Below are 57,504 nucleotides of genomic sequence, written 5' to 3'. Positions count from 1 at the left end.
GCTGGTTAACTGGGAAATCAGCTTCGATATGTCGCTGAAAGACCCGTTGATGCTGGCCTTCTTCGCCACCATCGGTCTGAATGCCAACCTGGCGCGATTGCGTGCGGGCGGCAAGGCATTAATGGTGTTCCTGTTTGTGGTGCTGGGCCTGCTGCTGGTGCAGAACGCCATCGGCATCGGCATGGCAAAAATGCTGGGTCTGGATCCGCTGATGGGTCTGATTGCCGGCTCCATCACCTTGTCCGGTGGCCATGGCACCGGGGCGGCCTGGAGCAAGCTGTTTATTGAACGCTACGGGTTTGAAAACGCCACGGAAGTGGCGATGGCCTGTGCCACCTTCGGGCTGGTACTGGGTGGCCTGATCGGCGGCCCGGTTGCGCGTTATCTGGTGAAGCACTCGTCCACGCCGGAAGGCACGCCGGATGACAGCGTCCAGCCAAGCGGTTTTGAAAAGCCGGAGAGCGGTCGTTTGATCACCTCGCTGGTCATGATTGAAACCATCGCCATGATCGCCATCTGTCTGAGTCTGGGGCAGCTTATCGCCGGCCTGTTGAATGGTACGGTGTTTGAACTGCCAAACTTCGTCTGCGTGCTGTTTGTTGGCGTGATCCTGAGCAACACCCTGGCCTTTACCGGCTTTTATACCGTGTTTGAACGCGCGGTATCGGTGCTGGGTAACGTCAGCCTGTCGCTGTTCCTGGCCATGGCGTTGATGAGCCTGCGGCTATGGGAGCTGGCTTCGTTGGCGCTGCCGATGTTGGCGATCCTGGCGGTGCAAACGCTGGTGATGGCGCTGTACGCGATTTTCGTCACCTACCGGGTGATGGGCAAAAACTACGATGCGGCGGTTCTGGCTGCTGGCCACTGTGGCTTCGGCATGGGTGCGACGCCAACGGCGATTGCCAATATGCAGGCGATTACCGATCGCTTCGGCCCATCGCACCTGGCGTTTCTGGTGGTGCCGATGGTGGGGGCGTTCTTTATTGATATCGCCAACGCGATTGTGATTAAGCTGTATCTGCTGTTGCCGGTGTTCCCGGCGATAGGTTGATTAGCAGATTGCAATAAACCAGAAGGGCGCCGATTGGCGCCCTTTGTTTTGGCAGGGAATTAGGCGTTTGAGTAACGCGCTTTTTCCGGTAACCAGCGTTCAATCAGGGCGTGGGCATGTTGCGGATATTGCTGATGGATATGACGAGCGACGCGTTGTACTTCCGGGATCATCGCCTGATCGCGTAGTAAATCGGCTACCTTAAACTCGGCGCTGCCGGTTTGGCGTGTGCCAAGCAGCTCCCCGGGGCCACGGATCTCCAGATCCTGCTGGGCAATGACGAAGCCGTCATTGCTGTCACGCAGCACCTGCAGCCGCTTCTGTGCGGTTTTGCTCAGTGGCGTTTTGTACAGCAACACGCAATGTGACGCCACGGCACCACGGCCCACGCGGCCACGCAGCTGATGCAACTGTGCCAGTCCTAACCGCTCCGGGTTTTCGATGATCATCAGGCTGGCATTCGGCACGTCGACACCGACTTCGATCACCGTTGTCGCCACCAACAGCTGGAGCTCGCCTTGTTTAAAGGCCTGCATCACCGCCTGCTTCTCTTGCGCTTTCATTCGGCCATGTATTAACGCGACTTTCAGCTCCGGCAGCGCGGTTTTCAGTTCTTCCCAGGTGGCTTCTGCGGCCTGGGCTTCGAGTAGTTCAGACTCTTCGATCAGCGTACAGACCCAATATGCTTGCCGGCCTTCTTCCAGGCAGGCGCTTTTCACCCGCTGGATTATATCGGCGCGCCGGGTATCGGGTATCGCGACGGTAGTGACCGGCGTTCTGCCCGGGGGCAGCTCGTCGATCACCGAGGTGTCGAGATCGGCATAGGCGGTCATTGCCAGCGTGCGTGGGATGGGTGTGGCGGTCATGATCAACTGATGGGCATGGAAGCCTTGCTCCTCCCCCTTTTCCCACAGTGCCAGTCGCTGGTGGACGCCAAAACGGTGCTGCTCGTCGATGATCACCAGTGCCAGGCCGGAAAATTTCACCTGTTCCTGGAAGATGGCGTGCGTGCCGACCACCATCGACACCTGACCACTGGCAATAGCCTCTTGCTGTGCGATACGCGCCTTGCCTTTTTGCTTGCCGGCCAGCCAGCCGACTTCCAATCCCAGCGGTTCAAACCACTGGCGGAAATTGTTGGCATGCTGTTCGGCCAGCAGTTCCGTAGGCGCCATCAATGCCACCTGCTTGCCGTGGGCGATAGCGCGTAGCGCGGCCAGTGCAGCCACCAGCGTTTTACCTGAGCCGACGTCGCCCTGTACCAGGCGCATCATCGGGAAGCCTTTTTGCATATCGGCTTCAATATCTGCCACCACGCGGTCTTGGGCGCCGGTCGGTGTAAAGGGTAACTGGGCGAGAAATTGTGTTTTAAGCCGATCATCCGGCATCAGAGGCAGCGCCTGATAGCTCTGAGCGCCGGCGCGTACCGCCAGCATACTGAGGTTATGCGCCAGCAGCTCTTCCATGATCAGTCGTTTTTGCGCCGGGTGTTTACCCTGTTCCAAATCAACCAACTGGATATCCGGCGGCGGGCGGTGCAGGGTATGCAATGCCTGTGGCAGACTCATCAAACCACCGCTCAGTTCCGACGGCAGCAGTTCGGTGATGGCGCAGGTATCCAACAGTTCCAGAGCCTGATCGGTCAGTTTGCGCAGCGTAGCCTGCCGGATACCTTCAGTCGTTGGGTAGACCGGGGTCAGTGACTCTTGCAGCTCAACCTCGCTGCTTTCTCCCTGAATGCGGTATTCCGGGTGAATAATTTCTGCGCCGTGATTGCCGCGTTTGACTTCACCATAGGCGGTCACGCGACGGCCGGTTGCCAGGCTGTTTTTCATCGCCGCATTGAAGTTGAAGAAGCGCATGGTGAGCAGGCCGGTACCGTCACTGATCTGGCAGGTCAGCATACGTCGACGGCCAAAACTGATGTCCGTACGCAGTACTTCACCTTCCACCGTGGCAAAAATGCCCGGCTGCAGGTCGTTTATTGGATAGAGGCGGGTGCGGTCTTCGTAGCGCAGTGGCAGGTGCAGCAGCAAATCCTGAATGGTTTCCAGGCCAATTTTAGCCAGTTTCCCCGCCTGGCTGGCACCCACGCCGGAAAGTGTGGTGAGTGGGACAGCATCCAGCAGGCGGCCTTTCATTTGCGTACCGTCGCTTGCATGGCTGCCCACCATTCGGCATCGGCGACCACCTGGCCCTGTTCATCAATGTGCGGACGCGGCAGTCTTTTACGTTTGGCCACGTTGGCCAGCACCGGATAACCACCTTCAAACAGCAGGCGCTGTTGTTCTTCCTGGTCGAGCATGCTGTGCTCACGGCGATACAGACCGGCATTTTGCCGCTGGCGTTGGGCTTCGTACAGGATCAATGCTGAGGCGACCGACACGTTGAGTGACTGCACCATACCGATCATTGGAATGATGATGTCCTGATCGGCAAGCCGCAGGGCTTCTTCGGTAATACCGGTTTTTTCCTGGCCCAGCAGCACGCAGGTCGGGCGGGTGTAATCCACCTCGCGGAAGTCTACTGCGCGGGCGGATAGGTTGGTTGCCAGGATCTGCATACCCTGATCTTTCAAATGGGTCACGGCGTCGACGATGGTGGGATGGGTTTTGACATTCACCCAACTGTTGCTGCCGGCGGCGGAGGAAACCAGGGTTCGCATGCGTGGGGTTGGCCACACGGCATGCACCTGATGCACACCGACGGCGTCGGCGGTGCGGATAATGGCGGAGACGTTATGCGGTTTGTGAACCTGTTCCAGGCAGACGGTTAAATCCGGCTGCCGGGTGGCCAGCATTTCACAAATCCGCGCATAGCGTTCAGGACTCATAAGCGCTAATTTCGGTTACGGTTAACTTTAATCACATCCGGCATGATACGGATTTTACGCATAATATTTGCCAGATGGATACGATCGCGGGTGGTCAAACGGATAAATGCACTATAAACCCGGCCGTCTTTTTCTTCGGTATTCAGGCTTTGAATATTGGACTCAGCCGCATTGATGGCTGCCGTCAGGTTGGCCAGTGCCCCCTGATGATTAAACATGTCCACTTTGATCTCGGCGATGAATTCCTGTTCGATATCTTGATCCCATTCTACCGCCATGAACTTTTCAGGTTCTTTCTGGTAGCCGCGGATATTTCGGCAGGACTCATGGTGGATCACCAGGCCTTTGCCTGGGCTGACGTGGGCGATGATCGGATCGCCTGGAATAGGTCGGCAGCATTTAGCGAAGGTGATCAGCACGCCGTCTGAGCCCTTGATCGCCAGATTACGAACCCCAGAGGAGGCCCCCAGATTAGACTGGTCACCCTGCAGGTTTTTCGCTACCACCACGCTCATGGCATTGCCCAAGCCGATTTCAGCCAACAGGTCGTCCAGCGTCGCCAGTTTCATGCGATCCAACTCGTGTTGGATATTTTCTGCCGGAACCTCTGCCAGTTTGCGACTGCCGCCCAATGCATGATTTAACAAGCGGCGGCCGAGGCCGACTGAATCATCGCGCTTGAGGTTTTTCAGCATTTGGCGGATTTTTGCGCGCGCTTTTGAGCTGACGACAAAGTTCAGCCAGGCGGCGTTAGGCCGTGCACCAGGAGCCGTGATGATTTCGACCGTTTGCCCGCTGGTCAAGGACTGTGACAGCGGGTATGGCTGGCGATCAACACGTGCGCCAACGCAGGCATGGCCGATATCGGTGTGCACCGCGTAGGCGAAGTCGACCGGCGTTGCGCCCGCAGGCAATTCAACAATGCGGCCTTCCGGGGTGAAAACGTAAATCTCATCCGGGAACAGATCGGATTTTACGCTCTCGATAAATTCAAACGAACTGCCGGCGCTTTGTTGCAGCTCCAGCAAGCTCTGCATCCAGCGCTGAGCGCGGATTTGTGCGGTGGTGCCGGTTTCGCCCTGTTCTTTTTCTTTATAAGCCCAGTGCGCGGCGACCCCCATTTCGGCCATCTGATCCATATCTTCGGTACGGATCTGCACTTCAACCGGTACGCCATGTGGGCCGATCAGTGAGGTGTGCAGCGATTGATAGCCGTTGGCCTTGGGAATGGCGATATAGTCTTTGACCCTGCCCGGACGCGGTTTGTACAGGCTGTGAGCCTGGCCCAGCACGCGGTAGCAGGTGTCGACTTCCTTCACGATCACCCGGAACGCGTAGATATCCATAATCGAATGAAAACGCTGTTCTTTCAGGTGCATCTTGAGGTAGATGGAATACAGATGTTTTTCCCGTCCGCTGACGCGGCAGGGAATGCCAGCCTCGGTCAGTCGCCCTTCGATCTCGGAGAGAATCTTCTGGATCATCTCTTTACGGTTACCGCGTGCGGCTTTCACCACTTCTTTGATTACGCGATAGCGGTTCGGGTACAACGCCTCAAAACCCAGCTCTTCCAGCTCGGTTTTCAGGTGGTGAATACCCAGGCGATGGGCCAGGGGGCTGTAGATTTCCAGGGTTTCACGTGCAATACGCCGCCGTTTGTCAGGACGCAGCGAACCGAGAGTGCGCATGTTGTGCGTACGGTCGGCCAGCTTGATCAGCACGACGCGGATATCCTGCACCATCGCCATGATCATCTTGCGGAAGTTTTCCGCCTGAGCTTCTTTTTTATCCTGGAACTTCAGCTTGTCGAGCTTGGATACGCCTTCAACCAGTTCGGCAACGCTTTTGCCGAATAGCTGTTCCATATCCTGGTAGGTGGCCGGGGTATCTTCGATGACGTCGTGCAGCAGTGCTGCCATCAGCGTCTCATGATCGAGACGCATTTCCGCCAGAATGCAGGCCACGGCAACCGGGTGAGTAATGTAGGGCTCACCGCTGGAGCGTGTCTGTCCCTCGTGAGCATCACGTGCAACGAGGTATGCCTGTTTGAGGCGCTTAATCTGCTCCTCAGGCAGGTAACGTTGAATCAGCAGATTCAGGCTTTCAAACAGGTACAAAGGCAGACTCGCAGTCTAATTAACGACGACCTTCAGCAATGGCGGTAACCGCTTGAATCTCTGCGGCTTCCTGCTCTTGCTGCTCCTGACGATCACGAACATCGAGGATTTGGCTGGTGATCAGGCCTTCTTCGATTTCGCGCAGCGCGATAACGGTGTACTTGTCGTTTTCTTCCGGAACAAGTGCATCTTTACCGCCAGTCTGGATTTGACGTGCCCGACGAGCAGCGACCAACACCAGGTCAAAACGGTTACCAATTTTCTCTACAGCGTCTTGAACAGTTACGCGTGCCATATTTGTGCTACTCCACAGGTGACGAAAAGACTGGGCATAATACTGAAACTGTCTTCAGTCTGCCAATAGTTTGCTGATTAAAGCGTCATGCCGCAGTAATTGGCGGCCTAAACGCAGGCGTTCGGCGCGAATAATGGTTTTCAGATCGGACAGGGCCAGATCGAAATCATCGTTCACGATTAAATAATCATACTCCGCGTAGTGTGCCATTTCGGCCACGGCCTGAGCCATGCGTTTGGCGATCACCTCATCCGAGTCTTGCCCGCGGCCACGCAGGCGACGGCCAAGTTCGTCCTTCGACGGCGGCAAAATAAAGATGCTGCGCGCCTGTGGCATTTTGGCGCGAATTTGCTGTGCGCCCTGCCAGTCGATATCCAGGAAAACGTCTACGCCGGTCGACAACACTTGCTCAATAGCGGCACGTGAGGTCCCGTAATAGTTGCCGAACACTTCCGCGTGCTCAAGAAACGCATCCTGCTCAATCATTTGGCAGAATTCATCTTTTGAGACGAAGAAATAATGATCGCCGTGCTGTTCACCCGGGCGGCTGTCGCGCGTGGTGTGCGAAACCGAAACCTGCGTGTCGTACAGCGGTTGCGTCTTTAACAAAGCCTGAATCAGACTTGATTTCCCTGCGCCACTGGGGGCAGAGACAATATAAAGCGTGCCTTGAGCCATGATGATGTTCGTTGATAGCGGTTGATATGCCAATAACAGCGGATGTGTATTTTCTCCGCACAGTATACACGGCTAACGAGCCGGATGCAGCGTTAGCTCGCATTTTGCCCGCCGCTTTGTGCTGAAAAAACCTCAAACTGGCGGGTTTGCGCAGCGTATCGCTAAGTTTTGGCGGTTTTCTGCAACGCGATCTGCTTTTCTCGAGCCGTTTTGCATAACGACTCATTGGCCATTGCCGTGCCTTCACTTCCCGGATTTACTGCCGGTTATCAGGGAGGTGCTCAATGCATAAGGGTGTTATGGGGATCGGGATGATCCTGCTGGGTTGTTTGGCGTTTAGTGGGTCGCTATGGGCGGAGACTTGCCCGACATGGCGACCTGAGCGGCTGCAACTGGAGATAACCACGTTAAAAAACCAGCTTGAGCGCTGGGATGTGGCTTATTACCAACAGGGAAACAGTTTAATTGAGGATGAAGTGTACGACAGCCTGCGGAAAAAGCTGCGGCTGTGGCTAGGTTGCGCCGGGCTGGCACCGGCAGATGAACCTGTTCCGCTTTTACCGGCGGGCAAGGTGTCGCACCCGGTTGCGCATACCGGATTACGTAAATTGCCGGATACGGCTGCTGTGGCCCAATGGCTACATGGCCGTAGCGATCTTTGGGTGCAACCCAAGGTGGACGGCGTGGCCATTACGCTGGTTTATCGTGACGGAGAACTGGTGGCGGCCATCAGTCGGGGAAATGGGCTAAAGGGGGAGAATTGGCTGGAAAAAGTACGTGCGATACCGGCAGTACCCGCCAGTATCAAGGGGTCTCCACAGACGCTGACTCTGCAAGGTGAGCTGTTCCTGATGGTGAACGGTCATCAACAGAAAATCAGCGGCGGCATCAATGCCCGGGCGAGGGTTGCCGGTGCATTAATGAAAAAGCAGCTTTCGCCGCTATTGCAACAGATTGGCCTGTTTGTCTGGGCTTGGCCGGACGGTCCGCAGGCCATGCCGCAGCGTTTGCAGCAGCTTGCCGCAATGGGGTTCCCCCTGGCCCAGGCTTACTCGCAACCGGTGAAATCATTGGCGGAAGTGCAGCAATGGCGGGAGCACTGGTACCAGGCGGCCTTGCCTTTTGTTACCGATGGTGTGGTGATTCATCAGGCGCGTTCACCGCAGGGACGGTATTGGCAAGCGAAGCCCGGCGATTGGGCCGTGGCCTGGAAATATCCGCCTGTGCAGCAGGTTACGCAGGTCATTGGGGTCGATTTCAATGTGGGCCGTACCGGGAAAATTGCCGTGGTACTGAGGCTTGAGCCTGTCAGACTGGACGACAAATGGGTGGCACGGGTTAATCTCGGTTCGCTGTCACGTTGGCGACAGTGGGCGGTTGCGCCGGGAGATCAAGTGGCGATCAGCCTGAAGGGGCACGGTATTCCACATCTGAATAAAGTGGTCTGGCGGGTAAAAGAAAGGTCAGTACCCAGTGCGCCATCCGCAGAAGATTATCATCCGTTGAGTTGTTTTAGTTGGCGGCCGGATTGTCGTCAGCAATTTCTTGCCCGGCTGGCATGGCTAAGTGGCCGACAGGGGTTAAATCTGCACGGCGTCAGTGAATCCACCTGGCAGGCATTAATCGATCAGGGGTTGGTACGGCATCTGTTGGACTGGCTGGTGCTGACGCCGGAACAGTTGATGTCTGCCCCTGGTATTGGTGATAAGCGAGGGCAGAGTATTTACCGGCAATTTCAGTTGGCACGGCAGCAGCCATTCGCCCGCTGGTTAATTGCTTTAGGTGCGCCGCTGTCCCCACAGCAAGCGGTGACGTTGAAAAACTGGCATCAGGCCCAGCAATTGCCAACCGAGGCGTGGCGGACAATGGCCGGTATTGGTACCAAAAGGGCGCGGCAGGTTGTCGATTTTCTTCAACACCCGCCACTGCTGGCCCTGGTCAGCACGCTGGCATCCCAGCAAATAACCGGTTTTGCCCCTGAGGCGGATCCTGTTAATGATCCGGGTGCTGGTAATTAAATACCGGCAGGCCCAGACGAAAGCGCAGGGCGAGCAAGCGGGCGCTGAGGCCGACGACCAGCGTGATGATCACCACCATGTTATGCGGCAGGCTGAAGTGTTGCAGGCCGATATACAACCAGGCGGCGCCAAAGGAGATACCGGCATAGATTTCCTTCTGGAAAACCAGCGGAATGCGGTTGCAGAGCATATCGCGCAGTACGCCGCCGAACACGCCGGTGATCACGGCGGCAATCGCAGCGATGATGGCGCCATGGCCCATATCCAGCGCGACCTGCGCACCGATGATTGAAAACACAATCAGGCCAACGGCATCCAAAACCAGAAACAGACGGCGCAGGTGGCGCATCAGTGGCGCCAGCCAGGTGGTAACAATCGCGGCAATGGCGACGATAACGATATATTCAGGATGTTTGACCCACCCCAATGGAAAATGCCCGAGCAGCATATCGCGCACTGAACCGCCACCGATCGCGGTGGCCGAAGCGATAATAATTACGCCAAACATATCCATCTGGCGACGGCCTGCGGCCAGTGCGCCGGTCATGGCTTCGGCAGTGATGCCAATGATATAAAGAATGCTCAGTAACATAAGGTATTCACAGGGTGGGCGGGAATGGGTGTAATGGTGGAAGGGTAATCGCCGACGGGATATATCGCTACTGAGTTTTTCTAACCGGTGACGCTTCGGATTACTTTAATTAATCCATTGGTGGTTTTTTTAACTTGTTTATTGCCTTTTTTAGTCTTTTATTGCTAATCGATGCATTAGAAATTCAGTGTTAGTTTCTATGGCTGACTATATTTATTGCAGTAGGTCTGAGGCGGCTGGTCGACAACGAATAATGGCATTCACTAAGGAACATAAAGATAAATGAAAAATACTCTCCTGCTGGCGACGGCTTTAACCGCTGCCTTGCTGACTAGCGGTTGTGTTGCCCCGGTTCCAAACACCGCGAAGCAAAAGACGGCGACTTGCTCCGTAGGCGATCCCATGACGCAAACCACGCTGTATTTTGGTCTGAATCGCCCCGTGGGGCCGGTGATTAGCGCAGCAGAGTGGCAGAGTTTTGTGGATCGGCAAGTGACGCCGCGCTTTAAAGATGGGCTGTCGGTATTTGATGCCAAAGGGCAGTGGCTGGGTAATGACGGCAAGCTGGCACGTGAGAACAGTAAAGCGCTGATGCTGATCCATGCACCGGGCAAGGAAAGTGAAACCAATATCGAGGCGCTGCGCAGCAGTTATAAGCAACAGTTTGCCCAGGATTCTGTGATGCGGGTTGATACCCCTGTCTGTGTCGCGTTCTGAGGAAGTCCCGGCCCGCAGGCCGGGATATGAGTTTGGCTTATAGCACCAACCCGGCGATTGCCGCCGACAGCAGGCTAACCAGCGTTGAGCCGTAGACCAGCTTCAGGCCAAAACGAGAAACCACGTTGCCCTGTCGCTCGTTAAGCCCTTTGATTGCCCCGGCCACGATGCCGATAGAGGCAAAGTTGGCGAAGGACACCAGGAATACCGACAGGATGCCCAGGCCGCGTGGTGTTAGCTCCGCCGCAATTTTCTTCAATTCAATCATTGCCACAAATTCATTGGCTACCAGCTTGGTCGCCATGATGCTGCCGGCTCGCAGCGCATCCGGTGCCGGGATGCCGATTAACCAGGCCAACGGATAGAATACGTAGCCCAGGATCTGCTGGAAGCTGATACCGAACACGGCGGAGAACAGGGCGTTTACCGCAGAAATCAGTGCAATAAAGCCGATCAGCATGGCAGCGATAATCATCGCAATTTTGAAGCCCGCCAAAATGTACTCGCCCAGCATTTCAAAGAAGCTCTGATCTTCATGCAGCTTGCTCAGCTTCAGCTCAGGTTCATCGTCCAACTGATAGGGGTTGATGATCGACAAAATGATAAAGGTACTGAACATATTCAGGATCAGCGCAGCGACTACGTATTGCGCATCTATCATCGACATATAGGCGCCAACGATGGACATGGAGACTGTCGACATGGCGGTTGCCGCCATGGTGTACATGCGGCGCGGAGAGATATCACCAATGATGCCCTTGTAGGCGATGAAGTTTTCCGATTGTCCGAGCACCAGCGTGCTGACGGCGTTGAACGACTCCAGCTTGCCCATGCCGTTAACTTTGGAAAGCAGGGTACCGACCACACGGATAACCAGCGGCAGAATGCGGAAATGCTGCAAAATACCGATTAGCGCGGAAATAAAGATAATCGGGCACAAAACCCCAAGGAAGATGAACGCCAACCCGTCTTTGCTCATGCCGCCAAACACAAAGTCGGAGCCTTGCGCAGCGTATGTCAGCAGCGTTTCAAAGAAGCCGGCGACGTGCCTGATAACGCTAAGGCCACTTTCTGAATGCAGGAAGAAATAGGCGAGTGCGCCTTCAATGACCAAAAGTTGAATAATATAACGCAGGCGGATTTTTTTGCGATCGTTGCTGACCAGCAGCGCCAGGGCGATGATCACCACCAGGGCAAAAATAAATTGAAGAATTTGCGGCATAAAGAGTCCGTACGGCTTGCGGGCATGAAAAAACACATTTAGCCACAGCTTGGCCCACCTTTCATTACCTTAGGTGATAATTGGAATAAAATACTATCAGTCAGCGAGATAAGTTACCCATTGGCATCCGTGCCTGCTCGGTCGCAGTTTTTCATAAACCCACGCCGTTCCGTATCCGATGTGATTTTTGTGTTATGGCGCGCAAAGGTTCTCCTCTTCTATGGTTGTTGCATAACGGCTTGGAACCCAAAGCGCAGAATGCACAACGGGTTGCGCTAATAGATTGGTTTATTGAGGAGTAACCAGGAAGATACTCTGACATTTTGTCGTAGAAGATCAGTGATTTTTTCTCAGGATGAGGATACAGATGATGAACACCAGTACCTTATTGCGGGCATTAGCTAACGGCGTTAATCCCGATACCGGCGAGTTATTGAAACCTGCCTCAATGGCCAGTTCGCCGGAAGCGATACGCCTTTTGTTCGCTCTGGCCGAGGAGTTTCAGAGTGAAACTGAGCGCCAGAAGAAAACCAAGCTAACGCCGGAGGAACGGCGACAGAAGAATATTTTCGAGGGGCGGCCGGCAAAATCTTATTTCCCGTGGGATGAAGAAGAGAAGCAGCGGTTGCAGGAAAGCCACGCAGCCGGCATGACGCTGGAGATAATGAGCAGCGAATTTGAACGCTCAACCTGGGGCATTGCCGTTCAACTGCAGAAAATGGGATTGATTACCGAAGAGCAGGCTGCGGGTTTACCCAGAGCATAGCCGTAAAAAAGCCCGCTGACGCGGGCTCAGACTACTGACAAACTCCGTTATTAGGGAGAGCGTGCCGAAGGGGTCGTAGCGGCTTGCCCGCCGACCAATTTGCCGGGAGCAAATTGGAACGACTTTGTCGGCCCGCAGGGTGGGACACATGGACGTGTCCCATAATGGCCCCTCGGTGCGCTAGGCCCGGGTATCTCGGGTTCAAAGACCACTTTGTCATCAAACTCAGCCCGCTGACGCGGGCTTGAACGAATGAAAGAACATATCACTCGATATTCTGGGTTTGTTGTTTTTCTTTTTTATTTAATTGTTTTTTTATTGTAATTATCCACATTTGGCACGCTATTTATTACATGCGTTATTGTCATCAGTAGGAAATTAATTTTATTGTTTTTTTGATAAAAAATAAATAGTTATTAACCGAAAGAGATGTTGATCACAAATAATCACATTGAAAATTAAAATCGTCTATTTTTACGGATGATTTCCCTCTGTGATTATATGTGTAAATCGTAATGTTGTTGTTTTTTATGTAATTAACGTGCTTTTGTTTTTATGGTTTCATTTTTGAAACGACTGGTTTCATTGCGGTGGCTAGTCAAGATTTAAATGCATGTCGATAGTGAGTGAATTGATAATGAGGATTCTTTTCATGGAAACAATTCATCTTGGTAAAAGTAATTTTTCATCTATATCTGAGTTGATCTCGATTCATGCTATCGAACGTGCAGACACTGTCGCTTTACGGTACAGGGATACAGTTGTTACTTATAAAGAATTGCAGCGTTATTCTGAACAGATCTTGGCAGCGATACAGTATAATGATATCCCCCCGCGCACGGCTATTGCTATTGCTTCGTCCAATCCATTGCTATCCACTTTGGCCCTTCTCGGCGTTATTAGTGCCGGTTGTGTCGCTGTACCCGTCGCTTTATCGTCGTCTCCCGAACAAATAGCATCGGTAATTGCAGATGCATGTATTCCTTTGGTCTTTTTGGATAGCGAGTTTCTTGAGGGTTTGCCATCGATTGGCGCCAGGGTCGCTAATCTTGACGAGTTCGATAGCTGGTTAGCACCTGAGGGGTTTGCTGCCACGCATGTTGAGCTGTCGCCGGCAGACCCCTTTAACATTATCTATTCATCAGGGACCACGGGTACGCCAAAGGGAATTATCCATACGCATGGTATGCGTTGGAGTCAAATAGCGGCATATGGGCAGATTGTTCCGCAATGTGACTCTGCCGTCACTTTGATCGCCACGCCGATCTATTCCAATACGACAATAGTCAGTTTGTTGCCGTCGCTTGCCTACGGAGGGACTGCAGTGCTGATGGGTAAATTCGATGCTTATGAGTATTTAGTCGAAGCGCAGAATTCACGGGCTACCCACACCTTGATGGTCCCTGTGCAGTACCAACGTATTATGGCTTTAACAAAATTCGACGATTTTGATCTTAGTAGTTTCATTTTCAAATCATGCACGGGCGCACCTTTTTCTCCCGAGTTGAAGGCCGATGTAATCCGTCGCTGGCCAGGAGCCTTGCTCGAAATTTACGGGATGACAGAAGGAGGGGGGACCTGTGTTCTCAGGGCAAATGAATGTCCTGAGAAACTCCACACGGTAGGTCAGCCTGTGCCTGGCTGTGAAATTCGCTTGATTGATGCACAAGGGAATGAAGTCAATTCTGGCGAGATCGGTGAGATCGTGGGGCGCTCAAATATGATGATGACTGGTTATCATGGGCGCCCGGACACGACCCGTGAAGCCACCTGGATTGATGCTAATGGCAATAGATATATACGGCACGGGGACCTTGGGCGTTTCGATGAAGAGGGTTTTTTGACACTCCTTGGGCGCATTAAAGACATGATCATTAGCGGTGGTTTTAATATATATCCATCAGATATAGAAGCAGTTTTGCGGTTACATCCTTCCATTGCAGATTGCGCGGTTATAGGTATTCCCTCGGTCACCTGGGGGGAAACTCCCTTCGCCTTCTACGTCCCCAAAAACGAATCGCTCAGCCCTAACGAAGTCATCACTTGGGTTAATCAGCGTATGGGTAAGACACAGCGTTTATCCGACGCACAGGCCATTGCTCAATTGCCACTTAGCGCTACGGGAAAAGTACTGAAACGTGAACTGCGCGCACTCTTTCTGACCGAACACCCTACCCCATTTGCATTATAAGGAACTGAATTATGAAACCCGACCTGCAGGATCGTGTTGCGATTATTACCGGAGCCGGAGGCGGGCTTGGCCGAGCACACGCACATCTGCTAGCCCGTTATGGTGCGAAAGTTGTGATCAATGATATCGGGCTGGGTGCCGACAAGGTTGCCGAAGAAATCAACTCATCGGGAGGGGATGCCATTAGTTTCCAAGCCTCTGTGACTGATGAAGAGAAAATAAAGGCCATGGTCACGGAAACTATAGAACGGTGGGGAAGGGTCGATATTCTGGTCAACAATGCAGGCAACCTGCGTGACAAGACTTTTGCCAAAATGACGCTAGATGATTTTCGCTCTGTGTTGGACGTACATCTAATGGGGGCAGTGATTTGCACCAAAGCCGTATGGGAGCATATGCATCGCCAGAAGTATGGGCGCATCGTGTTCACGACGTCCTCTTCTGGTCTTTATGGCAATTTCGGGCAGGCCAATTATGCAGCGGCGAAAATGGGGCTGGTGGGGCTGATGCAAACACTGGCACTCGAAGGAGCCAAGAGTAACATTTTGGTGAATTGTTTGGCGCCTACTGCAGCGACCGCTATGAGCGATGGGCTTTTGATGCCGCAAGCAAAGCGTGTATTACAACCTGAAGCAGTGAGCCCGGCACTGTTGCCGCTGGTTTCGCAGTGTGCTCCTACCAGGGCTATTGTTTGCGCTGGTGCGGGTAATTTTGCGCGCGCCTACATAACGTTGACCGGTGGACGCTTTTTGGGCAACGACGCACATACCATCAATCGTATTTTCGCCGACTGGCAAGTGATCGGCGATCGCGAATCAGAGCAAGTTCCTGAGTCTGCCACTGCGCAGGTTCATCAAGAACTCATCGCTGCTTTCCGTTCAGAATCCGAAAATAACCAGTGAGAATCTACTATGCGTGATGCCGTTATTGTTTCTACAGCCCGAACTCCGATTGGCAAAGCCTATCGTGGCGCTTTCAATGCCACCCCATCTGCAACACTGGCTGGGCATGCAATTAAGCATGCTGTCGAGCGAGCAGGAATTTTAGGTAGTGAAGTGGATGATGTGTTACTCGGTTCAGCCTTGCAGCAAGGTGTGCAAGGTTTGAACATTGGCCGCCTGGCTGCATTGCGGGCCGGGTTGCCCACGTCAGTTTCAGGTATGTCGTTGGATCGCCAGTGCGCCTCGGGTCTTATGGCTGTTGCCACGGCTGCCAAACAAATCATTGTCGATGGTATGAGCATTGCCGTTGCGGGAGGTGTGGAATCCATCTCGATGGTGCAGACTGACCGGATACGCATTGAGCCGGATATGGAGCTTTTCGCGCTGTATCCAGCTGCATATATGCAAATGGTGGATACGGCTGACATAGTGGCAAAGCGCTATGAGATCAGCCGGGAAGCCTGTGACGAATACTCGCTGCGCTCCCAGCAACGAACGGCAGCGGCACAATTAGAAGGGCTGTTCGACAAGGAAATTGTTCCTATGCGTTCTTTGATGGCCTACAACGATCAGGAAACCGGCGTATTGGCTTATAAAGAGGTATTGCTGGAGCGTGACGAAGGCAATCGCCCACAAAGTACCCTTGAGGATTTGCAGGCTCTCTATTCCGTCAAAGGACCTGGCAAAAATGTTACCGCCGGCAACGCCAGTCAACTCTCCGATGGTGCCTCAGCGCTAGTGCTGATGGAAGCCAAAGAGGCCGAACGAAGGGGCCTGCAGCCGTTAGGTCGCTATGTAGGTATGGCCGTAGCGGGTGTTGATCCGGACGAGATGGGAATTGGCCCAGTGGCGGCGGTGCCTAAATTGCTGCATAGCAATGGTCTAAAGATTGATGATATCGGATTATGGGAGCTCAATGAGGCATTTGCAGTACAAGTACTCTATTGTCGAGACCGACTGGGCATTCCGGACGACAGGCTGAACGTGAACGGCGGCGCAATTGCAATCGGGCACCCCTACGGCATGTCCGGCGCCCGTATGACAGGCCATGCGCTGATAGAAGGAAAGCGTAGAGGCGAACGCTACGCCGTAGTGACGATGTGTATCGGTGGGGGAATGGGGGCAGCGGGTTTATTCGAAATCTATTGAGAGCAGCGCTTCAGTTGTTTAACTCTCAAATTTCCGTTTCGCCATCCTGCTGCAAATTCCGAAGGTAATTGATAATTCAACGAAGAATGGGGCCGACATTCGTTATAGTCCTGCCCCATTCATTAATAATTTCTCTTGCATGAACAACATCACAGAACCAGTATTCATTAAGGTTTTAATCACTCGTCAGGAGTCATTCCTGGTTTGGAAGTTTATAGACGGGAAAAGGACGAGGTTCTGTTTCGGAAAGAGTTTATCGGCCTGGGGTTGCCACTCTTTTGTAAGGCGCTTAACGACTTCCTCAATGAAATCTAGAAATACTTTTAACTTGGGTATTGATGCCAGCCGATCGAGATATAAAGCATAAAGTTGCGGCGACTCGCTTATTTCATAATCGGGTAAGATACGAACTAACTCTCCTGAGAGTAGTCCTGGCAGTGCCCAAATACCGGTAATGGGTGCAATGACGCGGCCATGTTTCACCAGTTCGAGGATTTGCGAATGATCGGTCGATAAAAATCTACGGTATGTCGGTAACGTAAAGCGTTCCTGGCCCCGAGATATTTCAAGCCTGGGCACATAAGCAGGCAAAGGGCCTGGTTCAATCGCCGCTGCGTCGAGGTAGAAATTACCGATGATGGCATGATCTTCGAGATCGTCTGGAGAGGTTGGTATTCCGTTGGCTTGTACGTATTCTCGACTTGCTACCAGGATGTTTTTTACCTCTGCGATTTTTCGAGCAGTCAAACGAGAATCCGACAACCATCCGCAATGGAGAACGACATCGAGAATGTTAGATTCTGGGAGTAATCTTTCCCCCACTCGTACACGAACATCAATCTCTGGATAGTTAGCCAGAAACTCGGGTAAGTTGGGAGTGAGGAGCGTTTTAGCGACATCACTGGTACAGCCTATGCGCAATATACCGGCCGGACTACTCCTGTAGGTTGCAATCTCAGCGTCAGCGTCTTCCATTTCTTCTCGTATGCGAATACAACGTGCGTGTAAAACACTCCCCACTTCGGTGAGTGTTATCCGCCGTGTAGTTCGTTCGACTAGTCTGACGTTGTAGAGGGACTCCAAACGAGATACTGCCCGGCTTACCGTTACTTTAGACTCACCCAGTGCACGCGCTGCGCCAGAAATAGATCCCCGATCACCGACCATTGCAAATATTTTGAAAGCATCGCTTTTCTCCATTTTTTATCCTCTGGCTGTAACATTCTCATTAATTAAGAAATTCGAGTGCTATTTAACATTAAACCAATAAAAGCGAAGGCTCGGATTAATGTTCTAATGCGATGACCCGTTTTTGTTGGCCACTATCGTTTAGGCATCGACGTAATATCAAGGACAGCAATACCGTCAGCCTCAACAGAGGCCATATACAGCCGACCATTTGTTTCCACCACTCCTGTGGCTGCGAAGAAGTTATCCGCGCTGCCTTGCATATCGGCTAACACTTCGCCAGCATCATTAAAGGCCATAGCCCACACTGTTCGAGCCGTTTTAGGCAGCATAAATTTTGGAAGACGCCAAATGAGCTTACGAAGGAAACCCGGCATGGTTCCCATGCGGTCCAGGCGTTTATTGCGTGGCGTAACCATGGCCACCCAAAAATAACCATTTTGCATGCGCGAAATGTTGTCAGGGAAACCCGGCAGATTATCTGCAAAAATCTCCAGACACCCAGCCTTCGGGCCTTTCACCCAGAGCCTGCGTAAGCGGTAGGCATCTGTTTCTGCAAAAATGACAGATCTCTCCGAACTATCTAAAGTGATGCCATTAGGGAAATGCAGACCGTCCAATAGCACATGAACCTGTCCATTCGTATCACGTCGCAGAAGCTGCCCTGACCCCCTGTGTTCAATCATTGCCCCTTGGTAATGCTCGAAATCATAGCGATTCGTCGATTGAGTAAACCAAATTGTTCCATCAGTGCTCGCGGTGGCATTCGAGCAGAACCGTAATGGGAGGCCATGAACTCGTTCTACCAATGTTTCTATATGGCCGTCTAATCTGACCTTAAGCAAACCGCGGTGGGCATCACAAACCAAGAGAGAGCCGCATTTCAGCCATTCAAGACCCAGCGGTCTACCGGCCGTATCCGCTATAATGGTTTCGTTCTCAGTTTCAGGATCATACCGATAAATTTTTCCGCCTTTTCCTCCATAATAAATGTTGCCTGCCATATCAGAGATAACGTCTTCTGGCCTTTTAACTGCACTTTTTAGTAGTCCACGCATTTTGAATGGAGTCGTACCTGTGGGTTGATAAGTACGCTCAGGGGGATGAGAAAGAACACGTCGTACAGGTTCTAATCGAGGTTTCGCACCAGGTTTGAGTTGCGGTATTGTTGTCCGCCCGTCAACCCGATTGATCAACGTGTTAGCGACCGAATAAGCGTGTATTACAGAACAATGATATGCAATTTCACTATTGAGGCTGGCTACCTGAGCCAGAGCTGACAGCAATCCGGCATTATCATTCGCACCTATGACAATTGATGCATGGTACTGATACTCGGGTGCCACGTTATGAGCAGCACTGGGTGCATTCCACAAAGCCTTAAACCATGGCACAAAGACCTGGCTGCGGACTTCAATGACATTGGCATTGAGGCCGAGTTGATGAGCAAGGCCGTTATGAATAAAGCGCTTGAAATCGCTTAGAGAGCCATTCTCCCTTCGACGAATCAAAACAACGCATCGAGCATAAATATTTTTATAGTCGCCGGTTTTAACAACCCTTCCTCCACCTAATGTCGTCATGTTTAAAGTTGTGCGACAGAAGGCATTCTCTTTGTCTTTAAAAATACGTCGATTAGAGCGAATGCTCAGGGGTAGTTTAATGATAGAGTCTAAAATTATTTCAGAAACGCCATCGATCCGTTTATCGGTTGGAATAATCGTTACCACTTCAGGTGTTAAGGGCCATAAACCCGCTACATCATCGTTGAAGTGATGCTGATTATAATCACGGATGAATCCATTGCGAGAGACCAGATCGGCATGTGGCCCTCCCCAATAAGCAAAACACGCATCTCTTGCAAGATCCGTTCGAAGCCAATTAAGGGTCGTAATGCCCAGAAACTTCTTCTGATTTAAAATTCGCTTACTCATATTGAGTCCTCTTTTCGCCCACTAAGGTCCCGTGTGTGGCTGTCAAGGTTTCTGCTATTCAACGGCATACACAGTTCTACAGGGCACTGCTTGGCCAGGCGCATAGTTCTGGATAGGTGTTCAGCAACCTATAAACTACCCAGGGTTGCGGTAGAAAATGACGAGGAATGAAGTGATCTGATCTTGGCGTAGTTTAAAAATAAACCTGGATATGAAATTGCCGACGTTTTTTAGAAAGTATCACTTCCATTATTAAACGAAATGACAAAATCAACCAGTCAGTAAAGTGAAACTCGGCGTTTCAAAAATGAAACGAAGATCCAGAAGACATGATTTCTCGGCCCAATTGCAGTATAAAAACACATGTAACGGTTAATATATTTCCGGAGTCGGAAAAATTTATTTTCACCTTCCTTATTTCAATGGCTTTAAAGGTCAGGAGGGAAATTACTCCTGACCTTTTATTTGATTATTGATTCATGTTAAGCCGTATGTTTCAAGGTGGGAGCATTGTATTAACTCTGGTTTGTCACAATGTTTTTTAATGTTCCGCCAAGAAAAACAAAGCCCATTATCTATAACTGAAAGGCTATTGATTGCGCTTCCTTCTGCCATCCTTCTGCCAGGGTACGCACCAGTGCGTCATAGCCGTCTTCGCTCTGCTTCAACTCCAGGTTGAACGGCCGTTTGGTAAGGCGGCCCTGGTGATTCAGCACCCACTCGCCGCGGATGACAGCCTTGCCGTCAAAGCGGCCGTGGAAACCGCTGATGGTGACGTTGAGCACATCCTGATCGCTGCTCATCGGCTGGGAGGAGACCACCCAACCCGGCAGCGCGCTGCTCAGGTTGGTGACCAGCGTCTGCTGCAGCTGCTGGTCGAGCGGGCTGGCCCACAGGTTGTTTTGGGCGATGGCGTACTGTACGCCGTTAGTCTGATAAACCACGCCATTTTGCATGAGATAATCGGCCACGAAAACATGCTCTAACCACAGTTGGCGCGTTGACGCGCCGCTGTTCACCTGAGCTGGCGTGCCCAACGCCGGCAATTGATAGTAGGTTTTTTGGGGGGTGTTGCTACAGGCGCTGAGCAACAGCGCCAGGGCTACCGGGAGCCATTTCATCATTTGTTGGCCTTCTTAGGCTGAGGGTCATTGCTGGCGGCGGCTTCAAATACCAGCGCGTTGCTCTTTTCATTCAGGGTGTGCAGCACCGGCTGCAGTTCACGCAGTACCTGATCCAGACGTTGCATGTCCCCTACCATTTTGTTGTAGGCCGGTGATCCCGGTTGGAACCCTTTCATGCTGCGATTGAGTTCCTGCAGCGTTTTCTGCATCTCCTGCGGCAGCGCCTTCACCTCTTTACTGGAGATGATGTTGTTCAACGACTTCATGGTCTTCTGGGTCGATTTCATGGTCCTCTGGCTTTCCGCCAGCGTTTTGGTCGCTTCGTTGATCATCGGAGTGAGCGGTATCGCGTTGATCTTGTCCAGCGTCTGCACCAGTTTTTGCTGGATCTGCGCAAGACCACCGCTGGTTGTAGGTATCAGCGGATAACCGAACAACTCGTGCGGTCCATCCCAGGGTTTGTCCTGCGGGTTAAAGTCCAGATCGATATAGAGTGAACCGGTCAGCAGGTTGGCTGACTTCAGGGAAGCGCGTATGCCGCGTGACTCCGCGTCTTTCAGGCTGCTATCAAAATCGAAGTCCTTCCCTAACGCCTTGAGGCGTTCAGGCTCGATGTGGATTAACACCGGAATGCGGTAATCGTTTTTCAAACGATGCTCAATACCTTCTTTAAAGAACGGCACCTGCGCCACAGTACCGAGGCGAATGCCGCGGAACTCCACCGGCGCGCCTGGCTGCAGGCCGCGGACTGAGTCGGAGAAGAACATCAGGTAGTCTTTATGTACGGTATACAACGAATCCTGAATACTGCGTTGGTTGTCGAACAGCCGGTACTCCGCCTTCTCTTTCGCCTTTTCGCCTCTATCCCAGCCATCCGGCACGTCAAAGCTCACGCCGCCGCTGAACAGGGTCGCCAACGAGCCCATTTCCACGCGCATGCCCTGTGCCGACATGTCGAACGTCACGCCACTGTCTTTCCAGAAACGTACGTTGCTGGTCACCAGCTGATCGTAAGGCGCCGAGATAAACAGCTGATAGCGCATGGCGCGCTGCTTGGGATCGAAATAACTGGTTTCCACCGAACCGACGCGGTAGTTGTGAAATAGCACCGGATCGCCGGCGTTCAGCTGGCCCGATTTCTCGCTGTCAAGCACGATGCGCAGCCCTTTGGCGTCCGGTGAGGCCAGCGGTGGCGCATCCAGCAGTTGGTAAGCGTCCTTGCCGTCCTTGCCCTTGGTACCCGGCTGCAGCTCGATATAAGCGCCGGATAACAGCGTGCCCAGGCCGGAAACCCCTTCGCGGCCAATCTGCGGCTTCACCACCCAAAAGGCGGTATCTTGCCGCAGCAGCTTATCCATGCCGGAGTTAAGGCGCGCCTGCACCCGCACCTTGCTCAGGTCGTCGCTCAGCGTCACGGTCTCGACGACGCCAACGTCGACGCTGCGGCTTTTGATTTTGGTTTTGCCCGCCTCCAGCCCTTCGGCGTTAGTGGTAACCAGCATTACCACCGGCCCCTGATGGCTGAAGTGATAAAACAGGATCCAGGCGCCGATCAGCGCGGTGACGATGGGGACGATCCACACCGGCGACCAGCGCGTAATCTTCTCGACACCCGCGATGTTATTATTGTTTTCGGTCACCTTGCGGCTCCTTTTTTATTGTTTCGTTTACGCGATCCCAGGTCAGCCGGGGGTCGAACGCCATGGCGGCGAACATGGTGAGGATCACCACCAGAGCGAATAGCAGCGCACCGGTTGCAGGATAGACGCTCATCAATAGGCCTATATGTACCAAAGCAGACAGTACGGCGATGACAAACACGTCGATCATTGACCAGCGGCCAACGAATTCGACCACTTCATAAATCAGATGCATGCGTTCGCTGTCGGCGCGGTTTTTCCCTTTGCCGTTGGCGTCCCAGCACAGCCAGCCGATCGCCAGCATCTTCAGCGACGGGACCATGATGCTGGCGATGAAAATCACCATCGCCACCGGGTAGGAGCCTTCTCCCCACAGCAGGATCACCCCGGCCATGATGGTCGAATTCATTTTGTTGCCCAGCGCCTCGGTGACCATGATCGGCATCAGGTTCGCCGGGATATACAGCATGACCGAGGTCGCCAGCAGCGCCAGCGTCCACTGCAGGCTATTGCGGCGGCGTACATAACCACTGGTATGGCAGCGCGGGCAGTGGGTCAGATCGGCCGGCAGGATAGCCGTGCAGCAGCGGCAAGAGCGCACGCCCTGGTGCATGCCGGTGCGCCCTACCGTTAAAGGACGATCCAGGTGCGGTGCCGGTTCGATGTCCTGCCACAGCCAGCGGCGGTCTACGCACTGAAAGGCACGTACTTGCAACAGACAGAACAGGCAATAAGGCACAAAGCTGCTGCCGATACCGATATCGCCATAGGCCATCAGCTTGACGAAACTGACCAGCACCCCAGCGAGGAAGACCTCCACCATGCACCAGGTTTTAAACTGGAACAGCATCTTGGCCATCCATTCTTTTAATACCAGCGGCATACGCACCCTGGCACACAGCAGAATGATAGCCAGCATGCAGAATGCGGGGATCAGTTGTACGAGCAGCATAAACAGCGTGGCCATGCTGGTGTAGTTTTCTTCCAGCATCACCTGAGGGATATTAATCAGCTTGATTTCGTTACCGAAGCCGGCAACGCGCATATTGATAAACGGGAAAATATTGGCCAGCAGCAGCATGAACAGCGCACTGAGGGCGTAACCTATCGGCCGCTTGCGCGGTTCATCCCAGCGGGCGCTGAGAGTCGTACTGCAACGTGAGCATACCGCTTTGGTGCCAGTGCTTAAGGGCGGTAACGCCACCAGTAAATCGCACTGCGGGCATAGCATTAGCTCATCACTGGAAGGCTGCACTTGTCGTATCGCTACAATTATTCGCATATGAGATTCAACGGCCCAGATCACTGTGTCCCAACAGAGTTTCATGCTCTTTGGATGACAGAAGCTGTAGAGAAACCCAAGCAGGGCCGTATTCCTTGCGGAACGTACCGTCGAGAGTTATGTCGCCCGTGTATGTGCAGCAGGCCATAGCTACCGGGATAACAAGGGGAGAAGAACGTGATCCACCACTTCAACGATCAGTTCGTTGTCGACTATCTGGCTGCGCTCGGTATGGCGGAATTGAATAACACCAGGCAACAAGTCGATGAGCAGATCCAGGTTCAGTTGGGCTGAAACGCGCAGCTCACCACGGCCAATTGCACGTTCAATTATTTCCAGGACTCGAACACGACGACTATTCAGCCAGCCAGGGATTTCCTGTTCTACCCAACCGCTCATGATGCGATGGTTTCCCAGAAACTCAATAACTGCGACGCGAATGTCAGGGTCGTTCAGGCCGTAGAAGTGTTCATAAACGGCGATGAGGTCTCCACGCAGTGTGCCCGTATCGATGGGCAGATCGGTGGGTGAGAAGGCCAGTAGCGCATCAGCCAACAGGGCGTCACGAGACTTCCAGCGTCGATACAGTGACGCTTTACCTGCTCCAATCCGTTTAGCTACCGCATCCATTGTAAGTGAATGGAAGCCTCCCTCCGCTACCTGCGCTAGCGCGGCTCGCATGATCCGCAAGTCTAATTCAGCATCGCGGGGGCGCCCCACGGCCGGTTTGGTGGTTTCCGGGGGCAAAGTGGGGTCGTCTGTTGGCGTTATTTTCGACATAATTATGGACCTTGACAGTTTCGATACTGAATCGTATCGTAAATTGACAACTACTTCTATGGAAAATTCACATGAGCGTGTTTCTCACCTGCGCAAGATACTTGATGGGGCTTGCGCCAAAAATTCTTGGCGATGACGCGAAGTTGCACAAGTACCTGCTAAATCGGGACGCCCCTCAGGCCGCGCGTATTCCAAGTGCACTTCGTTCTTCATGCCATATCAAGGAGCGCATATACCAAGAGCAAAGGGTCGTGACTCTGACGCCACGGACAGGAAAGCGCGATCTACATGTGCTCTATCTGCACGGCGGCGCCTACGTGAACCCACTGCTTGGCGTACATTGGAGCATCATCAGCGCTGTTATCAAAGCGACCGGCGCTACCGTCACTGTTCCGCTGTATGCCCTTGCTCCCGAAAATGACTATCGCGTTGGCACCGCTTTGATCGATACGATCTTTGACAGCATCGTTTCCGCCCGAAAGGGTGAGCAAATCGTCGTGATGGGCGACAGTGCGGGGGGCAATGCTGCACTTACGCTTGCGCTTCGTCGACGCGATAACGGGCTGTCGCTCCCTGACCATCTCTTCCTGTTTGCCCCCTGGTTGGACCTCTCTATGAGGGACGCCGAAATGAGAGAACTGGAGAGTAGGGACATCATGCTTACCGTGGATGGCCTTCGGGTATGCGGGAGAATGTGGGCAGGAGACATTTCCCCCTCTGCGCCCTCCATGAGTCCGCTCTACGCTGACTTGCGGGGGATGCCGCCGATGAGCATATTCCAGGGCGACCGCGATATATTTGTTGTTGATACGCGAAAGTTTGCAGTAAAAGCGCAAGTCGCAGGCGTCACAGTCGATTACCATGAGTATCCAGGTGGTTTCCACGTCTTCATGGCTGTCACTTTCCTGCCGGAAGCGAAGGAGGTCTTTCGCCAAGTTAAAGCAGTGGCTAAATACCTGGGGAATGCGTCATGACAACCAGCAATACAAAGACCGGCGGCTCTTACCGCTGGGTCAGTGCCTTGCTGGGGCTTATCCTGCTACTCACCGGCGCTGCCATGCTGTACGGCGGTATCCGCCTCATCACGCTGGATGGCTCCTGGTATTACGCGATCGCAGGCATCGTGTTGCTGATAACGGCACCGCTATTGCTGCTGGCACGCCGCAGCGGCTTCGTGCTCTATGCCGGTTTTTGCGCAGCAACGTTGGCCTGGGCTTTGTACGAATGCGGCTGGAACCCCATTGCGCTACTGCCGCGGGTGCTGTTCTTTCTGGTGTTGCTCATCGTAATGTTGTTGACCTGGCGCTGGTTCGCCCGTCCATTTTTTGCGCGCCATAGCAAACGGGTGCGCGGCACCAGGCCGGCACTGCTGGTCGGCAGCGCGTTGACGTTGTTACTCTTTAGCCTGTTCGTGGCCGGCTTGCAGCCTTTCCATGGCATCGATCTGGCTGCGGCATTGGAGCAATATCCCGCCGAAAACACGCCAGTCGATTCGGCATTGATCGCCCCCGGCGATTGGCCGAACTACGGCCGAACACCCGGTGGCCAGAGGTACTCGCCGCTGGAGCAAATCACTCCGGCCAACGTTGCCGATCTCACACTGGCCTGGAGTTTCCACTCCGGTGCAACCGGCCTGCCCCAGGGCAATAAAGCGAGCGAGCTGATGTTCGAGGCAACGCCATTGAAGGTGCGTGACAAACTCGTGTTCTGCACCCCACATGATGAAGTCATTGCCGTTTCGCCGGAGACAGGCAAATCGATTTGGCGCTTCAACCCGCATGCGAATCTGAGAGCAGTACCCTTTCTTGCCTGCCGTGGCGTATCCTATGACGAAACGCCAATGGCCACCGGCTTTTGCGCACATCGGATTATCACCGCCACGCTGGATGCCAAGATGTACGCGCTGGATGCCGATACCGGCCAGCGCTGCCCGGCGTTCGGCCAGAACGGCGAAATCGACCTGACCGCAGGCATGGGCCTGGTCAAGCCGGGTTTCTACTACGTCACCTCGCCGCCCTCGATCGTGCACGGCAAGGCGGTAATCGGTGGGTGGGTGTACGATAACGTGGAACGCGGCGAACCTTCCGGCGTCGTGCGCGCATTCGATACCCGAAGCGGCAAACTGGCCTGGGCTTTCGACATGGGCCGCACCGATCGTACGACACTTCCACCCGAAGGCGAGTTCTACACGCGCGGCACGCCCAATGTATGGGCGCCGATCAGCACTGATCCGGTGTTGGGTTTGGTCTATCTGCCAACCGGTAACGAAACGCCAGATTTCTTCGGCGGTGGCAGGCAAGCCGTGTCGGAAAAATACGCCAGTTCGCTGATTGCTGTCGATGCGGATAGCGGAAAGATCCACTGGCACTTCCAGACCACTCACCACGACATCTGGGACTACGATGTCCCGGCGCAACCGACTACGGTCGATTTACCTGGCGCACAGGGCAAGCCGCCGGTACTCGCCTTACTGGTACCGACCAAGCGCGGCGAGTTGTTCATGCTCGACCGGCGCACGGGTGCCCCGCTGACTCACATCGAGGAGCGGCCGGTGCCGCAAGGGGCTGTGCCAGGCGAACACCTGTCACCTACCCAGCCCTTCCAGACTGACATGCCGACGTTTGCACCAGCCACGTTGCGCGAAAGCGACATGTGGGGAGCTACGCCGCTTGATCAGCTGTATTGCCGCATCAGCTTCAAGGAGTTGCGCTACGAGGGCGCGTTTACGCCACCATCGGTGCAAGGTTCACTGGCGTATCCCGGCTCGGCGGGTGTCTTCGAATGGGGTGGCGTGTCGGTCGACCCTTTGCGTCATATCGTCGTGGCGAACAACAACTACATGGCGATCATCAACAAGCTGACACCGCGCGACCAGGTTTCAGCCAGCGGTAAGCAAGGCAACAAAGGCGGTGACTTCGGCGGCCCGCAGCTGGGTACACCTTATGCCATCAGCGCCGCGCCGTTCCTATCGCCATTGGCCATCCCTTGCAATCAGCCACCCTGGGGCATGCTCAGCGCGCTCGACCTGAAAACCCGCAAGCTTCTCTGGCACCATCCGCTGGGCAGCGCTTACGATAACGGCCCCTTCGGCATTTCTTCACACGTGCCGCTGCAAGTCGGCGTGCCGAACATGGGCGGCTCGGTGGTGACCCGCAGCGGCCTGATCTTTATCGCTGCCACCGCCGACCGCACGCTACGGGCGTTTGATCTGCGTACCGGGCGCGAGTTGTGGCACGCCACACTGCCGTTTGGCGGTATTGCCACCCCCAGCGTCTACGAAGGCAAGGATGGACGCCAATACATAGTCATTGCCGCAGGCGGCCATACCGGCCTTGGCAGTTCAGGCGGCGACGCGGTGATGGCGTTTGCATTGCCGAAATAACCTTGAAACAAGAGAATTCAAGGCATCGCACTGGAGCGCGGTCATTGCGTTATGAAACGCGTTCATATGATCCGCTCTCTCTATTTCCTGGCTGATACCCACGTTCAATGACTACCTTGTACCAAAAGTGTATGTACCATATTTATGGTGGGTACCGTCTAAGGTGCATCAAAACGATGAGATTTGAGTAGGTGGGAGTGAGTGAGATGAATAAAGCCCGTAACTAACGGGCTTTTATAGATATTTTATATCGCATGATACATGCTGATAAATTACTCGATGTTCTGGATCTGCTCGCGCATCTGCTCGATCAACACTTTCAGCTCGATGGCGGAGGTGGTGACTTCGGCATTGATCGACTTGGATGCCAGGGTGTTGGATTCGCGGTTGAACTCCTGCATCATAAAGTCGAGGCGGCGACCTACGGCTTCTTTTTTCTTCAGGATGTTGTGCGTTTCTTTTACGTGCGCTTCCAGGCGATCCAGCTCTTCGGCGACGTCAACACGCTGCGCCATCAACACCAGTTCCTGTTCCAGACGGGTATTTTCCAGCTGTACCTGAGCTTCTTCCAGCTTACTGACCAGACGCTCACGCTGCCATTGCAGAATGTTTGGCATCTGGGCACGAACCTTGATCACTTCGGCACTAACGCCGTCCAGACGCTGTTCAATCAGCGCTTTGAGTGCGGTACCTTCGCTTTCGCGAGCAATAATGAAGTCATCCAGTGCGCCGTCCAGCGCCTGCATGAGCTGTGCGCTGATAGCGTCCAGATCCTGCTCCTGGGCAGACATCACGCCTGGCCAACGCAGTACGTCGATAGGATCAATTTCACCTTCGTCGCTCTGCATTTTTACCCAGTTGGCGGCTTCAACCAGCTGTTTGGCCAGTTTTTCGTTCAGGATCATTGAGCTTTGTGCGCTCGGATCCAGTTCGAAGCGCAGGTTGCACTCCACTTTGCCACGGGTCAGGCGGCCACGAATACGTTCGCGGATCACCGGCTCCAGGCTGCGGAACTGCTCCGGCAGGCGGATGTAGGTTTCTAGATAGCGTTGGTTCACGGAACGCAGCTCCCAAGCTGCGCTGCCCCATTCACCCTTGATTTCACGCCGGGCGTAGGCTGTCATGCTGCGGATCATTGATGCGTACCCGTAATAGGAAAAGATGAAGCGATTATAGCGTTGGAGATGCGGGCAGGATAGGCATTACGTCACTAAGCCCGTATAATGCGCAGCCAATCGTTGATTAGAAGCCGGAGAGAGCCCATGCGTCCTGCAGGCAGAGCACCACAACAAGTTCGCCCACTGACACTGACCCGTCACTACACCAAACATGCAGAAGGCTCAGTGCTGGTTGAGTTTGGCGATACCAAGGTTTTGTGCACCGCCACGGTAGAAGAGGGCGTTCCGCGCTTCCTGAAAGGTCAGGGCCAGGGTTGGATCACCGCTGAATACGGCATGCTGCCGCGTTCTACCCACAGCCGTAACGCCCGCGAAGCCGCAAAAGGCAAGCAGGGTGGCCGTACGCTGGAAATTCAGCGTCTGATCGCCCGTTCACTGCGTGCAGCGGTAGATCTGAAAAAGCTTGGTGAGTTCACCATCACGCTCGACTGTGACGTCTTGCAGGCCGATGGTGGCACCCGTACCGCGTCTATTTCCGGTGCCTGTGTTGCGTTGGCCGATGCGTTGAATGCGCTGGTGGCTAATGGCAAGCTGAAAGCCAACCCGATGAAAGGGCTGGTCGCTGCAGTTTCCGTCGGCATTGTTAACGGCGAAGCGCTGTGTGATTTGGAGTACGTCGAAGACTCTGCAGCAGAAACCGATATGAATGTGGTGATGATGGAAGATGGCCGCATGATCGAGGTGCAGGGCACCGCCGAGGGCGAGCCGTTCAGCCACGATGAGCTATTGGCGCTGTTGGCGCTGGCCCGAGGGGGCATCGATACCATCTTCCAGGCGCAGAAAGCGGCGCTGGCAGACTAATTATTAAGGCGACTCAAGGGTCGCCTTTTTTACGCCCGGCGATCGGGCGGCAGTATTAACAGATCTAACGACCAGACGAGGAGAAGCAGTAATGAAAGCCTATCAGCGCCAGTTTATCGAGTTCGCGCTTAACAAGCAGGTATTGAAATTCGGCGAGTTCACCCTGAAATCCGGCCGCACCAGCCCGTATTTCTTTAATGCCGGCCTGTTTAATACCGGGCGTGATCTCGCGCTGTTAGGGCGCTTCTATGCCGAAGCGCTGGTGGATTCCGGTATAGAGTTCGACCTGCTGTTTGGCCCGGCCTACAAAGGCATTCCGATCGCGACCACCACGGCGGTTGCATTGGCAGAACATCATGAGCGTGATGTGCCGTACTGCTTTAACCGTAAAGAAGCCAAAACCCATGGCGAAGGGGGCACTCTGGTAGGCAGCCCGCTGCAGGGCCGTGTAATGCTGGTGGATGACGTCATCACTGCCGGTACGGCGATCCGTGAATCGATGGAAATCATTGGCGCTGGTGGTGCCACCCTGGCTGGGGTATTGATTTCTCTCGATCGCCAGGAGCGCGGCCGCGCGGATATTTCTGCCATTCAGGAAGTTGAGCGTGACTATCACTGCAAGGTCATTTCCATCGTGACGCTGAAGGATTTGATTGTTTATCTGGAAGAAAAACCGGAAATGGCGGATCACCTGGCGGCAGTTCGTGCTTATCGCGAGCAGTACGGGGTTTAACGCGGAGTCTACTATGCCGGGCGCAACCAAACGCGCCCGGCATAGGGTTTATTGCAGTTGTGCCGCCAACAGTGGCCAGCGGCCATCGAATTCTTGCGTTGGGCGGTAGCGGAATTCGGAGCGCACATAGCGTGACAGCATGCCTTCACAGAACGCCAATAACTGGCTGGCCAGCAGCGTTTCATCCACGATAAAGCCTTTGCCTTCCCGCAGTTTGCGTTCTTTCAACACCTGGCGCAGCTGCGCCTCGATGCGTTCAAACAGCTGGTTGATTCGCCCCTGTAGCCGATCCTGCTCAAACATTAGTGCGTGGCCGGTCATGATACGTGTCAGGCCCGGGTTGCGTTCGGCAAACCCCAGCACCAGTAGCAGAATCAAACGCAGGCGGTTAAAGGTTTCTTTCTCATCCTGCAGGATCAGGTTGATGCGCGTGATCAGGCTGTCTTCAATGAACTCGATCAGACTGTCGAACATCCGTGTCTTACTGGGGAAGTGCCGGTACAGTGCAGCTTCGGAGACTCCGACGTTAGCGGCAAGCTTAGCGGTGGTAATACGCTGGCTGCCGTCGCTGGATTCCAGCATTTGGGCTAACGCCTGCAGTATTTCTTCGCGCCGGTTCCTTTTGATTTTTTCTTTTTCTGCCATGTCTGATTAGACCCTTGCTAAAACTGCTTAGACTTTCGAAAACCCGGGCATCGGCCGCTGCAGAGATTATCTCTGTGCGGCTTATGTGATGGCTTTTTTTACGATGCTGGGGTCAGCGGCCTTAACGACCTGTATTCTCCGCGCGTCCTGGTCTGCGCTGAAATCGTAGCCGGGCAAACCTTGCCGTAGAGCTGTCCTTCTCTCCGGTGTGGCAAGATTTCAGGCGACGTTTCCCTGTCGGCAATCGGGTATCGCTTAGTGGCGGCCGGAGTGGCCAAAACCACCGGCACCACGTTCGCTGCTGTCGAATTCTTCAACCAGATTGAACTCAGCTTGTACCACCGGCACAAATACCATCTGCGCGATACGTTCGCCGGGTTCAATAGTGAAGGATTTTTGACCGCGGTTCCAGACGGAAACCATCAGTTGACCCTGATAATCGGAATCGATCAGGCCGACCAGGTTGCCCAGCACCACACCGTGTTTATGGCCCAGACCGGAACGTGGCAAGATCACTGCCGCAAGATCGGTATCAGCGATGTGAATAGCCAGGCCGGTAGGCAGCAGCTGGGTTTCACCCGGTGCCAGTTCAACGGCGCTGTCCAGGCAGGCGCGCAGATCGAGGCCTGCAGAGCCAGGGGTGGCGTAGGTCGGTAATGGGAAATCCTTGCCAATACGCGGGTCCAGGATTTTAACGTCGATTTTTTTCATCATAACGGCTGACTATCTCGTCTATTAAACGTTGGCCAAGGAGTGCCTTGTCGCTCAGCGCCAGGCGCTTTTCTCCATCCTGCCAAAAAAGGTGCAAGGCATTGGTGTCACTGTTAAACCCATGCTCTGCAAGCGATACATCATTAGCGCAAATTAAATCCAGTTTCTTACGCGCCAGTTTTTGTCGCGCGTATTCTTCCACATTCTGGGTTTCGGCGGCAAACCCCACGACAAAGGGGCGCTTTTTCGTCATTGCGGCAACGCCGGCAACGATGTCGGGGTTTTTTACCATTTTGAGGATGATTTCATCACCCTGTTTTTTTATTTTTTCATCGGAAATCTGTTCCGCACGGTAATCGGCTACTGCGGCGCAGGAAATAAAAATATCTTGCGCTGCGGCGCGCTGCTGTACGGCCTGCTCCATTTCCAACGCGCTGACGACGTCAACCCGGGTGACCCAGGGAGGGGTTGGCAGATTGACCGGCCCGGCTATCAACGTGACCTGTGCACCCCTGGCCGCGGCGGCGCGGGCGATGGCAAAACCCATCTTGCCGGAGCTGTGATTGCTGATGAAACGTACCGGATCCAAGGCTTCGCGCGTCGGGCCGGCGGTGAGCATAATCTTTAAATGTTGCAGATCTTGTGGTGCAGAGAAATGGCTGTTCGCCAGTTCGACAATTTCCAGCGGATCGAGCATGCGACCTGGGCCGACGTCACCGCAGGCCTGGCTGCCGCTGTCTGGCCCCCACAGCAGCATGCCGCGCGCCTGCAGAGTTTGCAGGTTGGCTTGGGTGGCGACGGCACGATACATCTGCTGGTTCATGGCGGGGGCAGCGGCAATGGGTGCCGCGGTGGCCAGGCAAACCGTGGTCAGCAGATCGTTGGCCATACCGGCGGCGACGCGCGCCAGCAGATCGGCGGTGGCCGGAGCCAGGATCACCAGATCTGCCCATTTACCGAGCTCGATATGGCCCATTGCCGCTTCGGCGGCGGGATCCAGCAGATCGTCTGAGACCGGATGGCCGGAAACGGCCTGCAGCGTCAGCGGCGTGATAAAGGCTTTCGCCGCGCTGGTCATTATCACACGCACTTCGGCGCCTCTGTCACGCAGGCGGCGTACCAGTTCTGGGCATTTGTATGCGGCGATGCCGCCACTGATGCCAAGCACAATATGTTTGCCGGAAAGTCCCGTCATCATGATTGTCCGATTGAATCCGAAAGATGTGCCATTTTAGCATAACCGCCAGACAGGTGAGCGATTCCGCTGTGTCTGCAGTGCGTTACATTGTGCTTTGCGCAGTACTTCGCAATGTTATCAAACACCTGTCGTTGGCCTCTCCGCTGCGTGGCATGCTGTGGCGTTTTCAGGGAGGCGAAGATGAGCAGTCAGGGAATCACCTTGTGGCCGGACACGCTGGCACCACGGGAGAAACTATTGCGTTACGGAGCATCGGCGCTGTCTGATGCGGAGCTGTTGGCCATTTTTCTGCGCACCGGTTTTCCGGGGGTGCACGTGATGCAACTGGCTGAACAGTTGTTGGAGCAGTTTGGCTCGTTGTATCACCTGATGTCGGCGGATCATTCGGTTTTTTGCAGCCACAAAGGGCTGGGCAACTCCAGTTATTCGCAACTGCAGGCGATTTCCGAGTTGGCGTTCCGCTTCTTTTCCAGCCATCTGGCGCAGGAAAATGCCATGCTTAACCCCAGGATGACCCAGCATTATTTGCAAAGTTTGCTGGTACATCATGAGCGGGAAGTGTTTTTGGTATTGTTTTTAGACAATCAGCACCGTGTTATTCGCCATCAGGAGATGTTTGCTGGTACCATCAGCAGCGTTGTCGTATACCCGAGAGAAATTGTGCGTGAAGCGTTGAAGGCTAATGCGGCCGCCATTATTCTGGCGCATAATCACCCTTCGGGTAAGGCGGAACCCAGTCATGCCGATCGTTTGATAACCGAGCAAGTGGTTAATGCCTGCCTGTTATTGGAAATCCGAGTGCTCGATCATTTGGTGATAGGTCGGGGTGAATGTGTCTCTTTTGCCGAGCGCGGATGGCTTTAAGCGATTTTTTCGCGATCCTTCTGGGATCTTTAGCTGTTCGGGACTTGAGCACTTACGCTTCAGAGCGTATACTACGCCACCTTTGAGAATCTTGGGTTTGGCGTAAGAGCCTATCTCAGCAGGTTTCCAACCTGATGTGTGGTTTCTAACCTGATGACGAGAGTCTCCTCAGTATGAAGTTTGCTGAGATGGGCTCTAAAAGCCTGACGAGGCGGCCATACTCTATACGAAGCTCGAGCTGATTTGATTTTTGGAGAATAGACATGTCACGAGTCTGCCAAGTTACTGGCAAGCGCCCGGTGAGCGGTAACAACCGTTCCCACGCAATGAACGCGACCAAACGCCGTTTTCTGCCGAACCTGCACTCACACCGTTTTTGGGTTGAGGCTGAGAAGCGCTTTGTAACGCTGCGTGTATCTGCTAAAGGTATGCGTGTTATTGATAAGAAGGGTATTGAGACGGTCTTGGCCGATCTGCGTACCCGTGGTGAGAAGTATTAAGGAACTGCATCATGGCTAAAGGTGTTCGCGAGAAGATCAAGCTGGTTTCTTCTGCTGGTACTGGTCACTTCTATACCACCACGAAGAACAAGCGTACTAAGCCGGAAAAATTGGAACTGAAGAAATTCGATCCAGTTGTCCGCCAGCACGTGATCTACAAAGAAGCTAAAATTAAATAATTTTAGTGGATTAATAAAAACCCGGCTCAGGCCGGGTTTTTTGCATTCTAAAGGTAGAAAACCGACAGGAGAGCGCCAGATGCCTGAATTACCAGAAGTTGAAACCAGCCGCCGCGGTATTGAACCTTACCTGGTTGGCCATAGTATTCAATATGCCGTGGTACGCAATGCACGCCTGCGCTGGCCGGTCTCCGAGCAAATTCTGGCGTTGAGCGACCAGCCGGTACTCAGCGTACAGCGTCGCGCCAAGTATCTGCTGATTGAACTGGCTAGCGGCTGGATTATCGTCCATCTGGGGATGTCGGGCAGTCTGCGGATGTTGGCGGAGGAAACCGAGGCTGGAAAGCACGACCACGTCGATCTGGTGATCAGCAATGGCATGACGCTCCGTTATACCGATCCGCGCCGTTTTGGTGCCTGGCTATGGTGTGACGATCTGGCGACCAGCAATGTGCTGGCTCACCTTGGACCGGAACCCTTGAGTGAAGCCTTTACCGGTGCCTACCTGTACGAAAAATCACGCAACAAGCGGACGCTGATCAAACCCTGGTTGATGGATAACAAGCTGGTGGTGGGCGTGGGCAATATCTACGCCAGTGAATCGTTGTTTACCGCCGGGATCCTGCCTGACCGGCCAGCAGGCTCGCTGAGCAAGGTAGAAGCCGAAATTTTGGTGGCAACCATTAAGGCGGTATTGCTGCGTTCGATAGAGCAGGGCGGGACTACGCTGCGTGATTTCCTGCAGTCGGACGGCAAGCCGGGATATTTTGCGCAGGAACTGCAGGTGTATGGGCGAGCGGGTGAGCCTTGCCGCGCGTGCGGCACGCCGATTGAGTCCGCCAAGCACGGGCAGCGCAGCACTTTCTTCTGCCCGCGCTGCCAGCGCTGATTATTGCGCGGCGAGTTTTTCGAACAATGCCTGGGTAACTACGGCCGGCAGGAAAGGGGCGATGTCACCGCCGTGGCGCGCCACTTCTTTCACCAGCGAGGATGAGATAAACGACCACTCTTCGGAAGGCATCAGAAACACACTTTCCAGCGTCGGCATCAAATGGCGATTCATGTTGGCCAACTGCAGTTCATATTCAAAATCAGATACCGCACGCAGGCCGCGAACCAGAATATTGGCATTCTGATGAGCAGCAAAATGCGCCATCAGTTCACTGAACCCCAGCACTTCCACATTATCCAGATGAGATGTCACCTGGCTGGCTAAAGCTACGCGCTCATCGAGTGTGAACAATGGTTTTTTACTCGGGCTGGCGGCAATCGCCAAAATGACGTGATCGAACATCAATGACGCACGGGTTACCAAATCCAGGTGGCCGTTGGTCATGGGGTCGAAAGTACCGGGATAAATGGCTTTACGGGTCATGATTCACTTCTCTGAATAGTTGCGGCCCAATGCCCAGAGTGCGGCATATTTATTGAAAGTATATTGCGCGTTGACCACGGCTAACAGCAACCCCTGTTTACCGTCCAGGAAGCCGGCACGCAGCAGCCAGGTTTTGCAGAAGGCGCCAAGAGTGTGGGTCAGGATCGAGAGATAGCCGCAGCGCTTGCCGGCCTGGTGGCGTTGGTTGGCCCATTCTTCGGCATAACGCAGCTGTTTGCGCTGGAAGGCAAAAAAGTCGCGACAGGTCAGATGCAGTAGATCGCCGTTAAGCGGCACCACTTTCGCCCCGTTGGTATTGAGCGACTCATGCACCAGATTGTCGTTATAGCGATAGCGCTGGTTGGCGTACAACCGGTTGACGCGATCCGGGTACCAGCCGCTGTGACGCATAAAACGCCCTAGGAACAGGTTGCGGCGTGCGCAGCTGTAGACTTGATTATCGTCCGGCGCAGTCAACGTTTGTTCAATTGACTGGCGCAGTTCCGGGGTAACGCGTTCGTCGGCGTCGATCATCAGAATATAGTCGTGGCTGGCGTAACTCTGAGCCAGTTGGCGCTGCTTACCAAATCCCTGCCAGTCGACGTGGGTGAATACTTTGGCGCCCAAACTTTCGGCCACGGCGACGCTGTCATCCTGACTGCCTGAGTCGAGCATGACGATTTCGTCTGCCCAGGCTACGGATTGCAGACAATCCGGCAGCAGCCCGGCTTCGTTCTTGGCGATAATCACCACCGACAGACTTTTGCGCGCGCTCACTTAATGACTCCGGGGCGGCAGATGCGGTTCTAACAATTGCAGCAGGCGCTGCAGCGCTCCCTGGTTTTGATACAGCACTTCTACCGCGTGGCGGCCGTAATAGCGGCGATAGTCTTCGTCGGTGAGCAGCGTAGCCACTTCCTTGACCAGCGAATCTTCATCGGTCACGGTGATCAGACCTTCGGCCTGTGACAGCTTGGCGCAGATATCCTTGAAGTTGAAAATATGTGGCCCCATCAGCACCGGGATGGCGTGCGCAGCCGCTTCCAGCGGGTTATGTCCACCGCGCTCCACCAGGCTGCCGCCAACGAAGGCCAGATCGGCAATGCCGTACAGCAGCATCAGTTCGCCCATGGTATCGCCGATCACCACCTGGGTACCGCCGGAAGGGATTTCACCACTGCTGCGCAGGGTGTAGCTGAAGCCGGCTTTTTGCACCAGCTCTTTGGCCGTAGCGAAGCGTTCCGGGTGGCGTGGCACCAGGATCAGCAGCAGGTCAGGGTGTTTTTCCAGTAGTTTACGGTGCGCGGCCAGCAGAATGCTTTCTTCACCTTCGTGGGTGCTGGTGGCGATCCACACCGGGCGACGTGGCGCCCATTGGCGGCGTAACGTGATTGCACGCGCAGCCAGCTCAGGCGTAACGGAAATATCGAATTTCAGGCTGCCGGTTACAGTCAGTTGTGAACGTTTCAGGCCAAGTTCGACAAAACGTTCGCCATCTTCCTGATTTTGCGCGGCGATCAACGTAATGCGGCGCAGCATATCGCGCACGAAACCGCCGATTTTTTTATAGCCTGCGGCAGAGCGGGCGGAAAGTCGGGCGTTGGCAATGACCAGAGGGATCTGACGCTGATGCAGGGCGTTAATCAGATTGGGCCACAGCTCGGTTTCCATGATGATGACCAGCTTGGGGTTCACCTGATCCAGAAAACGATGCATCGAGCCTGGCAGGTCGTAAGGGAGATAAACATGATGAACGTCTTTACCGAAGGCGGACTGCACGCGTTCTGAACCAGTCGGCGTCATGGTGGTCACAGTAATCGGTAAATAGGGGTAGCGGTGGCGCAGTGCGCGGACCAACGGGATGGCCGCCAGCGTTTCACCCACGGAGACGGAGTGCAGCATGATGCCACCCGGTACGACTTTTCCGGCGCAGAAGCCATAGCGTTCTGCCCAGCGTTTACGGTAGGCTGGAGCTTTGCGGCTGCGCAACAGTAAGCGGAGCCAGATCAGGGGTTGGATGAGGTAGAGTAGTACCTGATATAAACGCAGCAACATTCTATCAATTTCATTTATATGGGTTATTCAGAATAGTACCATAACTGGAAGGGAAAGGCGCTAATTTGGTAACCTTGGGTGTCAGTTTCAGACAACAGGCGAGAGATTTCGCTGATAGGCTTGGAATGAAGAATATTTTAATTATTCGCCGTGACAATATTGGCGATCTTGTTTGTACCACTCCGCTGATCGAAGGGGTGAAAATTGCCTATCCGGATGCCAAACTTTATCTGTTAATCAATAAAGTCAGTCAGGATGTTGTTAAAAATAACCCGCACCTTGAAAAGGTCTTCGTCTATAAAAAGGCAAAGCACAAGGCGAAAAATGAAACCACGTTGGGGGTTTATTTCGAACGCCTGATGATTTTTCTTAAACTGCGTAAAATAAAATTTGATGCGGCGATCCTGGCCAACCCGGTTCCCTGCAAGTACAGCCTGCGATTGGCAAAAATGGCGGGGATCGGCAATATTATTGGTGCAGATTTGGGTACGCCTGAGATTCATCATCCTTTTCGTAAGGAGAATTTCAGCGGCAAGCATCAGGTAGAGCACACCTACAGCTACCTTTCGGCGATTACTGACCAGCGCATTCCTATCCCCCCGGTGCGGGTGTATCTGACGGCTGAAGAGCGCCAGCGGGCGGCGCAGCGTTTGCAACAATGCCTGCCGCCGGTCGAGCGAGTTTTCGCGGTTCATATCAGCAGTCGCAGCCCTAAACGGCGTTGGCCGATCGAGCGCTATGCCGAAATTATCAACCGCTTACTCGCCGAACAGAATACGGCGATACTGATTTTCTGGTCGCCTCAGGGCACGCTAACGCCGGATGATGTCGGCGATCAGAAACGCGCAGAGCAGTTGTTGGCGTTATGTCAGAGTGAGCGCGTGGCGCTGTACCCAACGGCGTCGGTGCGTGAACTGCTGGCCGGTTTTGATTTATGCGACAGAGTGCTGTGCAGCGATGGCGGGCAGATGCATCTGGCGGCGGCGTTGAATAAAGATATGGTGGTGTTCTTTGGCGATACGGATAAAGAATCCTGGCATCCATGGTCTGGACGCTATCAGATTCTGCAAACCGAATCGGGCGACTGTATTGATGTTCCTGTGGAAGACGTCTGGAAAAAAATACAGACACTAAATTAATTAACTATAAGGCAGGGATCCCCTGCCTTATTTATTTCTTGAGTGCCAGGTATTGCTGACAAATAGGCTCTAGTCCATAGCTCAACAGTTGTTGGTAATTAATCTCTGGTGGGTTGGCATAAATGTCTGCCATTTTCTCCGCCAGTGATTTTTCATTAAGTTCCGCCAGTGCGTTATCCATTCCCGCTTTTTCCAGAATTTCTGCAGGCCCGCCGGGGCAACGGGTGCTGACCACCGGAGTACCACAGAGTAGCGCTTCCACCAGCACGTTACCAAAGCCTTCGCTGTCGGAGCTAAGTACCAGCAGTGATGCGTGCCGAATAAACGGGTAGGGATTGGCCTGGAAGCCGAGGAACAGTACTCGATCTGCGATACCCAACTGGTTTGCCAGTTGTTTCACTTCCCCTACGCTGGCTTCACTGCCGGTGCCGATCAGTGCCAGCGGGGCTTGTATGCCCGATTGGGCATAGGCCTTCAACAGCCGATCGTGCCGTTTGTGCGGATGAAAGCGCCCGACATGCACCAGATAATCTTTGCCTGCCAGCTCACAGGGTTCCGCCGCCTGCTGCTCGATGGCGGCAATATCAAACGGATTATTGATCACCGCCAATCGGTTTGGGCGGATCGGCAAGTTCTGCTGCAAATCGTCCCCCACGGCTTGCGAGACGGCAACGATATTTCTGCCCTGGTAAACCTGGGTGATTTTCCGTTGTTTCAGCCAACGATCCAGCCCCTTGCGGTGGCCCAGATAGGAGGTCGACAGGATACCGTGAATGCAGAACCACAGGCGGTCTGACGAGAGCAACTTGCTGCGGCTAACGATGCGATCGGTTTTATGCAGGTTGGAGAACACCAAGTCATAGGCACCCTGTTGGCGTTCATTGTCGGCGATCGCCCGATCCAATGCGGCGGCGCGGCGCGACAGTTCGGTCAGTTTACGCCATGGTGAGCGGCTATGGTCTGCGACCACCTGATAGTGAATGCCGGAGGGAATTGGATAGTTACAGACGTCGCGCAATGAAATCAGGCTGACGTCATGGCCCATTTGCTGCATTCCCTGGCACAGGGTCAGCACCACTTTTTCAGCGCCTCCGCCTGGCAGGCCGTCGATAATCATCAGAATACGCATAGTTAATCCAGCAGCCGGTTATAAAGGGAGATCAGCTGTTCCGACAAGCGTGCCGGGGTAGCCGACATGATACGCGCTCTTGCTGCTTCACCCATGGCGGAGCCCAGGGCCTGGCGTGGTAGCGCTACGATCGCCGCGACCAGCGCGGGGACATCAAGGGCATCGGTAACAAAGCCATTTTGCCCCTGAGTGATAAACTCCGAGCCGCCGCAGGTGGTGCTGGTAATGACCGGCAAACCGCAGGACATGGCTTCCAGAATAACGTTGGGGAACGGATCGTACAACGTGGGCAGCAACAGCGCATCGGCGGCCTGATAGAACGGCAGCGTTTGTTTCTGCACCCCCATAAATCGCACCCGATCGCTGCAGCCCAGTGATTGCGCCAGCGCCTGATAACGCTTTTCCGCCTTATCCTTGCCTACCACCAGTAGATAGCTGTCGGTCGCCGCGACGGCACGGATGGCAGCGGCCAGCCCTTTGCGTTCAAAACCGGAACCGACAAAAACCAGGCAGTGAGCCTGCTGCGGGATCTGATACTGCAGACGCAACTGCTGGCGCAATTCGGCATCGGCGGGCGGAAATTTTTGATTATCAATGGCATTGTAGATCACCGTGATTTTATCGGCGGGGACTCCGAAGTCATCAATGATTTCCTGCTTAATCATTTCGGCATTGCAGATAATGGCCTTCAGCTCCGGCGCAGCGTACATTGCCCGTTCTGCACACATCACGTAACGGTGATAGCGATTGGAGAACAGCCATTTACGACGCCACTCCGGCAACAAACGAGCCCGCTGCAGTAACCAACGGCGATGCACGCCATCACCGGCGCGGTAAATATCGCAGCCTGGGATGCGTTCATGGCTTTGCACCAGATCGAAGTTTTCTTTCTGCCACAGTGCTCTGGCCGCTTCGGCAAAGCCACGTTCACGGCTGATGCGGCCGAATTTTAGCGGGTTACACAGGTGGATATGCCAGTTTGGATTGGCGTCACCCTGCCATTCACGGGTGATAACGTTCAGGTCGAGGTCCTGTTGTTCCAGCGCCTCAAGGGCGCGGGAAACGAAACGCTCAGCGCCACCGTCCGGGCGGTATTTTTGGCGAACGATCGCCAAACGAAATGCTTTCATGAAAGCTGGCTCCGCGCGGCTGCAATCACCGCGTCTGTAGGAATAAGGTCCAGATAACGTTCATCGGTGCCGGTATTGATGGCGTCCGGATCGGGTAAGTCCCCGTAGTCTCCGGCCCATATTACGTTGCCAATCACCTGCCAGGGGCGCCAGAACACCAGTTTGGAAGGGCCAAACAGCGCTATGCAAGGGGTCTGTAGCGCCGCGGCCATGTGCATAGGCACCGAATCTACGCCGATAAACAGTTTAGCGTGGTCGATCAGGGCGGCAAGTTGCCTCAGCGTCAGTTGACCCGCCAGCGAAATTACGCCCTGTGGCGGGCAGAGTGCCAAGATGCGCTCCACCATTTCACGTTCTTTTGCGTCCGGCCCGGAGGTGACCACCAATTGGTGACCATCGGCCTGTAACGCGCTGATAGTAGCCGCCATTTTTTCTTCGCTCCAGCATTTGAAGAACCAGCGGGAAGTGGGTTGCACCACAATAAAATCACCGCTAATGCCCTGTTGCTGCAACAACTGTTCGCAGGTCTGCCAGTCCTGCGGCGGGTAGCCCATGGTCACCTGTTGGCTAATATTTGGCAGGTTGAGTGGTTCTAACAGTGACAGGTTCTGTTCAACCGTATGCAACCGGGCGTGATCGCTCACCGGTACCAAATGGGTATGACAATGGCGCCATAAGAAGCCCTGACGTTTGGGAAAATCGAAACCCAGACGAATACGCGCGCCGGTCAGCCTGGAGAGCAGGGCACTGCGCCACTGATCGGCCAGATTGACCACCAGATCGTAACTTTGGGCCTTGAGCTGCCGAATCAGGTTAAGTTCATGGCGCAGATGCGCTTTAGTGCCCTGTTTTTTCCACTGGCGATCGATAGCGAAGATGTTTGTCAGAGCCGGGTGGCTGGCCAGCATCTCCTGGGTTTCTTTATACAGCAGTACGTCGATCTGCGCCTGCGGGTAATTTTGCCGCAGGGTATTGATGACCGGTGTGATCAGCAACATGTCGCCGTGGTGGCGAAGTTTAACGATCAAAATACGCTGTATCGAGGTATCAGGAGCAAGGGCTGGCGCGTCGTTCATCATGAGTCGCTTTCAGGGAAACCAATCTTTGATTCTAAATGACCCGATCGCATGTGGCTACTGTTGCTCGGTTTTCTTGCCGTGAAGCGAAAAAATAGCCTGGGGGAGTGACAAAAGGCCTTCAACGTTGTCCAAACCAGGCAGCGAAGTCGTTTGCCCTGGCGAAACGCCCTGCGTAACATAATGTATATCTATGGATATCAGGCTTTCTATTTATGACCAAACCGGCATTTCTCATCACCATTGATACCGAAGGCGACAATCTGTGGCAAAACCACGATCGTATTTCGACCGAAAACACGCGCTTTTTGCCGCGCTTTCAGGCGCTGTGTGAGAAATATGGCTTTAAGCCGGTGTACCTCACCAACTACGAAATGGCGGTGGATGCAGAGTATGTCGAGTTCGCCCGCGATGTGATTGCGCGTAATACCGGGGAAGTTGGCATGCATCTGCATGCCTGGAACAGTCCGCCACTGACGCCATTAACCGACGACGACTGGCGACATAAACCCTATCTGATCGAATACCCGGCCGATCAAATCCGCGCCAAGGTCGATCATATGACCAAACTGCTGGAAGACAGCTTCCAGACCAAGATGCTCAGCCACCGTGCCGGGCGCTGGGCTTTTAATGAATACTATGCGGCTTTGCTGCTGGAATATGGCTATCAGGTGGATTGCTCGGTGACGCCGCGAGTTAACTGGCAATATTCACCGGGTAATCCACAAGGTAACGGCGGTACCGACTACCGTAACTTCCCATCGCAGGCCTATTTTATCGATCCGGAAAATATTGCCAGGGCGGGTTCCTCACCGCTGCTGGAAGTGCCGATGAGCATTCAGTATAAGCATTCGGCACTGATGAATACGTTAAAGCAGGGTTACGATAGCCTGCGTGGCAAACAGCGTTCACCGTCGGTCCACTGGCTGCGGCCCAGCGGCGGTAATCTGGAAAAAATGAAGTCGGTGGCGGAGCAATGTCTGGCGCAGGGGCATGACTACGTTGAGTTTATGCTGCACTCGTCCGAGTTTATGCCTGGCGGCAGCCCGACCTTTAAAACGCAGCAGGATATTGAAGTGTTATATCGTGATTTGGAGCAGCTTTTTGCCTGGCTGCAGCAACGCACGGTGGGTATGACGTTGGCCGAATATTATCAACTTAAAGTGAACTGACATGTCGAAAAAATGGAAAATTAAGGTCGCGGATTGGTTTTTGCGACGCTATACAGCAAAGTCCGACCGCTTCCAGGATAAAGCGACTTTCGACAGTCAGCTGCAGTTTGACAATATCGTTATCTATTCCACCACGGCGCTGGGTGACTTTATGTTCAACACACCTGCGCTGCGTGCGATGCGGGAACGCTACCCTGATGCACATATTACGTTGGTGGTGCATAAAAAGAACCAGGAACTGGTAGAGAACGGCCGCTATTATGATCGGGTGGTGTACTGGGATAGCAAAATCAAAACCATGCGCCCATTGCTAAAATCATTGCGTGAGCATCGACCTGACCTGGCGTTGATCCTGCACTCACATCTGCCGTATGACATTATTAGCGCCGTTTTATCCGGGGCTAAATATATTATCAGGGATAACTACAGCTCAGGTATTTGCGGGCTTGAACCCTGGCTGACCAACTATATCTTCCATTACTACGGCCACTTTATTCGTCGCAAGCTGGAGCTGATTTCAATTCTGGGCTGCCGTAGCGATGATCCCACTATGGAAATTCCAGCGCCCTACCAGCCAGGTGTCAAAAGCAGTGAGCACTGTACGATTGGATTCCAGCTTGGGGCCTCTACCGAATCACGTTGCTGGCCGGTTTCGCATTTTGTCCGGCTGGCCGACGAACTGGTGGCCAGGCAGGCCAACGTGCGTATTGTACTGATTGGCGGGCCTTTTGATGAAGGGAAAGCGCAGCAATTCCTGAGCCAGATCAGTCCTGAAACCCGGACATGCGTCGACAATCAGATTGGTAAAACGGGGTTGCAGGGGCTGCTGACGCTGATCGACAGCTTCCACGTGTTGATCACCGGCGATACCGGACCGTTGCACCTGGCGGTGGCGCTGAAGGTAAAAACCATCAGCCTGTTTGTCACCGCCGATTCACGCTCTACCGGGCCGATTCAGGATCTGGAACTTCATCGGATCATTCAGGTTTCCCGCACCGGCTATACCATGCCGCTGGAGGCGGAAAGCCCGATGGGGGTGATCCAGCCACAGCGCATTTACGCCGAAGTGGTGGATCATCTGTCGTTGGATAAAGCGCAGCTTTAGCCGCGCTTTATCCATTGCCAGCGGATTTTTGACACGCAGGTATCGATCCAGGCGTACTGCATTTGTCGGATTTTCTTATGCGGTACGCCGCTGTTGCTACAGACTTCAGCCAGGCGCTTGAAGGTGCGCAGCGCTTCCGGCTCATAGTGATAGTAACCGTACAGCGCTTTCGACATCCCTCTGATTTCTGAAAAACAGTTCCCGAGCATCAGAGCCGCCAACTGGCGCAGTGGCTCGTCACCTCGGTGCTGTTCGACAAAACTCAGCATTTTCCCCGTCGCAAAAAGCATGTCCTCAATATCCTTGGGTTTGATATTGCGGGTGATCCCCTGACTGTTATCTCGATAGAAATAGAGCACGTGGTCGAGATGAGCAATTTTGCGCGTCTTGAAATATTGAAAAGGCGTGAAAATGACATCTTCATAGCGTCGACCGTCTTCGAATCGGTCACCTTCCAACAATGAGCGTCGATAGACACGGCTCCACAGGTGCCACATTGAGTGGGCAAATAACGGAGTGAGACAGGCCAGGCCCTGGCCAGCAAAGTCATAAGTGCTGCTGCGGATCGCGGTGCCAACAGGTTGTACCGGCGGACTGTCAGTAAACTTCTGATAATTAAAATCGATCAGGTCGTCTTCGTTTGCCAGCAGCAGTGGCCGCAGAATGGCCAGATAGTCGCTGCTCAGCAAGTCGTCGCCGTCGAGGAAGGTGACATAGCGCCCGGTAGCCAGCTGCAAGCCGACGTTGCGGGCGTAGGCGATACCGCTATTTTCTTGCGAAATAAAGACCACCTGGGAATGCCGGCGTTCGGCTAACAGTTGGCGCACCAGCGAGGCGGAATTGTCGGTTGATCCGTCATCAATGATGACCACCTCGATATCATCGCCGATCTGGTTAAACAGCGAGCTCAGGCTGGCAACGACGAAATTTTCGTTGTTGTAAAATGGCACGATAACGCTGAGCAGAGGCGGCGATGAGTTCATGAGGTTAATCCTGAGCGACCGACGTTTTTTTCACTGAAAGCACGCTGGCAACGATCGCCAGGCAAAAAATCGCCGTACCTTCAGTGCTAAAGAATATGACGTCACTGAGCCCATAAACAAACAGGCTGAAGGTCACACCCAGCAACAGTGCATTGCGGTGAGGCTTTAATGAGGAAACAAATAAGCCGATGTAGAGCGCCAGTAAAAACAGGCCCCCCCAGACGCCTTTGAGCGAGTAGGTCTCCAGCAGCTCATTGTGCATATGTACATTGATATAAGGCATTACGCCGGCCAAATGCGGTTGGTGTAAGACCATGGCGCGAATTTCTTCTCCACGCTGCTCGGCAGATTGACCCAGCGGCGCCGCTGAACCCGTATGTATAGCGGCAATTTGCATTGAAATACGGGAAATAATTGAGTTCTCAGTTTGAGGTTGATCGATCAATCGCAGGTCGGTTTCAAATGCGGCAATTCGCTGTTCAATCTGTGATTTGAAGACCAGACCACTAGCGAGCAGCAACAGCGGAACCGAGGTTATCAGCAAAATTTTGTGCTTATGGGAAATCAGGTGTTTTGTCGCCAGTATCGACAGGCCTACCGCAACCGGATAGACCAGCATTGCCGCCCGTGTACCGGTCAGCACCAGTGTGGAAAAGGTGATCAGGAAGCCGAAGATATACAGCGGAATGCGGTATTTCGTTCGCAGCATCAGAATCGCCTGCAGCATGACCAGGTTGATGGCGGTAATCAAATAAGCGGCAACGGTAGCGCGATCGAAGTTAATCTCTACACGGCCAATATCCAGCCACAACCCCTGATAGAGGGAATAACCGTTGACCGCAATACCCGCCACCAACGCAATAATAATAAATGCGCGCTGCATGCAAAGGCGCTCATTTAGCGCGATGAGCAGAATAAAAGCGGTGGCGATCTGCAACTTGCCGGTCGACATGTATGAGCGGTAAATATTGATGTACTCGCCCGGTTGTTTGAAGTGCTGCAACCAGAAAATGCTTCCCATGCCTACGCAGAAAAACAGAACGGGCACGATAAGGTTTCTTTTGTTTTTAAAGTAATACTTCAGGTTTAAACAGACGGCGATAAATGAGATATAGCTGGCGACATAAAAAAGATTGCGCCCGGTGTCGGAACCGAAGGGGATAGTACAAAATGCGATAGAACATCCCAAATAGATCAGATAACTGAAGACAGGGTGCGGTGTGGTTTCTTTGAGTAGTTGCATGGGGCTATGTTTCCGGCTCACATTACGATTGGGTAATAAATGACTTCAGCGCATCGTCAAATTCTGTTTTGAACATAGCGTAGCTGAAATGTTCGGCCGGGTAACGTTGCGCATTTTGACTCATGATTTGATAGGTTTCTGGCACCATCAGCCTTTCCACCGCATCCGCGCACTCAAGGTGTGACAGCAGTTTCGGCGTTACCAGGGTATCGCTCAGCGGATCGTAGACATCGTGAGGGAAATCCACCAGGATGCCGGTCAGGCGTTGATGTTCTTCAATCGTCACCGAAGGCGTTAGCCCAATGCCGCAGCATCCGTCTTTAATTACCTCGGGTTGGCCATCGACCTGCGGGAAAATCACCGGGACGCCGAAATATAACGATTCCATACAGGATAAACCGAAGGGTTCGGTGATCGGCGTACTCATATAGATATGCGTGCGGTTGAAGAAGTCGGCGACGTTATCCTGAAAGCCGCTGAAAGTGACTTTATCACCCAGCCCAAGTTTCTTGGCCAGGGCTTCAAATTCTTCCCTGTCGGGTCCCTTGCCAGCAATTTCCAGAGTAACATCATGCCCACGACGCAGCAGTTCTTGCATCATCAGCAACGACACGCTGATGCCTTTCAGGCTGACCAGACGCGAGGCGGTACCGATCCTGATCGGTTTACTGAGCGGTTTCAGGTTATCGCTGATACCGGAGGGCGTTTTCAGCCGATTGATCACCACGTGATTCGGGCAGGGCAAATTAAAGCGCAGTTCCATCACCCGTTTTGAGGCAAATGAGGCCGAGATCACCCCGTCCAGCATGGCGAGAAAACGTAAGGTCTTTTGATTCTTTGGGTAGCGCCATGAACAGCCGTGATCGTAGTAAACCAGCTTGCCGCGTTTCGGTTTGGCGGCCAGACCGGGCACCAGGTCCCAAACGATCACCACGTCGGCGTTAGCCCGCTCGATTTTTCTTTTCAGCAGGTATTTGCGCAAAAATTGCGGGCAGCGTAGTGGCAGTGAGTTGATCAATCGATTGGCAAAGGTGACTTTCTGGCCAGGCATTTGCCGGCGAATCTCTTCGCCGATTTCACTGCTGATACAAATCACCTCGTTGCTGCCGTCGCTGGTGTCGTTGATGTACTGCAGGAACAGGCGTTCAACGCCCCCCATTTTCCCTAAATTGATAACATGCAGCTTTTTCATCCAATAACCTTTTGCAACTCTGCCCAGACTGCGTCGGCGGTGAGGGTCGCCATGCTTTTTTCTGGGGAAATCAATGAGTGTTGATTCTGACCGTAACCACCGATCAATCCTGGATCGGTGGGGCCGAACAGCGTGATGTTCGGCCTGTCTAGCGCGGCGGTTAGGTGGCTGAGGCCGGTATCAACCGAGACTACGCATTTCGCACCGGCCAGCACTTCGGCCACCTGCTGCAGGCTGAGCTTGGGTAAAACCTCCACCTGTGGAAAGCCTTCCGCCAGACGCAGTGCGCGTTGACGCTCGTGCTCTGCGCCCCACGGCAGTTTGATCTTCAAACCGGTTGGCTCAGTTAACGCAATCAGCGCACGCCAGTGTGTTTCCGGCCAGTGTTTCTCATCGCGAGTGGTAGCATGTAAAAACACCAGATACTGGCCGGCATCGGCCGGCAGATGGCTGAGAAAACGGGCCGCAATGGCGTAATCGCCGACGCTGTCGGGTTTTTCGTAGCCCAGGCTTTTGGCGAACAGCTCGCGCGTACGCTCAACGGCATGTTGCTGTTTGTCGATATCGTAGCGGTGGTTGTAGAACCAGCTGGCGAAGGGCTCACGGGCACTTTTGCTGTCCTGACCGTGTTTGCTGCCTTTGGCGATGCGGGTGATCAGTGCGGCGCTTTTGATTAGCCCCTGGGCGTCGATCACCGCGTCGTAATTTCGTTCCTGCACCACACGTTTAAAGTCGCAGCGTTGCTGGCGAGTTTCGCTGCCAAACCAGTTTTTTCGCCAGCGGCGGATTGCCACCGGGATCACGCGGTCTACCGCCGGATGCCAGGTGGGAATTTGGCTGAAACCTTCCTCTACCACCCAGTCAAAGCGAATGCCGGGGATCGCCCGCATCGCGTCGGTTAACGCCGGCAGCGTATGGAGCACATCTCCCATGGAGGAAGTTTTTACAATCAACACCTGCATGTTTATTCCTCGCTGGCGGCAAGTAACGGCGTCAGCGCGTCCAACACCTGCTGTGGCTGAATATCGATCAGGCTCTGATGGTAACCCTGATCGGCATCGCCTTTGCGTATCTTATGGTAACCGCTAATTAATCGGATCACTTTGGCCTTGTCGGACAGCGGCGGCGTGAAGTCCGGGCTGCTTGGGCCGTACAAGGCGATCAGCGGCTTATTCAACGCGGCTGCTACGTGCATCAAACCGGAGTCGTTACTGACCACGGCCGAACAGGAAGCCAGCAGGATCACCGCTTGCTCAAGCTGGGTTTCCCCGGCCAGATTCATGCAAAAGCCACGGGAGTCATCATCCAGCGCGGCCCGTATCTGCTCACCCGCTTCATTATCCTTGGCGGAGCCAAACAGGGCGATTTGATAACCCCGGTCGATCAGCTTCTGCGCCAGAGCGGCATAGTGATAATGTGGCCAGCGTTTGGCCGGACCAAATTCGGCACCGGGGCAAAAGCCGATAATCGGCCGATGGTCGGTCAGGTTGAAGGCGGCGGTAGTTTCGGCAATCTCTTCGTCGCTGACCTGCAGTTGCGGCCACAGTAGCGGCTGCGGCAGATCTTCGGTGCGCTGAATGCGTTGTTTATCGTAGGCCAGTGCCACGTAACGCTGCACCATCAGCGGGAAGGCGGCTTTGTCCAGCAAGCGAATATCATTCAGCACGCCATAGCGCATTTCCCCGCGCCAGCCGGTGCGTTGCGGCACCTTGGCAAAGAAGGGCACCAGCGCAGATTTGAATGAGTTTGGCAGCACATAGGCGCGATCGTAGCCGTTGGCTCGCAGGGCATGCCCCAGTTGTCGACGTTCACCGAGTGCCAGCGCACCGTGGCCCAATGGCATCGACAGGGCCTGATTAACCTCTGGCATGCGCGCCAGTAATGGACGACACCAGGCCGGTGCCATCACATCAATTTCTGCCGTCGGGTGCTCGGCCTTCAGGGTGCGGTAGAGACTTTGCGACATCATCATATCGCCAACCCAAGAAGGGCCGATAACCAGTATTTTCATACCCTACGTCAAATCCCTTCAGCTTAAGCGGTGCGGTTCAACCAGGCCATGTACTCTTTCACGCCTTCGGCGACCGTTTTGAACGGTGCGTCATAGCCGGCAGCGCGCAGCTTGGTCAGGTCGGCCTGAGTGAATTCCTGGTAGCGACCCTTCAGTTTTTCCGGGAACGGAATGTTTTCTACCGCACCTTTCTGGTGGAAGTCGACCACGGCATCGGCGACCGCCTGGAAGGTTTCCGCACGGCCGGTGCCGCAGTTGAAGATGCCGGATACGCCGCTTTTCAAGAACCACAGGTTCACTGCCGCCACGTCGCCGACGTAGATGAAGTCACGCTTGAAGTCCTGGCTGCCGTCGAACAGTTTTGGGTTCTCGCCACGGTTGATCTGGCCGTTCAGGTGGAACGCCACGCTGGCCATGCTGCCTTTGTGGCCTTCGCGCGGGCCGTAGACGTTGAAGTAACGGAAGCCGCAGATCTGTGATTCTGCCTCAGGCAGAATTTCACGGACATATTGGTCGAACAGGAATTTTGAGTAGCCGTAGACGTTTAGCGGTGCTTCAAATTGGCGCTCTTCGATAAATTCTTCGCGGCCGCCGTAGGTGGCAGCAGACGAGGCATACAGGAACGGGATCTCGCGTTCCAGGCAGTAGTGCAGCAGGTCTTTGGAGTACTGATAGTTATTGTCCATCATGTACTTGCCGTCCCACTCGGTGGTGGAAGAGCAGGCACCCTCATGGAAGATGGCGTCGATTTCGCCCAGATCGTCACCGGCAATGATGTTGGCGATGAAATCTTCTTTATCGATATAGTCGGCGATATCGAGATCGACCAGGTTGGCGAATTTGGTGCCGTCTTTCAGGTTATCTACCACCAGGATATCGCGATACCCTGTGTCATTCAGCGCCTTAATGATATTGCTGCCGATCATGCCGGCGCCACCAGTGACGATAATCATTGGGTTACCCCTGTTATTCTGCCCGGTGGGACAGGCTGTCCCACACACAATGTCGCTTATAATAGCATTTCATGTCGCCGCAAACATCGGACGGGCTCCGAATATCCCGCGTTGTCGAGTGCTGCAGCACTTTGCCGTGATATCTGCTGCAATTTTCATATTCTCTCCCGCAGATTCTCGTCAGTTTGGTTACAAATCAGTAAAATATGTTGAAAACAGACCAATCCTGGAGATAACCGAATGTCCGCGTCTTTTTATCAGCAGTTGGAACAACAACTTGAGACCACCCGCAGCGAAGGTTTGTTCAAAGAAGAACGCATTATTACCAGCGCTCAGCAGGCGGATATTGCCGTTGCTGACGGCCGCCATGTGATCAACTTCTGCGCCAACAACTATCTTGGCCTGGCCAACCACCCGGCAATGATTGCGGCAGCCAAGGCCGGTATGGACAGCCACGGTTTCGGCATGGCGTCGGTACGCTTTATCTGCGGCACCCAGGACAGCCATAAACAGCTGGAGCAAAAGCTGGCCGATTTTCTCGGCATGGAAGACGCCATTCTGTACTCCTCCTGCTTTGATGCCAACGGCGGGCTGTTCGAAACCCTGTTGGGCCCGGAAGACGCGATTATCTCCGATGCGTTAAACCATGCGTCGATCATTGACGGCGTTCGCCTGTGCAAGGCGAAGCGCTACCGTTACGCCAACAACGACATGACCGAACTGGCCGCGCAGCTTGAGCAGGCGAAAGCCGACGGCGCACGCCACATTATGATCGCCACCGACGGCGTGTTCTCAATGGACGGTGTGATCGCCAACCTGAAAGGGGTGTGTGACCTGGCGGACCAATATCAGGCGCTGGTGATGGTCGATGACTCCCACGCGGTCGGTTTTGTCGGGGCCAACGGGCGCGGCACCCACGAATATTGTGAAGTCATGGGTCGCGTCGATATCATTACCGGCACCCTGGGTAAGGCATTGGGCGGCGCTTCCGGCGGTTATACCGCAGCGAAGAAAGAAGTGGTGGAGTGGCTGCGCCAGCGTTCGCGCCCCTATCTGTTCTCCAACTCGTTGGCACCGGCGATCGTTGCCGCCTCGATTAAAGTCCTGGAACTGCTGGAGCAGGGCGACGCATTGCGCGACCGCCTGTGGGCCAATGCCAGCCTGTTCCGTGAAAAAATGACCGCGGCGGGCTTTACGCTGGCCGGGGCCGATCACGCCATCATCCCGGTGATGTTGGGTGAAGCAAAACTGGCGCAGGAATTTGCCAATGCGTTGCTCAAGGAAGGCATTTATGTAACGGGTTTCTTCTATCCGGTGGTGCCGAAAGGCCAGGCGCGCATCCGTACCCAGATGTCCGCCGATCATACCCCGGAGCAAATTGAACGTGCGATTGCGGCGTTCATTCGTATCGGCAAAGATCTTGGCGTTATTGCATAAGGTAAAACCATGAAAGCATTGTCAAAACTGAAAGCGGAAGAAGGGATTTGGATGACCGATGTGCCTCAGCCGGAGCTGGGCCATAACGACATCATGATTAAAATCCGTAAAACTGCGATTTGCGGTACCGATGTTCATATTTATAACTGGGATGAATGGTCACAGAAAACCATCCCGGTCCCTATGGTGGTTGGCCACGAATATGTGGGTGAAGTGGTTGCCATCGGCCAGGAAGTCAAAGGCTTCACCGTGGGTGACCGCGTTTCCGGCGAAGGCCATATCACCTGTGGCCATTGCCGTAACTGCCGTGGTGGCCGTACGCACCTGTGTCGCAACACCACCGGCGTGGGCGTGAACCGTCCTGGCTCATTTGCTGAATATCTGGTGATCCCGGCGTTTAACGCCTTCAAAATCCCGGACAATATTTCCGATGAGCTGGCATCCATCTTCGACCCGTTCGGCAATGCGGTTCACACCGCGCTGTCGTTTGATCTGGTGGGTGAAGACGTGTTGGTTTCCGGCGCCGGGCCGATCGGCATCATGGCGGCGGCGGTGTGCAAGCACGTTGGTGCCCGCCATGTGGTGATCACCGACGTTAACGAATACCGTCTGGATTTGGCGCGCAAAATGGGCGTGACCCGTGCGGTGAACGTCAGCAAAGAAAACCTGAACGACGTGATGGCCGAACTGGGCATGACCGAAGGGTTTGACGTTGGGCTGGAAATGTCCGGTGCGCCACCGGCGTTCCGTACGCTGCTCAACTCAATGAACCACGGCGGGCGTATTGCCATGCTGGGTATTCCGCCGTCGGATATGTCGATCGACTGGAATCAGGTGATCTTCAAAGGGCTGTTTATCAAAGGGATTTATGGTCGTGAGATGTTTGAGACCTGGTACAAGATGGCGGCGCTGATCCAGTCCGGTCTGGATCTGACACCTATCATCACCCACCGTTTCTCAATCGACCAGTTCCAGCAGGGCTTTGACGCCATGCGTTCCGGCCAGTCCGGCAAAGTGATTCTGAGCTGGGATTAGTTTTTAAATCCGGGTTTGATGTGGGTAAAAGGGCCGGAATTTCCGGCCCTGAATGACGTGGTCAGGTGATTAACCGCACAGCCACGTGCGGTGCCCCGGTCAGATAGTTTTAATACACATCACCTGGTATTTACCATCGGTAATGGTAATACCTGCAGTTTCGTGTTCAAACCCTGCGAAGGTGTCATCCCATTTTTGCAATGCGCGCAGGTAGGCAATTTGCGCACTTTCTTTCCCGTCTACGGGTTCACCGAACTGCTCACCGGACATCAGCATAGGGATACCCGGTGGGTAAGGGAGAACCGCATTGGCTGCTACCCTGCCATGCAGGTCATCAAGACCGACCAGCTCACATTCGCCTTGAACCATTTTTTGGTACGCGGCACGCGGTGTTAATACTGGTGTTGGCAGAGCGTCATAGGCCTGGTTAAGCAACTTGCCGAGGTCATCCTGTTTCAGGAAGGCAAACATCTTATCGCCGAGATCTTTCAGACCCAGTGCGCCATACTCCGCGCTGTATTTTGCGGCAAGTTCCGGCAGCACTTCGGACAGCGGGGTGTTGGCGTCATAATGACGTTTAAAGGACAGCAGGGCTTCCAGCAACGTCCCCCATTTCCCTTTGGTCACCCCCATAGAGAACAGGAACATCAGTTGGAAGTCGGTGGTGCGGGTTGGCACAATGCCGTTGCGGGCTAGCCAGGCGTTAACCAGGGCTGCCGGCACCCCGGTGTCTTCCAGCGTACCGTCCACGTTAATGCCCGGAGCCAGGATGCTGACCTTGACCGGGTCGATCATCGCCCAATCCGCGTCGAGACCTTTGAAGCCATGCCACTCATCATCTGGATTCATTACCCAGTAGCTTTGATCGGTAGCCAGAGCCTCTGCGGGGATATCTTGGAATGGGACGTCTTTTTCTTCACCGGGTTTGCGACCTTTTTCGATATTCCAGGGTTTAAAGAACCACTCACCTTTTTTCTGGAATTCTGCATACAGGCGGGCTAATGCCTGGCGGAAGTCCACCGCTTCATTAATCGCTTCCTGCGTCAGCGATTGACCGCATTCTCCATCCATCATCTGCGCGGCAATGTCGTTAGACGCGGCAATGATATAAGACGGTGAGGTGGTGGTGTGCATCATATAGGCTTGGTTAAAACGCGGGAAATCTAAGGGTTTCTCACCGTTACGGATATGAATATAAGAGGCGGGTGACAGTGCATTGAGCATTTTATGGCTGGACTGGGTGGCGACGACCGTTGATAAATTCGATGCATGATCTTTTGGGTTGTCGCGCATGGCAAAGTAATTTTTATACATCGTGTTAAAGCGAGCATAGCCGTACCAGGCTTCATCAAAATGAAGCACTGGAACTATACTTTCCCGTCCCGCCCCGGGACTAATAGCGCGCTCTATCGCTGCTACGTTATAACAAATACCGTCATAAGTACTGTTTGTTAGTACAAGGTATCCATTATCCCGCTCGCCAAATGGATTATGCAGCAGTTTATATTCTATGGTGTTGTACCACATCTCTGAATTTGGTACTGGCCCAATAATCCCATAAGCATTGCGGATAGGGTTCATATAGACCGGTGCGGCCCCGGTGAGAATTAGCCCCTGCTCGATTGATTTATGACAATTACGGTCGACTACTGCAGCCAACTTCTCGGTTAAACAGGCCTGCATTACGCTACGGTTGTTGCCAGAGGTACCTACCACGCCCGAATAGGATTTTTCAGCGCCAAACACGCGGGCAATATTTGTTTCGCTGTCTTTGAAGGCGCCGGTATGGTCCAGCAATGAGCCCAGTGCGGTACGTTCGATGCCTGAGTCGGTGCGAAACAGGTTCTCGCCATAGAAATCGTGAAATATACGGCCGGCCGGCGTTTTGGTAAAGCCTACCCCGCCCTGGTGCCCAGGCACCGCCCAGGAATATTCATGGGTCTGGTTGTATTTCATTATGGCCGACATCAGCGGCGGCAGTAGCTGCTGTCGATAGCGTCTAATGGCGGCCATAATGCGCCCGGCGATAAAATCGGCCGAGTCTTCCAGGATCCAGGCGAACTCACTGATTTGCTCCATCATCTCGAGGCTAAGTGTTTTGGTTACGGTGCCGCGGTCGCTCAGCAGAAACACCGGCGCATTTTCTTGGCGCTCATGCAGTTTATCCAATAAGTTCTGTGCGGGATCGACTTCTTTCGGGTCCATGCTACGGGCCAACAGCAGGCAATCAATAGGCTCGTTAGCGTCGATAATGGACTCACCGTCCGGCACAGAAGTGGCGCGCATGACTTCAATATCACGGTTATTCAACTGCTTAATCAGGCGTTCTATTGCGGCGGTGGGGTAACCGCCCGGTGTTGTAAACTCGCTTTCTACCAGTAGTGCTTTCATATCAATAAACTCCATTTATGTATTGCTCGTTGTTTAACCTATGCCTGTTTTGCCGACGTATTATTGATATAGATTAATAAACATTAACTTTTGCGGGTGGTATTAATGTCTTTGCGATCATGTGAAATGGAATGATTGGTATGGTTTTGCATTGAAATTATTTGATTTATTTTATTGTTATTGCTTTTTTTTCTACATTTATGCTTTTTAAAAATGATGTTTTTATCATCATAAATAAAGATTTTTTAATGAGTTTATCGGGTGTGATGATTGGGGTTACGGGCAGGTGTGAGGGGATTTCAGGAAAAGAAAAGCGACAAGCAGAAGGCTCTGCTTGTCGCCTGTTTTAGCGGGAAAACTTATGACTTGGTTTGTTCCGGCCCTGTCCAGCGTTGCCACTGGCGTTTAATAAAGGTCACGGCCGGCGACTGTGCCACGCTTTCGCCGATCACGCTTATAGCCTTGCCTGCACTGACTTTTTCCTTCGGCAACTTGACCTTGCACTGTTTGATACCGCCAGTGAACGGGTTCTTCGGCTGCGGTTTCGGCGGTTTGGCCACTGGTGGGACGTAACTGCCACCGCTGCTACCTTGCGGTTCATTCAGCAGGGAGCTCGGTTTTACCAGTACGATATCGGCCGGCAGCGTCGGCAGCATTTGCTGCAACACTCTTACCGTTGCCGGGCGCGGGTGGCCAATGGCGATGGCGGAGCCGTTGCGTCGTGCCAGCTCGACCGCGCGGTTGAACTGACGGCGGATATCGGCCTCGTTGGCGGTATCGTCCAGGAATACCTTCCGTTTGATCACCTTCACGTGTGTGCCGGCGGCAGCGCGGGTGGCCTGGCTATTGCCAATGGTCATGCTGTCGAGGAAATAGAGCTGGTAACTGTCGAGCGCCTGCATCACTTTCTGCATGCCCGGCAGGCTGGAGGTCATGGCGCTGCCCATGTGGTTATTCATACCCACCGCATAGGGCACATTATTGACCGCATTGCGGATAATGCGCTGGATCTCTTCGCTGCTCATGGAAGGCTGTAACGTATCGCGCTCCAGCGGTTGCTTGCTGAGCGGTGCCATCGGCATATGGATCAGCACTTCGCGGCCCTGACTGTGGGCGCGGGTGGCCATTAAATGGGCATGAGGGGCGTTGGGCAGTACGGCGACGGAGATAGCCGTCGGCATCTGCAGCACGGCGCCTTCCTCATGCGGGCGATAACCCACGTCATCGATAACGATGGATAACTTCCCTGCCTGCGCGGCACAAACCTGCAGCAGACAGCCAATCAATACGACAGTACGGGTTTTGATATAGCGCAAATCTATCTTCCCAACCACGGCAGTGGGTTAACGGCCTGACCCTGGCGACGGAT

53 protein-coding genes and 1 pseudogene (2 of these 54 cut by a window edge) are annotated in these 57,504 nt (G+C 53.8%); 21 read left to right on the top strand and 33 right to left on the bottom strand.

Annotated features, from left to right (window positions below; genetic code table 11):
- Positions 1-1,051: the 3' portion of a sodium/glutamate symporter gene (gene gltS, locus SERS4_RS0125135; RefSeq protein WP_017894460.1), read on the top strand. It extends 161 nt beyond the left edge of the window; the window shows 1,051 of its 1,212 coding nt (coding positions 162-1,212); its start codon lies off the left edge, out of view; its stop codon occupies positions 1,049-1,051.
- A gap of 59 nt (positions 1,052-1,110) precedes the next feature.
- Here gltS and recG read toward each other — a convergent pair whose 3' ends face one another.
- The 5 genes from recG to gmk are packed head-to-tail and all read right to left on the bottom strand — an operon-like array spanning position 1,111 to position 6,974.
- Positions 1,111-3,192, bottom strand: a complete 2,082-nt coding sequence (recG, locus tag SERS4_RS0125130; RefSeq protein ID WP_012147539.1) for an ATP-dependent DNA helicase RecG — start codon at positions 3,190-3,192, stop codon at positions 1,111-1,113.
- On the bottom strand, positions 3,189-3,884 hold the full coding sequence (gene trmH, locus SERS4_RS0125125; RefSeq protein WP_012147538.1) for a tRNA (guanosine(18)-2'-O)-methyltransferase TrmH: 696 nt from the start codon (positions 3,882-3,884) through the stop codon (positions 3,189-3,191). Before trmH ends, recG begins: the two co-directional genes overlap by 4 nt.
- A 5-nt stretch (positions 3,885-3,889) precedes the next feature.
- Entirely contained in the window at positions 3,890-6,001 is a 2,112-nt protein-coding gene (gene spoT / locus SERS4_RS0125120; RefSeq protein ID WP_012147537.1) for a bifunctional GTP diphosphokinase/guanosine-3',5'-bis pyrophosphate 3'-pyrophosphohydrolase, read from the bottom strand.
- Between the two features lie 19 nt (positions 6,002-6,020).
- Positions 6,021-6,296: a DNA-directed RNA polymerase subunit omega gene (gene rpoZ, locus SERS4_RS0125115; RefSeq protein WP_004953385.1), complete on the bottom strand. Its 276-nt coding sequence runs from the start codon at positions 6,294-6,296 to the stop codon at positions 6,021-6,023.
- Between the two features lie 54 nt (positions 6,297-6,350).
- Positions 6,351-6,974 (bottom strand): guanylate kinase, encoded by a 624-nt coding sequence (gmk, locus tag SERS4_RS0125110; RefSeq protein ID WP_012147536.1) that lies wholly within the window; start codon positions 6,972-6,974, stop codon positions 6,351-6,353.
- A 284-nt stretch (positions 6,975-7,258) separates the two neighbouring features.
- Between gmk and ligB the strand changes: the two genes are divergently transcribed.
- Positions 7,259-8,992 (top strand): NAD-dependent DNA ligase LigB, encoded by a 1,734-nt coding sequence (ligB, locus tag SERS4_RS25880; protein WP_017894458.1) that lies wholly within the window; start codon positions 7,259-7,261, stop codon positions 8,990-8,992.
- Here the strand turns inward: ligB and SERS4_RS0125100 are convergent.
- Complete coding sequence (locus SERS4_RS0125100) at positions 8,967-9,584, bottom strand: trimeric intracellular cation channel family protein (RefSeq protein ID WP_017894457.1); 618 nt, start codon at positions 9,582-9,584, stop codon at positions 8,967-8,969. The two genes, ligB and SERS4_RS0125100, sit on opposite strands and share 26 nt — an antisense overlap.
- 282 nt (positions 9,585-9,866) lie before the next feature.
- Here SERS4_RS0125100 and SERS4_RS0125095 point away from each other — a divergent pair, with 282 nt between their 5' ends.
- The gene (locus SERS4_RS0125095) at positions 9,867-10,301 is read left to right on the top strand and encodes a DUF3574 domain-containing protein (RefSeq protein ID WP_017894456.1); all 435 of its coding nucleotides are present in this window, start codon (positions 9,867-9,869) and stop codon (positions 10,299-10,301) included.
- A 37-nt stretch (positions 10,302-10,338) separates the two neighbouring features.
- Here the strand turns inward: SERS4_RS0125095 and SERS4_RS0125090 are convergent, their stop codons facing one another.
- Positions 10,339-11,523 (bottom strand): NupC/NupG family nucleoside CNT transporter, encoded by a 1,185-nt coding sequence (locus SERS4_RS0125090; RefSeq protein ID WP_012147531.1) that lies wholly within the window; start codon positions 11,521-11,523, stop codon positions 10,339-10,341.
- 370 nt (positions 11,524-11,893) lie between these two features.
- On the opposite strand from SERS4_RS0125090, the gene SERS4_RS0125085 reads away from it, so the two are divergent.
- The 4 genes from SERS4_RS0125085 (at position 11,894) to SERS4_RS0125070 (ending at position 16,570) form a co-directional block, all read left to right on the top strand.
- Positions 11,894-12,289 (top strand): hypothetical protein, encoded by a 396-nt coding sequence (locus SERS4_RS0125085; RefSeq protein WP_026142598.1) that lies wholly within the window; start codon positions 11,894-11,896, stop codon positions 12,287-12,289.
- A gap of 652 nt (positions 12,290-12,941) precedes the next feature.
- Positions 12,942-14,480, top strand: a complete 1,539-nt coding sequence (locus tag SERS4_RS0125080) for a class I adenylate-forming enzyme family protein (RefSeq protein ID WP_017894455.1) — start codon at positions 12,942-12,944, stop codon at positions 14,478-14,480.
- 11 nt (positions 14,481-14,491) lie between these two features.
- Positions 14,492-15,382: an SDR family NAD(P)-dependent oxidoreductase gene (locus SERS4_RS0125075; protein ID WP_012147528.1), complete on the top strand. Its 891-nt coding sequence runs from the start codon at positions 14,492-14,494 to the stop codon at positions 15,380-15,382.
- A 9-nt stretch (positions 15,383-15,391) separates the two neighbouring features.
- Positions 15,392-16,570, top strand: coding sequence for an acetyl-CoA C-acyltransferase (locus tag SERS4_RS0125070; RefSeq protein WP_012147527.1), 1,179 nt, complete (start codon positions 15,392-15,394; stop codon positions 16,568-16,570).
- On the opposite strand, the pseudogene SERS4_RS27115 reads toward SERS4_RS0125070, so the two are convergent.
- The 7 genes and pseudogenes from SERS4_RS27115 to SERS4_RS0125040 form a co-directional block, all read right to left on the bottom strand.
- A pseudogene (locus tag SERS4_RS27115) lies at positions 16,564-16,742 on the bottom strand (integrase core domain-containing protein); the annotation flags it as partial. The gene SERS4_RS0125070 and the pseudogene SERS4_RS27115 sit on opposite strands and share 7 nt — an antisense overlap.
- Before the next feature lie 14 nt (positions 16,743-16,756).
- Positions 16,757-17,770, bottom strand: a complete 1,014-nt coding sequence (locus SERS4_RS0125065) for a LysR family transcriptional regulator (protein ID WP_017894454.1) — start codon at positions 17,768-17,770, stop codon at positions 16,757-16,759.
- A 122-nt stretch (positions 17,771-17,892) separates the two neighbouring features.
- On the bottom strand, positions 17,893-19,692 hold the full coding sequence (locus SERS4_RS0125060; RefSeq protein ID WP_012147525.1) for an SMP-30/gluconolactonase/LRE family protein: 1,800 nt from the start codon (positions 19,690-19,692) through the stop codon (positions 17,893-17,895).
- A 575-nt stretch (positions 19,693-20,267) separates the two neighbouring features.
- Positions 20,268-20,816, bottom strand: coding sequence for a membrane integrity-associated transporter subunit PqiC (pqiC, locus tag SERS4_RS0125055; RefSeq protein ID WP_012004832.1), 549 nt, complete (start codon positions 20,814-20,816; stop codon positions 20,268-20,270).
- A complete protein-coding gene (pqiB, locus tag SERS4_RS0125050; protein ID WP_017894453.1) occupies positions 20,813-22,456 on the bottom strand; it encodes an intermembrane transport protein PqiB in 1,644 nt (547 codons plus the stop codon). The genes pqiC and pqiB overlap by 4 nt, the downstream gene beginning before the upstream one ends.
- The gene (gene pqiA / locus SERS4_RS0125045; protein WP_071593048.1) at positions 22,440-23,738 is read right to left on the bottom strand and encodes a membrane integrity-associated transporter subunit PqiA; all 1,299 of its coding nucleotides are present in this window, start codon (positions 23,736-23,738) and stop codon (positions 22,440-22,442) included. Before pqiA ends, pqiB begins: the two co-directional genes overlap by 17 nt.
- 150 nt (positions 23,739-23,888) lie before the next feature.
- A complete protein-coding gene (locus tag SERS4_RS0125040) occupies positions 23,889-24,518 on the bottom strand; it encodes a TetR/AcrR family transcriptional regulator (RefSeq protein ID WP_017894451.1) in 630 nt (209 codons plus the stop codon).
- A 71-nt stretch (positions 24,519-24,589) separates the two neighbouring features.
- On the opposite strand from SERS4_RS0125040, the gene SERS4_RS0125035 reads away from it, so the two are divergent.
- Together SERS4_RS0125035 and SERS4_RS0125030 are read left to right on the top strand one after the other, a co-directional pair.
- Positions 24,590-25,492 (top strand): alpha/beta hydrolase, encoded by a 903-nt coding sequence (locus SERS4_RS0125035; protein WP_017894450.1) that lies wholly within the window; start codon positions 24,590-24,592, stop codon positions 25,490-25,492.
- Positions 25,489-27,900, top strand: a complete 2,412-nt coding sequence (locus SERS4_RS0125030; protein WP_017894449.1) for a membrane-bound PQQ-dependent dehydrogenase, glucose/quinate/shikimate family — start codon at positions 25,489-25,491, stop codon at positions 27,898-27,900. The genes SERS4_RS0125035 and SERS4_RS0125030 overlap by 4 nt, the downstream gene beginning before the upstream one ends.
- 272 nt (positions 27,901-28,172) lie before the next feature.
- Here the strand turns inward: SERS4_RS0125030 and SERS4_RS0125025 are convergent, their stop codons facing one another.
- On the bottom strand, positions 28,173-29,036 hold the full coding sequence (locus SERS4_RS0125025; protein WP_017894448.1) for a YicC/YloC family endoribonuclease: 864 nt from the start codon (positions 29,034-29,036) through the stop codon (positions 28,173-28,175).
- Positions 29,037-29,162: 126 nt separating this feature from the next.
- Here SERS4_RS0125025 and rph point away from each other — a divergent pair, with 126 nt between their 5' ends.
- Both rph and pyrE read left to right on the top strand, forming a co-directional pair.
- Positions 29,163-29,879: a ribonuclease PH gene (gene rph / locus SERS4_RS0125020; protein WP_012147518.1), complete on the top strand. Its 717-nt coding sequence runs from the start codon at positions 29,163-29,165 to the stop codon at positions 29,877-29,879.
- Positions 29,880-29,970: 91 nt separating this feature from the next.
- Positions 29,971-30,612 carry an orotate phosphoribosyltransferase gene (gene pyrE / locus SERS4_RS0125015; RefSeq protein WP_012147517.1) on the top strand — a complete coding sequence of 214 codons (642 nt, stop codon included), beginning with the start codon at positions 29,971-29,973 and terminating at the stop codon, positions 30,610-30,612.
- A gap of 48 nt (positions 30,613-30,660) precedes the next feature.
- Here pyrE and slmA read toward each other — a convergent pair whose 3' ends face one another.
- The 3 genes from slmA to coaBC all read right to left on the bottom strand — a co-directional run bounded on the left by slmA (position 30,661) and on the right by coaBC (position 33,166).
- The gene (gene slmA / locus SERS4_RS0125010) at positions 30,661-31,257 is read right to left on the bottom strand and encodes a nucleoid occlusion factor SlmA (RefSeq protein ID WP_012147516.1); all 597 of its coding nucleotides are present in this window, start codon (positions 31,255-31,257) and stop codon (positions 30,661-30,663) included.
- A 255-nt stretch (positions 31,258-31,512) separates the two neighbouring features.
- Positions 31,513-31,971 carry a dUTP diphosphatase gene (gene dut, locus SERS4_RS0125005; RefSeq protein ID WP_012147515.1) on the bottom strand — a complete coding sequence of 153 codons (459 nt, stop codon included), beginning with the start codon at positions 31,969-31,971 and terminating at the stop codon, positions 31,513-31,515.
- Entirely contained in the window at positions 31,949-33,166 is a 1,218-nt protein-coding gene (coaBC, locus tag SERS4_RS0125000; protein WP_012147514.1) for a bifunctional phosphopantothenoylcysteine decarboxylase/phosphopantothenate--cysteine ligase CoaBC, read from the bottom strand. Before coaBC ends, dut begins: the two co-directional genes overlap by 23 nt.
- A 180-nt stretch (positions 33,167-33,346) precedes the next feature.
- On the opposite strand from coaBC, the gene radC reads away from it, so the two are divergent.
- From radC to mutM, 4 genes are all read left to right on the top strand, one after another.
- Positions 33,347-34,030, top strand: a complete 684-nt coding sequence (gene radC / locus SERS4_RS0124995) for a DNA repair protein RadC (RefSeq protein ID WP_012147513.1) — start codon at positions 33,347-33,349, stop codon at positions 34,028-34,030.
- A 263-nt stretch (positions 34,031-34,293) separates the two neighbouring features.
- Positions 34,294-34,530 carry a 50S ribosomal protein L28 gene (gene rpmB / locus SERS4_RS0124990; protein ID WP_004953342.1) on the top strand — a complete coding sequence of 79 codons (237 nt, stop codon included), beginning with the start codon at positions 34,294-34,296 and terminating at the stop codon, positions 34,528-34,530.
- Between the two features lie 11 nt (positions 34,531-34,541).
- Positions 34,542-34,709 carry a 50S ribosomal protein L33 gene (gene rpmG, locus SERS4_RS0124985; protein ID WP_004392084.1) on the top strand — a complete coding sequence of 56 codons (168 nt, stop codon included), beginning with the start codon at positions 34,542-34,544 and terminating at the stop codon, positions 34,707-34,709.
- 79 nt (positions 34,710-34,788) lie between these two features.
- Positions 34,789-35,598, top strand: coding sequence for a bifunctional DNA-formamidopyrimidine glycosylase/DNA-(apurinic or apyrimidinic site) lyase (mutM, locus tag SERS4_RS0124980; protein ID WP_017894447.1), 810 nt, complete (start codon positions 34,789-34,791; stop codon positions 35,596-35,598).
- Here the strand turns inward: mutM and coaD are convergent, their stop codons facing one another.
- Genes coaD through waaA form a run of 3 tightly spaced genes read right to left on the bottom strand, consistent with a single transcriptional unit; the run spans position 35,599 to position 38,139 of the window.
- Positions 35,599-36,084 carry a pantetheine-phosphate adenylyltransferase gene (gene coaD, locus SERS4_RS0124975; RefSeq protein WP_012147511.1) on the bottom strand — a complete coding sequence of 162 codons (486 nt, stop codon included), beginning with the start codon at positions 36,082-36,084 and terminating at the stop codon, positions 35,599-35,601.
- Positions 36,085-36,087: 3 nt separating this feature from the next.
- Positions 36,088-36,861 carry a glycosyltransferase family 2 protein gene (locus tag SERS4_RS0124970; RefSeq protein WP_017894446.1) on the bottom strand — a complete coding sequence of 258 codons (774 nt, stop codon included), beginning with the start codon at positions 36,859-36,861 and terminating at the stop codon, positions 36,088-36,090.
- Complete coding sequence (gene waaA / locus SERS4_RS0124965) at positions 36,862-38,139, bottom strand: lipid IV(A) 3-deoxy-D-manno-octulosonic acid transferase (protein ID WP_012147509.1); 1,278 nt, start codon at positions 38,137-38,139, stop codon at positions 36,862-36,864.
- Positions 38,140-38,264: 125 nt separating this feature from the next.
- Here waaA and SERS4_RS0124960 point away from each other — a divergent pair, with 125 nt between their 5' ends.
- Positions 38,265-39,278, top strand: coding sequence for a glycosyltransferase family 9 protein (locus SERS4_RS0124960; RefSeq protein ID WP_017894445.1), 1,014 nt, complete (start codon positions 38,265-38,267; stop codon positions 39,276-39,278).
- Between the two features lie 31 nt (positions 39,279-39,309).
- Here SERS4_RS0124960 and SERS4_RS0124955 read toward each other — a convergent pair whose 3' ends face one another.
- Genes SERS4_RS0124955 through rfaQ form a run of 3 tightly spaced genes read right to left on the bottom strand, consistent with a single transcriptional unit; the run spans position 39,310 to position 42,616 of the window.
- Positions 39,310-40,407: a glycosyltransferase gene (locus SERS4_RS0124955; protein ID WP_017894444.1), complete on the bottom strand. Its 1,098-nt coding sequence runs from the start codon at positions 40,405-40,407 to the stop codon at positions 39,310-39,312.
- A gap of 2 nt (positions 40,408-40,409) precedes the next feature.
- Positions 40,410-41,537: a glycosyltransferase family 4 protein gene (locus SERS4_RS0124950; protein ID WP_017894443.1), complete on the bottom strand. Its 1,128-nt coding sequence runs from the start codon at positions 41,535-41,537 to the stop codon at positions 40,410-40,412.
- Complete coding sequence (rfaQ, locus tag SERS4_RS0124945; protein WP_017894442.1) at positions 41,534-42,616, bottom strand: putative lipopolysaccharide heptosyltransferase III; 1,083 nt, start codon at positions 42,614-42,616, stop codon at positions 41,534-41,536. The genes SERS4_RS0124950 and rfaQ overlap by 4 nt, the downstream gene beginning before the upstream one ends.
- Positions 42,617-42,828: 212 nt before the next feature.
- Between rfaQ and SERS4_RS0124940 the strand changes: the two genes are divergently transcribed.
- Both SERS4_RS0124940 and SERS4_RS0124935 read left to right on the top strand, forming a co-directional pair.
- Positions 42,829-43,785: a polysaccharide deacetylase family protein gene (locus tag SERS4_RS0124940; RefSeq protein ID WP_012147504.1), complete on the top strand. Its 957-nt coding sequence runs from the start codon at positions 42,829-42,831 to the stop codon at positions 43,783-43,785.
- Between the two features lies 1 nt (position 43,786).
- Positions 43,787-44,890 (top strand): glycosyltransferase family 9 protein, encoded by a 1,104-nt coding sequence (locus SERS4_RS0124935; RefSeq protein WP_017894441.1) that lies wholly within the window; start codon positions 43,787-43,789, stop codon positions 44,888-44,890.
- Here SERS4_RS0124935 and SERS4_RS0124930 read toward each other — a convergent pair.
- From SERS4_RS0124930 to rfaD, 6 genes are read right to left on the bottom strand one after another with little or no spacing between them, the layout of a single operon-like run.
- Complete coding sequence (locus SERS4_RS0124930) at positions 44,887-45,873, bottom strand: glycosyltransferase (protein WP_017894440.1); 987 nt, start codon at positions 45,871-45,873, stop codon at positions 44,887-44,889. The two genes, SERS4_RS0124935 and SERS4_RS0124930, sit on opposite strands and share 4 nt — an antisense overlap.
- Before the next feature lie 4 nt (positions 45,874-45,877).
- On the bottom strand, positions 45,878-47,116 hold the full coding sequence (locus SERS4_RS0124925; protein WP_017894439.1) for an O-antigen ligase: 1,239 nt from the start codon (positions 47,114-47,116) through the stop codon (positions 45,878-45,880).
- Between the two features lie 22 nt (positions 47,117-47,138).
- Positions 47,139-48,308, bottom strand: coding sequence for a glycosyltransferase (locus SERS4_RS0124920; RefSeq protein WP_017894438.1), 1,170 nt, complete (start codon positions 48,306-48,308; stop codon positions 47,139-47,141).
- Entirely contained in the window at positions 48,305-49,270 is a 966-nt protein-coding gene (rfaC, locus tag SERS4_RS0124915; RefSeq protein WP_017894437.1) for a lipopolysaccharide heptosyltransferase RfaC, read from the bottom strand. Before rfaC ends, SERS4_RS0124920 begins: the two co-directional genes overlap by 4 nt.
- Before the next feature lie 2 nt (positions 49,271-49,272).
- Positions 49,273-50,319, bottom strand: a complete 1,047-nt coding sequence (rfaF, locus tag SERS4_RS0124910; RefSeq protein ID WP_017894436.1) for an ADP-heptose--LPS heptosyltransferase RfaF — start codon at positions 50,317-50,319, stop codon at positions 49,273-49,275.
- A 23-nt stretch (positions 50,320-50,342) separates the two neighbouring features.
- The gene (gene rfaD / locus SERS4_RS0124905; protein WP_017894435.1) at positions 50,343-51,272 is read right to left on the bottom strand and encodes an ADP-glyceromanno-heptose 6-epimerase; all 930 of its coding nucleotides are present in this window, start codon (positions 51,270-51,272) and stop codon (positions 50,343-50,345) included.
- A 240-nt stretch (positions 51,273-51,512) separates the two neighbouring features.
- On the opposite strand from rfaD, the gene kbl reads away from it, so the two are divergent.
- Together kbl and tdh are read left to right on the top strand one after the other, a co-directional pair.
- A complete protein-coding gene (gene kbl, locus SERS4_RS0124900; protein ID WP_012147497.1) occupies positions 51,513-52,709 on the top strand; it encodes a glycine C-acetyltransferase in 1,197 nt (398 codons plus the stop codon).
- Positions 52,710-52,718: 9 nt separating this feature from the next.
- A complete protein-coding gene (gene tdh, locus SERS4_RS0124895; RefSeq protein ID WP_017894434.1) occupies positions 52,719-53,744 on the top strand; it encodes an L-threonine 3-dehydrogenase in 1,026 nt (341 codons plus the stop codon).
- A gap of 99 nt (positions 53,745-53,843) precedes the next feature.
- On the opposite strand, the gene adiA is transcribed toward tdh, so the two are convergent.
- Positions 53,844-56,135, bottom strand: coding sequence for an arginine decarboxylase (gene adiA / locus SERS4_RS0124890; protein WP_026142595.1), 2,292 nt, complete (start codon positions 56,133-56,135; stop codon positions 53,844-53,846).
- A gap of 161 nt (positions 56,136-56,296) precedes the next feature.
- Here adiA and SERS4_RS27110 point away from each other — a divergent pair, with 161 nt between their 5' ends.
- Complete coding sequence (locus SERS4_RS27110; protein ID WP_156816668.1) at positions 56,297-56,485, top strand: hypothetical protein; 189 nt, start codon at positions 56,297-56,299, stop codon at positions 56,483-56,485.
- A 9-nt stretch (positions 56,486-56,494) separates the two neighbouring features.
- Here the strand turns inward: SERS4_RS27110 and SERS4_RS0124885 are convergent, their stop codons facing one another.
- Entirely contained in the window at positions 56,495-57,451 is a 957-nt protein-coding gene (locus SERS4_RS0124885; protein ID WP_017894432.1) for a divergent polysaccharide deacetylase family protein, read from the bottom strand.
- A gap of 2 nt (positions 57,452-57,453) precedes the next feature.
- Positions 57,454-57,504: the final stretch of a murein hydrolase activator EnvC gene (gene envC / locus SERS4_RS0124880; protein ID WP_026142594.1), read on the bottom strand. The gene runs 1,284 nt beyond the window's last position; the window shows 51 of its 1,335 coding nt (coding positions 1,285-1,335); its start codon lies beyond the right edge, outside the window — the gene reads right to left on this strand; it ends in the stop codon at positions 57,454-57,456.

It is taken from the genome of Serratia sp. S4 (genome assembly GCF_000347995.1).
GTDB lineage: Bacteria > Pseudomonadota > Gammaproteobacteria > Enterobacterales > Enterobacteriaceae > Serratia > Serratia quinivorans.
The sequence above is the reverse complement of the archived record's forward strand: the minus strand, read 5'-3'. Positions and strand labels throughout refer to the sequence as shown.

Coding starts and splice junctions, on each gene's coding strand:
- recG (WP_012147539.1), bottom strand. CDS start 3,192: ATGAAAGGCCGCCTGCTGGATGCTGTCCCACTCACCACACTTTCCGGC.
- trmH (WP_012147538.1), bottom strand. CDS start 3,884: ATGAGTCCTGAACGCTATGCGCGGATTTGTGAAATGCTGGCCACCCGG.
- rpoZ (WP_004953385.1), bottom strand. CDS start 6,296: ATGGCACGCGTAACTGTTCAAGACGCTGTAGAGAAAATTGGTAACCGT.
- gmk (WP_012147536.1), bottom strand. CDS start 6,974: ATGGCTCAAGGCACGCTTTATATTGTCTCTGCCCCCAGTGGCGCAGGG.
- ligB (WP_017894458.1), top strand. CDS start 7,259: ATGCATAAGGGTGTTATGGGGATCGGGATGATCCTGCTGGGTTGTTTG.
- SERS4_RS0125100 (WP_017894457.1), bottom strand. CDS start 9,584: ATGTTACTGAGCATTCTTTATATCATTGGCATCACTGCCGAAGCCATG.
- SERS4_RS0125095 (WP_017894456.1), top strand. CDS start 9,867: ATGAAAAATACTCTCCTGCTGGCGACGGCTTTAACCGCTGCCTTGCTG.
- SERS4_RS0125090 (WP_012147531.1), bottom strand. CDS start 11,523: ATGCCGCAAATTCTTCAATTTATTTTTGCCCTGGTGGTGATCATCGCC.
- SERS4_RS0125085 (WP_026142598.1), top strand. CDS start 11,894: ATGAACACCAGTACCTTATTGCGGGCATTAGCTAACGGCGTTAATCCC.
- SERS4_RS0125080 (WP_017894455.1), top strand. CDS start 12,942: ATGGAAACAATTCATCTTGGTAAAAGTAATTTTTCATCTATATCTGAG.
- SERS4_RS0125075 (WP_012147528.1), top strand. CDS start 14,492: ATGAAACCCGACCTGCAGGATCGTGTTGCGATTATTACCGGAGCCGGA.
- SERS4_RS0125070 (WP_012147527.1), top strand. CDS start 15,392: ATGCGTGATGCCGTTATTGTTTCTACAGCCCGAACTCCGATTGGCAAA.
- SERS4_RS0125065 (WP_017894454.1), bottom strand. CDS start 17,770: ATGGAGAAAAGCGATGCTTTCAAAATATTTGCAATGGTCGGTGATCGG.
- SERS4_RS0125060 (WP_012147525.1), bottom strand. CDS start 19,692: ATGAGTAAGCGAATTTTAAATCAGAAGAAGTTTCTGGGCATTACGACC.
- pqiC (WP_012004832.1), bottom strand. CDS start 20,816: ATGATGAAATGGCTCCCGGTAGCCCTGGCGCTGTTGCTCAGCGCCTGT.
- pqiA (WP_071593048.1), bottom strand. CDS start 23,738: ATGCGAATAATTGTAGCGATACGACAAGTGCAGCCTTCCAGTGATGAG.
- SERS4_RS0125040 (WP_017894451.1), bottom strand. CDS start 24,518: ATGTCGAAAATAACGCCAACAGACGACCCCACTTTGCCCCCGGAAACC.
- SERS4_RS0125035 (WP_017894450.1), top strand. CDS start 24,590: ATGAGCGTGTTTCTCACCTGCGCAAGATACTTGATGGGGCTTGCGCCA.
- SERS4_RS0125030 (WP_017894449.1), top strand. CDS start 25,489: ATGACAACCAGCAATACAAAGACCGGCGGCTCTTACCGCTGGGTCAGT.
- SERS4_RS0125025 (WP_017894448.1), bottom strand. CDS start 29,036: ATGATCCGCAGCATGACAGCCTACGCCCGGCGTGAAATCAAGGGTGAA.
- rph (WP_012147518.1), top strand. CDS start 29,163: ATGCGTCCTGCAGGCAGAGCACCACAACAAGTTCGCCCACTGACACTG.
- pyrE (WP_012147517.1), top strand. CDS start 29,971: ATGAAAGCCTATCAGCGCCAGTTTATCGAGTTCGCGCTTAACAAGCAG.
- slmA (WP_012147516.1), bottom strand. CDS start 31,257: ATGGCAGAAAAAGAAAAAATCAAAAGGAACCGGCGCGAAGAAATACTG.
- dut (WP_012147515.1), bottom strand. CDS start 31,971: ATGATGAAAAAAATCGACGTTAAAATCCTGGACCCGCGTATTGGCAAG.
- coaBC (WP_012147514.1), bottom strand. CDS start 33,166: ATGATGACGGGACTTTCCGGCAAACATATTGTGCTTGGCATCAGTGGC.
- radC (WP_012147513.1), top strand. CDS start 33,347: ATGAGCAGTCAGGGAATCACCTTGTGGCCGGACACGCTGGCACCACGG.
- rpmB (WP_004953342.1), top strand. CDS start 34,294: ATGTCACGAGTCTGCCAAGTTACTGGCAAGCGCCCGGTGAGCGGTAAC.
- rpmG (WP_004392084.1), top strand. CDS start 34,542: ATGGCTAAAGGTGTTCGCGAGAAGATCAAGCTGGTTTCTTCTGCTGGT.
- mutM (WP_017894447.1), top strand. CDS start 34,789: ATGCCTGAATTACCAGAAGTTGAAACCAGCCGCCGCGGTATTGAACCT.
- coaD (WP_012147511.1), bottom strand. CDS start 36,084: ATGACCCGTAAAGCCATTTATCCCGGTACTTTCGACCCCATGACCAAC.
- waaA (WP_012147509.1), bottom strand. CDS start 38,139: ATGTTGCTGCGTTTATATCAGGTACTACTCTACCTCATCCAACCCCTG.
- SERS4_RS0124960 (WP_017894445.1), top strand. CDS start 38,265: ATGAAGAATATTTTAATTATTCGCCGTGACAATATTGGCGATCTTGTT.
- SERS4_RS0124955 (WP_017894444.1), bottom strand. CDS start 40,407: ATGCGTATTCTGATGATTATCGACGGCCTGCCAGGCGGAGGCGCTGAA.
- SERS4_RS0124950 (WP_017894443.1), bottom strand. CDS start 41,537: ATGAAAGCATTTCGTTTGGCGATCGTTCGCCAAAAATACCGCCCGGAC.
- rfaQ (WP_017894442.1), bottom strand. CDS start 42,616: ATGATGAACGACGCGCCAGCCCTTGCTCCTGATACCTCGATACAGCGT.
- SERS4_RS0124940 (WP_012147504.1), top strand. CDS start 42,829: ATGACCAAACCGGCATTTCTCATCACCATTGATACCGAAGGCGACAAT.
- SERS4_RS0124935 (WP_017894441.1), top strand. CDS start 43,787: ATGTCGAAAAAATGGAAAATTAAGGTCGCGGATTGGTTTTTGCGACGC.
- SERS4_RS0124930 (WP_017894440.1), bottom strand. CDS start 45,873: ATGAACTCATCGCCGCCTCTGCTCAGCGTTATCGTGCCATTTTACAAC.
- SERS4_RS0124925 (WP_017894439.1), bottom strand. CDS start 47,116: ATGCAACTACTCAAAGAAACCACACCGCACCCTGTCTTCAGTTATCTG.
- SERS4_RS0124920 (WP_017894438.1), bottom strand. CDS start 48,308: ATGAAAAAGCTGCATGTTATCAATTTAGGGAAAATGGGGGGCGTTGAA.
- rfaC (WP_017894437.1), bottom strand. CDS start 49,270: ATGCAGGTGTTGATTGTAAAAACTTCCTCCATGGGAGATGTGCTCCAT.
- rfaF (WP_017894436.1), bottom strand. CDS start 50,319: ATGAAAATACTGGTTATCGGCCCTTCTTGGGTTGGCGATATGATGATG.
- rfaD (WP_017894435.1), bottom strand. CDS start 51,272: ATGATTATCGTCACTGGTGGCGCCGGCATGATCGGCAGCAATATCATT.
- kbl (WP_012147497.1), top strand. CDS start 51,513: ATGTCCGCGTCTTTTTATCAGCAGTTGGAACAACAACTTGAGACCACC.
- tdh (WP_017894434.1), top strand. CDS start 52,719: ATGAAAGCATTGTCAAAACTGAAAGCGGAAGAAGGGATTTGGATGACC.
- adiA (WP_026142595.1), bottom strand. CDS start 56,135: ATGAAAGCACTACTGGTAGAAAGCGAGTTTACAACACCGGGCGGTTAC.